Raw genomic sequence first — 57671 nt, 5'->3', positions numbered from 1 at the left:
TCGGCGGGCACGCCGGCGAGCAGCCGCTCCACGGCGGCCCGGTCGGCGAGGTCGCAGGCCGCGACCTCGACCCGGGCGCCGTGCCCGGTCAGTTCGCCGACGAGCTCCTCTACGCCCTCGGCGTCGGTGCCCCGGCGGCTGGCGAGCAGCAGGTGCCGTACGCCGCGCTCGGCGACGAGGTGGCGGGCCATGACGCGGCCCAGGCCGCCCATGGCGCCGGTGAGGAGGACGGTGCCCTCGGGGTTCCACCCGTCACCGGTCTCCGGCGCCTGGGCGCGGGCGAGCCGCGCGCCGAGCACCGTGTCGCCGCGGAGGGCGGTCTGCGGCTCGTCCGCGCCCAGGGCGCGGAGCAGGGCGGTCGGCGAGGGCGCGCCCTCGGTGCCGAGGTCCAGCAGGCCGAAGCGGCCGGGGTGTTCGGCCTGGGCGGCGCGCACCAGGCCCCGGACGGCGGCGGCCGCCGGGTCCGGTGTCCCGTGGCCGTCGGTCGCGACGGCGCCGCGGGTGACGAGGACCAGCCGGGAGGCGGTGTGGCGCTCGTCCGCGAGCCAGGTGCGCAGGAGCTCCAGGACGTGGGCGGTGCGGGCGTGCGCGGAGAGGACCGGGTCGTCGTCGGTGGTCCCGGCGACGGGGGCGAGCACGACGTCCGGGACGTCGGTGCCGTCGGTGCCGGGCAGGGTGGTGACCGCGAGGCCGGACGAGGTCAGGGCCTCGGTGAGGCCGAAGAGGTCCTGGCCGAGGACTGCGGCCGAGGCGGGTGCCGTCCCGGTGGTCTCCCGCAGGGGGGTCCAGCGCTGCTCGAACAGGGCGTCGCGCGTGAGGTGCGCGGCGGTGGCGAGCCCGTCCTCGGGCACCGCGCGCAGGACGAGCGAGCCGACGGAGGCCACGGGGGCGCCCGTGGTGTCGGTGACGGCGATCGCCACGGCGTCGTCGGCGACGCGGGTGAGCTTCACCCGGACCGTGGTCGCCCCGCTCGCGTGCAGGGTGACGTCCTGCCACGAGAAGGGCAGGCCGCCGCGGCCGTGCTCGCCGAGGCCGGCGAAGGCCGTGGCGTGCAGGGTGGCGTCCAGCAGGGCCGGGTGGATCCCGAACGCCCCCGCGTCGGCGCCGTCGGTGTCCGGGAGGGACACCTCGGCGTAGACGTCGTCGCCGTCGCTCCACGCGGCGCGCAGGCCCTGGAAGAGGGGGCCGTAGCCGAATCCGCTGTCGACGACGCGGTCGTAGAAGCCGTCGAGGTCCACCGGCCGGGCGGCGGCGGGGGGCCAGACGGGGGTGTCGAAGTCGGCGCGGTGCTCACCGGCGACGAGGGTGCCGGAGGCGTGCTGCGTCCAGGGGAGCTCCTCGGTCCCCTCGGGGCGGGAGTGGACGCTCAGGGGGCGGCGGCCGGTCTCGTCCGGGCTGCCGACCCACACCTGCACCTGGACGCCGCCCTCCGCGGGCAGGACCAGGGGCGCGGCCAGGGTGAGTTCCTCGACGCGGTCGCAGCCGACCTCGTCACCGGCGCGGACGGCGAGCTCCAGGAAGGCGGTGCCGGGGAGCAGTACCGTGCCGCGCACGGCGTGGTCGGCGAGCCAGGGGTGGGTCCGCAGCGAGAGCCGGCCGGTGAGCAGCAGGCCGTCGGAGTTGGCGACCGACACGGCAGCCGCGAGCAGCGGGTGGTGTGCGGCGCCCAGGCCGGCGGCGCGGACGTCACCGCCCTGCCCGGCGATGCCCTTGGGCCAGTAGTGGCGGCGCTGGAAGGCGTAGGTGGGGAGGTCCGTGCGGCGGGCGCCGGTGCCGGCGAAGTAGGGCTCCCACTGGACGGCGACGCCGCGGACGTGGAGGCCCGCGAGGGTGGTGGTGAGGGTCTCGGCCTCGGGGCGGCCCGGCCGCAGGACGGCGAGCGCGGCGGGGACCGCGTCGGCCGTGTCCTCGGTGGTGCCGGTGGCGCCGAGGTGTGCCTGTGCCATGGCGGACAGGACGCCGTCGGGGCCCAGTTCGAGGAAGGTGCCGGTGCCGTGGCCGGTCAGCCAGGTGAGCGCGTCGGAGAAGCGGACGGCGTGGCGTGCGTGGTCCACCCAGTAGGACGCGGAGGTCAGCTGCTCGACCGTGGCGAGGGTGCCGGTGAGCGCGGAGACGACGGGGAGGACGGGTGCCTGCGGGCTGAGGCCGGCGACGACGGCGCGGAACTCCTCGAGCATGGGCTCCATGAGCGGGGAGTGGAAGGCGTGCGAGACCTTGAGGCGCTTGGTCCTGCGGCCGAGCGCGGTGAAGTGGTCGGCGACGGCGGCGACCTCGTCCGCGTCACCGGCGACGACGACGGAGGCGGGCCCGTTGACCGCCGCGACGGAGACGCGGTCCGAACGGTTCTCCAGCAGGGGCAGGACCTCGTCCTCGGCCGCCTCGACGGAGACCATGGCGCCGCCGGCGGGCAGGGCCTGCATCAGCCGGCCGCGCGCGAGGACCAGGGCGGCCGCGTCGGCGGCCGTGAAGACGCCGGCGACGTGCACGGCGGCGATCTCGCCGATGGAGTGGCCGGCGAGGAAGTCGGGCTTGACGCCGAGGGACTCGGTCAGCCGGTGGAGGGCGACCTCGAGGGCGAACAAGGCGGGCTGCGCGTAGCCGGTGCCGTTCAGCAGCTCGGCCTCGGGGGTGCCCTCGGCGGCGAACAGCACCTCCTTCAGGGGCCGTTCGAGGCCCTGGTCGAGGTGGCCGCAGATCTCGTCGAGGGCGGTGGCGAAGGCGGGGAAGCGCGCGTACAGCTCGCGTCCCATGCCCGGCCGCTGGGAGCCCTGGCCCGCGAAGAGGAAGGCGAGCTTGGCGCGTCCCTGTGCGGTGCCGCGCACCAGGCCGGGGGCGGGCTCGCCGTCGGCGAGCGCGGTGAGGACGGCGAGGGCCCGGTCGCGGTCGGCGGCGGTGAAGGCCGCGCGGTGCTCGAAGGCGGAGCGCGCCGTGGCCAGGGAGTAGGACGCGTCGACGGGCACGAGGCCGGGGCGGGAGCCGAGGAACGCCAGGAGGCGGGAGGCCTGGGCGCGCAGGGCCTCGGGAGTGCGGCCGGAGACGAGCCACGGGACGGTGCCGGCCTCGAGGGGTTCGGCGACGGCGGCCGCGGTCTCCTGACCGGTCTCGCCGTCGGCGTCCTGGCCGGCCTCGGGGGCCTGGAGGGGCGGCGCCTCCTCCAGGATGGTGTGCGCGTTGGTGCCGCTGAGGCCGAAGGACGAGACGCCGGCCCGGCGGGGCGCGTCCCCCTGCGGCCACGGGTGCGGCTCGTTCAGCAGGCGTACGGACCCGGACGTCCAGTCGACATGCGTGGACGGGGTCTCCGCGTGGAGCGTGCGGGGCAGGGTGCCGTGCCGCATGGCCAGCACCATCTTGATGACGCCGGCCATGCCGGCGGCCGCCTGGGTGTGGCCGAGGTTCGACTTCACGGAGCCGAGCAGCAGCGGGCGGTCCTCGGCGCGGTTGCGACCGTAGGTGGCGAGCAGGGCCTGGGCCTCGACCGGGTCACCGAGGGAGGTTCCCGTGCCGTGCGCCTCGACGACGTCGATCTCGTCGGCCGAGAGCCGGGCGTTGACCAGCGCCTGCTCGATGACCCGCCGCTGGGACGGGCCGTTGGGGGCGGTCAGGCCGTTGGAGGCGCCGTCCTGGTTGACGGCGGAGCCCCGGACGACGGCCAGGACCTCGTGGCCGTTGCGGCGGGCGTCGGAGAGCCGCTCCAGGACGAGGACGCCGACGCCCTCGGCCCAGCCGGTGCCGTCGGCGCCGTCGGCGAAGGAGCGGCAGCGCCCGTCGGTGGCGAGTCCGCCCTGGCGGTCGAACTCGGTGAACGTGATGGGCGAGGACATCACCGTGACGCCCGCCGCCAGGGCCATGGAGCACTCGCCCTGGCGCAGGGAGTGGGCTGCGAGGTGCAGGGCGACCAGGGAGGACGAGCAGGCGGTGTCGACCGTCACCGCCGGCCCGACGGCCCCGAAGAAGTAGGAGAGCCGGCCCGACAGGACGCTGGTGGCGCTGCCCGTCAGGGTGAAGCCCTGGACGTCGTCGTCCGGGCCCACCCGGTACTCGTGGGGCATGGCCCCGACGAACATGCCGGTCCGGCTGCCCCGGACCGTCGCCGGGTCGATGCCGGCCCGCTCGAAGGCCTCCCACGAGGACTCCAGCAGCACCCGCTGCTGGGGGTCCATCGCGAGGGCCTCGCGCGGGGAGATCCCGAAGAATCCGGCGTCGAACTCGGCGGCCTCGTGCAGGAACCCGCCGGAGTACTTCCCCGCGTCCTCGGTCAGCAGCTCCCAGCCCCGGTCCTCGGGGAACCCTGTGATGCCCTCCTCGCCCGCGACGAGCATGGACCAGAGCTCCTCAGGGCTCTGCACGTCCCCGGGGAAGCGGCAGCTCATGCCCACGATCGCGATGGGCTCGCGAGCGGCCGCCTCCAGTTCGCCCACCCGCTGCCGGGAACGCCGCAGATCGGCGCTCGCCCGCTTCAGGTAGTCGCGGAGCTTCTGTTCCTTGTCCATCTTCGCCACGTTCAACTCAACCCATCTCAAGCTCAGGACCGGCGGACTGCAGAGGATTTCGATGTGGGCATCCGGTACTCGGGATGGCTGTTCCACAGCGACTGAGAGTCATCTGGGTGCCCCGCGCGGGGCACTGCTCGACTTCCCGCACGCCACGTGCCAAGTGTCGGCCGACGTGGTCGTGGAATTCCCTAGAGATCGGCCGATCCTGGGTTCACGACGGGTGTGAGCAGGTACTTCGCGGCGGCTACCAGCTCGCCGCGGCGAGCAGCTCGCCGTGGTCGCGCTCGCGGCCGGCCTGGCGGAGGTCGGACTCCACCATCATGCGCATCAGCTCCTCGAAGTCGACGGCGGGCTTCCAGCCCAGGCCCTGACGGGCGTTGCCGTAGTCGGCGCAGAGCGTCTCGACCTCGGCGGGCCGCACCAGCGCCGGGTCCACCACGACGTGCTCCTCCCAGTCCAGGCCGACGCTCTCGAAGGCGATGCGGGCGGCGTCCCGCACCGAGTGCATCTGGCCGGTGCCGACCACGTAGTCCCCGGGCCGGTCCTGCTGGAGCATCAGGTGCATCGCGCGGACGTAGTCCCCGGCGAAGCCCCAGTCGCGCACCGCGTCGAGGTTGCCGAGGAGCAGCTTGTCCTGGAGTCCCAGCTTGATCTGCGCGACCGCGAGGGAGATCTTCCGGGTCACGAACTCCGCGCCGCGGCGGGGCGACTCGTGGTTGAACAGGATCCCGGAGACGCCGTACACACCGTAGGACTCACGGTAGTTCTGGGTGATGTAGTGGCCGTACGCCTTGGCCACGCCGTAGGGGCTGCGCGGGTGGAAGGGGGTTCGCTCGCTCTGCGGCGACTCCACGACCTTCCCGAACATCTCCGAGGAGGAGGCCTGGTAGAAGCGGATCTGGCCGTGGCCGTCGCTCCCGCCGCTGGACTTGCCGAGTCCGCTGACGATGCGGATGGCCTCCAGCATGCGCAGCACGCCGGTGCCGTTGACATCGGTGACGAGCTCCGGCTGCTGCCAGGACATGGGGACGAAGGAGACGGCCCCGAGGTTGTAGACCTCGTCCGGCTGGACGAAGTCGACGGCGGAGACCAGGCTGCCCTGGTCCATGAGGTCACCGTCGACGAAGTTCAGGTCGGGTATCAGCTTGGCGACGCGATCCTTCCGCGGGTTGGCCTGTCCCCGGGTCAGGCCCCACACCTGATACCCCTGGGCGAGCAGGTGTTCGGCGAGGTACGAGCCGTCCTGCCCGGTGATTCCGGTGATCAGCGCACACTTGGACATTCGGTCCCCTTTCACGGCACACGGACATAGCCGGTCGAGGGGCCTCGAATCCGCACCCAGCGCTCGGCAAGCCTCACCGAATCACGGAGCGGGCTAAGGAATTTCCGAGTCTTCGGGTACCGGCGCGCTCCGTCGGGCGCCGATCCGGGGCACGCGCCACCCTGTATAACAGCGTGCATGACACACATATTGACCCGCCGTCGCCTGGTCCCGGCCGTCGCGCTCACCCTCGCGCTGACGGCGCTTACGGGCCCCGTCGCCACCGGCGCGGCCGCCGCCGGACCGCGCGCCGGAGCATCCCTGCCCGCGTCGGACCGGCCCGTGGTGGCGGCGCTGGAGCGGTACGCCCACCCGCTGCGCACCACCGACCCGGGCGCCCCCGGCGGCGACCTCGCCGCGTTCGCCACGATGACGCGCGGCGCGAAGATCGTCGGAGTCGGCGAGGTCTCGCACGGCTCCGGCGAGCTGTTCGCCATGAAGGACCGGCTGCTGCGGCAGCTGGTCGCGCGGGAGGGGTTCTCCGCCTTCGCCATGGAGATCAACTGGTCGGCGGCCGCCCGGCTGGACGCGTACGTCCGCACCGGCGAGGGCGACCTCCGGCAGATCATGGGCGAGGAGTTCCAGGACGCCTACGCCCTGCTGGACACGGAGGAGTTCTTCCGGCTGTTCTCCTGGGTGCGGGAGCACAACCGCACCGCCGCCCGCCCGGTCCGGATCGTGGGCATGGACTTCGCCGACGTGAACCCCGCCCAGTACGAGCGCGTCCTCACCTGGGCCGGGCGCCACGAACCCGCCCTCGTCCCCGAACTGCGCACCCGGTACGCCGCGTTGCGCGCCCTGCCCGGCGGGGTCGGCGAGCGGCTGGCCGCCTACGGCGCCCTCCCGCTCGCGGAGCGCGGGACGATGGCGCGGGACGCCGGGGCGGCGTACCGGCTGCTGGCGGAGGCCGGCGAGCGGGACCCGTGGGTGCTCCAGGAGGCCCGGGTCATCTCCCAGATGGCCACCTCGTACGCCTTCGACGGCGACGACCCCGCGCAGGCCCTCGCCGCGAACCGGCACCGCGACCGGACCATGGCCGAGAACGCCGTGTGGTGGCAGCGCCGGACCGGCGACAAGATCGTCGTCTCGGCGCACAACGGACACGTCACCTACGAGGCGGCGCTGCCCACGGTCTTCCCCGTCACGATGGGCCGGGACCTGCGCGAGCTGGTCGGCCGTGAGTACCTCGCCGTCGGCACCTCCTTGTACCGGGGCGAGTACCGGGCCCGGACCGCGACGGGCGAGGCGGGGGTGTTCGGCGCGGGCCCGGCGGCGCCGGGCAGCAACGAGCACACCCTCGACCAGGTGCGCCACCGCGACTTCTACGTGGACCTGCGCGCGGCCGGCCGTGATCCGGTCGCGGGCGGCTGGCTGGACACCGCGCGTCCGACCTTCCTGATCCCCGGTCGTCATCCCAACCGGCCGACGGCCCCGCTGGCCCTGGGCAAGGGCTTCGACATCGTCGTGCACCTGCACGAGGTGGGAGCGTCGGCGCCGCTCCCCCGGCGCCCGTAGCGGACGGTCCTCGCGCCCGGCACCCTCTCACCAGGTGCCGGGCCCGCCGCCCTGCCAGGCGATCTGTCCCGCGTCGTCGAGCCTGATGTCGTCCGGGTCCCAGCCGGCCCGGCGCAGGAACTCGTACAGATCGGCAACCCCGTACGCGGTCCCGAGGATCTCCCTGCCCACGGTCACCCTCCGGCCACCCGAGGGAGACGGCGGGTGGACCACGATCAGGGCGAGTCCTGTCATGCGTCCAGCGTCCGCCCGGCTCCGGCGGAACGCATCCGGAACGGGCCCGGGCACGGGGACCGCGGGCCCCCGCCCGCCGCCGCCGGAACCCGAGGAGGAGCCGGGGAAAGCAGATCCTTTCCCACCGGACCGGGATTACGGCATTCGTACGGAACCGCGCGATGACGGAAAAGCGGGGTGTGAAGTCATTGTCTCCGGGCACACGTCGTTTCGGAGGTTGATAACTATGGTTCCCCTGCTTCTCGTCCTGCTGCTCGCGCTGATCCTTTTCGGCGCCGGGTTCGCCGTCAAGATTCTGTGGTGGGTCGCCGTCGTCGTGCTGGTCCTCTGGCTCCTCGGGTTCGTCATGCGCTCCACGAGCCCGGGTGGTGGCCGCGGCCGCTGGTACCGATGGTGACCTGAGCCCGCGCCGCGGCCGTAGCGGTCCGGCCGAATTCCCGAATTCGGCCGGACCCGTCCGCGTATCGCAATCGGGAACACGGTCGACCACCACGAAATGAGGGGTGGGTCCCGGCCCTCGAAATGGCCGGGACCCACCTTTTCATGTGAACACACCGAACACGCCGCACACGCTCGACAGATCACGGAAGCGGCGGAATTACCTGACCTCCCGGCCCCCGCGGCGGCGGGCCGCCGACCACGCCGCCGCGTGCCGCACCCCTTACTGGATAGTGCTACTATCCGCCACCAGATAGTGACGCTATCCAGTAAGGGAGACACCCCGTGCCCCACAGCGAGTACCTCCGCTACGTCGCCCTCGGCGACAGCCAGACCGAGGGTCTCGGCGACGGGGACGACCTCACCGGCCTGCGCGGCTGGGCCGACCGGCTCGCCGAGCACCTCACGGCCGCCGACTCCTCGCTCCTGTACGCCAACCTGGCCGTGCGGGGGCTCACCGCGGGCGAGGTCCGCGCCGGGCAGCTGGCGCCCGCCCTCGCACTGCGCCCCGACCTGGTCACCGTCGTCGCCGGGGTCAACGACCTGCTGCGGCCCGGATTCGACGCGGCGTCGGTGGCCGGGCACCTGGAGGCGATGTTCGCCGAACTCACCGCCGCCGGGGCCCATGTGGCGACCCTCACCTTCCCCGACCCCGGGAAGATCATCCCGATCGCCCGGCCGCTCCGGTACCGCGCGCTCGAACTCAACGCCCGCATCCGCGCGGCCGCGGCCCGGCACGGCGTCACGGTCGCCGAGACCGCGGGCCACGCCGTCACCACCGACCCGCGGCTGTGGAGCGCGGACCGCCTGCACGCGAGCCCGCTCGGGCACGAGCGGATCGCCGCGGCGATGGCCGACGCCCTCCGCCTGCCCGGCAGCGACGGCACCTGGGCCCTCCCCCTGCCGCCACGGCGGGCCCTCACCGGAGGGCGGGCCGTGGCGGCCGAACTCCGCTGGGCGGGCACCTTCCTCGGCCCCTGGCTCGTACGCCGGCTGCGCGGCGTCTCCTCCGGCGACGGCCGCACCGCGAAGCGCCCGGAACTCCTGCCCCTGGACGGCACGCCCGGCACTCCGGGCGCCCGGCCGGCCCTCGGGCACCCGTAGCCGGGAAGCACCCGGCACCCCCACCCCACCGCCGCGCCGGTCCGTCAGCTGAAGGCGCGGCGGTAGGCGTGGGGGCTGACCCCCGTCGTCCGCTTGAACCGGTCACGGAAGGCGGTGGGCGAGCCGAAGCCGACCTGGGCGCCTATGCGTTCGACGGGGTGCCGCGTGGTCTCCAGGAGGTGCTGGGCCTGGCGGACGCGGGCCCGGTGAAGCCACTGGAGCGGGGTCGTGCCGGTCTGTTCGCGGAAGTGCCGGATCAGGGTCCTGGTGCTGGTGCCGGCCTGGGCGGCGATGTCGCCGAGGGTGAGGTCACGCGCGAGGTTCTCCCGCAGCCAGGTGAGCAGGGGTTCGAGAGCGGAGCCCCGCGGGGTGGGCGCGTGGTCGTGGACGATGAACTGCGCCTGCCCGCCCTCGCGTTCCAGGGGCGTGACGGACAGCCGGGCGGCGTCGGCGGCGACCGCCGAGCCGTAGTCGCGCCGGATCATGTGCAGGCACAGGTCCAGGCCCGCGGCGGCGCCGGCCGAGGTGAGGATCTGCCCGTTGTCGACGTACAGGACGTCCGGGTCGACGTCGACGGCCGGGTACGCGGCGGCGAGTTCGGCGGCGGCCATCCAGTGGGTGGTGGCGCGCAGACCGTCGAGCAGCCCGGTGGAGGCCAGGGGGAAGGCACCGACGCAGATCGACGCGATGCGCGTGCCGGCGGCGGCCGCCGCTCGCAGGGCGTCGCGGACGGCGGGGTCGAGGGGAGCGGTGTGACCGTCGGTGCCGGGCACGACGATCGTGTCCGCGTCCGTCAGTCCCTCCGGCCCCCACGGCGCGCGCAGGGTGAAGGCACCCGCGTCGATCTCCGGTCTCTCCCCGCACACCCGGACCCGGTAGCCGGGGCGCCCGTCCGGCAGTCGGGTGCGGGTGAAGGCGTCGATCGGGGTGGCCAGGTCGGACGGGACCACGCGGTCCAGCGCGAGTACGGCGACGGTGTGCATGGCGGGAAGATACCCGCCCGCCGGGCTGAAGTCCCTGCGGCACCCGAAGCCCGTGACCCTCCGTTTCCCCGGCTCGCGGCCACCACGAAGGCACTGGCGTTATCCCGTCGGAAGCTGTCACTAATGCCACTGGGGCACGGAAGGAGGCCCGAATAGCGTCGGGAGCGCCCCGGCACGGGACCGGGCCCGCCCCACCGGAAGGAACGCCCATGCACGCCCAGATCGTCCTCTTCGACGGCTTCGACCCGCTCGACGCCCTCGCCCCGTACGAGGTGCTGTACGCGGGCGGCATCGCCTCCGGTGGAGCGCTGAGCGTGGAGCTGGTCTCCGCCGAGGGGCCGCGCGAGGTGGTCAGCGGTACCGGCGGGGCGGCCCTGCGCGCCGCCGGAGCCCTCGACCCCGGCCGCCCGGGCCTGATCATCGTGCCCGGCGCCTCGGGACGCGTCGGGGAGCCGGAGGAGATCCCCGGCTACGACACGGAGGCCGGACCGGAGCGGCGGGACGAGTCCATCCCCGTCCTGATGCGGCGCGCCCTGAGCACCGAGCTGCCCACCCTGATGAAGGCGGCGCTGGGCAACCCCGAGGTGACGGTCGGCACCGTGTGCGGGGGCTCGCTGCTCCTGGCCATGGCCGGCCTGCTGGAGGGCCGTCGCGCCACCTCCCACCACCTGCTCCTGGACCTGCTCGGCACCACGGGCGCCCACGCGGTCCGCGCCCGCGTCGTCGACGACGGGAACCTCGTCAGCGGCGCCGGGGTCACCTCCGGTCTCGACCTGGGCCTGTACCTGCTGGAGCGCGAGGTGGGGCCGCGGGTCGCCCACGCCGTCGAGGAGCTGTTCGCGCACGAGCGCCGCGGCGTCGTCTGGCACGCCCGGGGCCCGGTGCCCGTGGGCTTCTGACCCCGCGCGCCGCGCTCCGGCCCGGCCCCCGGCGAGCGACGGGCTCCTCCCCCGCGCGACCCGCGCGGGGGAGGAGCCCCGATGACGGCCCGTCAGCCCGCGGACCGGGCGAACACCGCGTCCAGCTCGGCCAGCAGCGGCTTGGGATCATGGGCGAAGTACATGTGATCGCCGGGTATCTCGATCACTTCGGTGGACGACGAGCCGGCCTTTGACCACAGCGCCGCGTCCTCCTTCGACACCAACCGGTCCTCGGCCCCGCGCAGTACGGTCAGGGGGACCGGCAGCGGGTCGGTGGAGCCGGGCGTGTACCGGTCGCTGATGCCCAGATCGGCCCGGAGCGACGGCAGCAGCAGCCCGCGCAGCTCGGCCTCGTGGAGCGCGGGATGGTCGTAGCCCACGACCTCGCGGACCCGCTCCACGAACAGGTCGTCGGGGAGCGCGTCCCCGCCGACGACCGGCCTGGGCAGCCAGGGCGCGGCCACACCGCTCACGACCAGGCGCTCGGGCACCCGCGCTCCCCCGGCGACCAGCCGGTGCGCCGTCTCGTGGGCGACGAGCGCGCCGAAGCTGTGGCCGAACAGCGCGAGGGGGGTGTCCTCGGGGATCTCCAGCGCCCGGTCGAGGCACCGGTCCACGACCTCGGTCAGCGAGGTGAGGGCGTCCTCGGCGAACAGCTCCTCCCGGCCGGGAAGCTGAACGGGCACCACCTCGATCCGTTCGAGGGGATGGCGCCGCCATTTGCGGAACAGGCTCGCGCCGGCTCCGGCGTGCGGGACGCACAGAAGCGCGATTTTCATGAGGTCCTTCCTTTGATCAGCCCGGCCATGTCCGAGAGGGTGGAATGGAGGTAGAGGTCGCGCAGGGACACCTCCGCCAGGCCCGTCTCCCGCAGTTCCGTGGCGAGCCGGGCGAGCAGCAGGGAGTTCCCGGCCAGTTCGAAGAAGTTGTCCTGCGGACCGACGGGTTCCGCCAGCAGGCGTTCCCAGATCTCGATCAGCCGCGCGGTCACCGGGTCCTCCGGCCCGCCGGCCCGGTCCGTGTCCGGGCCGGCGGGGGTGGCGGGGGTGGCGGCCTCGCGGACGCGCGGGGCCGGCAGCCGGCCGGTGTCGACCTTGCCGTTGGGGGTGAGCGGGAACGCGTCGACGGCGGTGATCGTGGCGGGCACCAGATAGGCGGGGAGGCTGCGGGCCAGCGTGTCCCGGAGCCCCGTCACCGCGTCGGGCCGGGCGGTCACCACATAGGCGTCGACGCGGGCGTCCGCCGGGTCGGCGGTGGGCCGTACCACCGCCGCCGCGGCCCGTACGTGCGGGAGTTCGGCCAGCGCCGCGCGGATCTCCCCGAGCTCGATCCGGTGGCCACGGATCTTGACCTGGTCGTCGAGCCGGCCGAGGTGCTCCAGCTCGCCGTCGTCGCGCCACCGTCCGCGGTCCCCGCTGCGGTACAGCCGGCCGCCGCCACCGGTGAGGTGGTCGGGGACGAAGCGGCGTGAGGTCAGGTCGGGCCGGTTCAGGTAGCCGTCGGCCACCCCCGCCCCGCCGACGTGGATCTCACCCGGCACCCCGGGGGCGGTCTCGCGGCCGTCCTCGTCCAGGACGTAGAGCTCCCAGCCGGGCAGCGCGCGGCCGACCGAGCGGACGCCGTCGCGGGCGTCGCGTGGGGTGAGCGTGCGCCGGGTGCAGTGCACGGTCGTCTCGGTGATGCCGTACATGTTCTCCACCCGCGTGTGCGGATAGCGCTCGAACCAGGGGATCAGCGTGCGGGTGTCCAGCGGTTCGCCGCCGAAGACCAGCAGCCGCACGACAAGCCCTCCGGCGCCGAACCCGGCGGCGCGCGGCAGCGGGGTGAACGCCGAGGGCGTCTGGTTCAGCACCGTCACCCGCTCGGCCGCCAGCAGGGCGTGGAACGCCCGCGGATCGCGCGCGGTCCAGTGCGGCACCACCACCAGCCGGCCGCCCGTGAGCAGGCAGCCCCAGATCTCCCACACCGAGAAGTCGAAGGCGAAGGAGTGGAAGAACGTCCACACGTCCTCCTCGCCGAAGCCGAACTCCGCGGTCGTGGCCGCGAGCAGGGCGGCCACGTTGCGGTGCGGCACCAGCACGCCCTTGGGCCGCCCGGTCGACCCCGACGTGTGGATCACGTAGGCGATCGCGTCGGGCTCCGGCGCGGGCAGGGGGCCGGCCGGGGCGGCGGGTGCGGCGTCCACCGGCAGCGAGACGAGGCCGGGGACGGGCTTCTCGGAGACCGCCACGCCCAGCCCGGTGTCCTCGGCGACGAACGCCAGTCGCTCCGGCGGGTAGTCGGGGTCGAGCGGTACGTACGCGGCGCCCGCCCTCAGCACCGCCAGCAGCGCGACGATCAGGTCGACGCCGCGCTCCAGGCACACGCCGACCCGGTCCCCCGGGCGGACGCCGCGCTCGCGCAGCGCGCCGGCCAGACGGGCCGACGCGAGGTCCAGCCCGGCGTAGCTGACGGTCCGGTCGCCGCAGGTCACGGCGGGCCGGTCCGGGGTACGGCGGGCCTGCCGCGCGAAGAGGCCCGTGATGGTGGCGTCGGCGCCCGGGTCCGACGGCGCCGCCGTCCCCGCGGGCGCGTCCGGTCCTCGCCGGGAAGCGGTACTCATGGCGTGGCCGGGACGGGTGTGAAGGTGAGCATGGCGGTGTCGCGCGCCAGCAGCGACCGGCGCGGGGCACAGGCCAGCCGGAGGTCGCGGAGGGCGCGGCGCAGCGGGTTCTCCAGGTGCTGGGCGTCGCTCGCCGCGCGCGAGGCCGTCACCAGCTCCCGGGTCCGTTCCCGGCGCAGGTCCTCGTAGCGGCGCAGGCCCCGAGCGGGGTCGGAGGCCGCGGTGAGGCACCGGGCCAGGACGACCGCGTCCTCGATCGCCACCGCGGCACCCTGGCCGAGGCTGGTCAGCATGGGGTGCGCGGCGTCGCCCAGCAGGGTCACCGGTCCCCGGCCCCAGTCCTCCAGGAAGGGCCGGTCCTGGGCGGGCACCGCGATGATGTCCTCCTCAGGGGTGATCCGGATGACTTCCCGCACCTCGTCGGCCCAGCCGGCGTAGGCGCGCAGGATCTCTCCCTTGCCTCCGCGCCAGTGGTGCGAGGCCTCGGGGGGCATGTTCCGGGTGCCCCACCAGTAGGCCCGGCCGTGGCCGATGTCGATCAGTCCGAACCGCTGGCCGCTGCCCCAGTAGTGGCCCACGTAGCCGGTGGTGAAGCGCGGGTGCCGGAAGGGGACGATGCCCAGCCAGCACACGTAGCCGCCGTCGCGGGCGTCGTCCAGTCCGGCCAGCTGCCGCCGGACGGCGGAGTGGAAGCCGTCGGCGCCGATCAGCACGTCGCCGCGAGCCACGCGCCCGTCCTCGAAGGTGACCTCGGCCCCGTCGTCGGTGTGGGTGAAGCCGGTGGCCACGGCGCCGAGTTCGATCGGGCAGTCCCCCGCCTCGGCGAGCAGGGCCCGCTGGAGGTCGGGGCGGCTGACGCAGAAGCTGGGGGCGCCCGCGTCGCGGCAGGCCTCGGGGAACGGCAGGGTCCTGATCAGCCGGCCCCCGCCGGTCCTGATCTGGAACCGCTGGATCTGCCGGCCGTGCTTCTCCAGATGCAGGTCGATGCCCAGGTCGGCCAGCGCGGTGACGGCGTTGCTCATCATCGAGAGCGCCGAGCCGGTGGCCCGCAGCTCGCCGGCGCGCTCGTACACCTCCACCTGGACGCCGACCCGGCGCAGGGCGATGGCGGCGGCCAGGCCGCCTATGCCGGCGCCGACGACGATCGCCTTGAGCGGGCCCCGGGTCATCGGGCACCGCCGGACGCCTCGTCGACCATCCGCATGATCTTCGCGGCCATCACGGGCACATACGGCTCTTCCATGATCAGCAGATGGTCCCCGGGGACCTCGACCACGGTCAGTTCGCCCGTCGTACGGTCGCCCCAGCCGTTCCTGGGGTCGCGGTGCAGGGTGCCGGCGGTGGTGTGCATGTCCAGCAGGACCTGGGGCAGCGGCTGGGTGGCGCGCATCAGGGTGAAGTCCAGGTCGAACCTCTTGCCGCTGTAGTCGAGGGCGGACTGCCAGTTCGCCGCGTACACCTTGAACAGCCGGCGTACGATCGCCGCCGAGCTGCCGGGCGGCAGTACGCCCAGGTCCACGCCGCGTTGCGCGATGAACTCGAACTTCTCGGACAGGTCGTCCAAGTGGCGCGGGATGTGCGCCTCCGGCGACTCGCCGCCGAGCTCCAGGAACAGCAGCTCCCAGAAGAACCAGGTCAGCAAGGCGTCGTCACCGATGCTGGTGATCTTGCCGGGCTCCAGCGCGACCGTGTCCAGCAGAAACACGTTGGCCGTCCGCTCGCCGTCCAGATGGAGCTGACGGGCCATCTCCAGCGCGACGAACCCGCCGAAGGACCAGCCGCCGAGGGTGTACGGACCGTGCGGCTGCACGGCGCGGATCGCCTTGAGGTAGCTGGTCGCCAGTTCCTCCACCGAGCGGAGCGGCTCGCTGCCCAGTTCGGTGCCGGGCGCCTGGAGCCCGTAGAAGGGCTGGTCGGCGGGGAGGTGCTTGGCCAGCTGGGCGAAGCACAGCACGTTGCCGCCGGCCGGGTGGACGAAGAACATCGGCGGGCGGGTGCCCTCGCTGCGGAACGGCACCAGCGGGTCGAACGTGGAGCTCGCCGCGCCCGAGCGCAGCAGCTCGGCCAGGCCGCTGACCGTGGGCGTGGTGACGAACCGCGACATGGGGATGTCCACCCCGTACCGCTGCTTGATCAGGACGACCAGGCGCATCGCGGTCAGCGACGTGCCGCCCAGGTCGAAGAAGTCGCCGTGCACTCCCACGGCGGGCAGGTGGAGCAGCTCGGCGAGGATCTCGGCGAGCGTCCGCTCGTACTCGTCACGGGGCGCGGCCGACTCGTCCGGCGCGTCGGTGTACAGGGGGATGCGGCGCAGCGCCGCGTCGTCGCGCTTGCCGCTGGGGGTGAGCGGCAGGTCCGGCAGCCACTGGAGATGTGAGGGGACCATGTGTTCGGGCAGCGTGCGGCGCAGGCCGGCGCGTATCTTCTCCAGGTCGTCCGCCTCGGGGCCGGCGGTGTCGTCCGCCACGAGGAAGGCGGCGAGGAAGGAGTCCGTCCCCTCCCGGTGGCGCGCGACCACGGCGGCCTCGCGGATGCCGGGGAAGAGGTCCGGCCGGCCGGTGATCGCGAGTTCCACCTCGGCGGGTTCCACGCGGAAGCCGCGCACCTTCAGCTGGGTGTCCGCCCGGCCGAGGAAGAGGATGTCGCCACCGGGCAGTACGCGTCCGAGGTCACCGGTGCGGTACACGCGGCCCCGGCCGGTGAACGGGTGCGGTACGAACCGCTCGGCGGTCTGTTCCGGACCGCCGAGGTAGCCGTCGGCCAGGCACGCGCCGTCCAGGTAGATCTCGCCCCGGACGCCTACGGGCACCGGGCGCAGCCGCTCGTCCAGCACATGCGCGGCGCAGCCGGCGATCGGCGAGCCGATGGGCGGCAGCGCCGGGAAGGCGCTGGGCGGCCCGGTCATGGTGAAGCGGGTGACGACGTGGGACTCGGTGGGGCCGTACTGGTTCTCCAGGACCACGCCGGGCAGTGCCGCGCACAGGCGCCGGATCTCCTCGGTGACCCGCAGTTGCTCGCCTGAGGAGACCACCACCTTCAGGTGGCCCGGTGTCCGGCCGAGCGCGTTCGAGGTCTCGGCGAGCTGCTGGAGCGCGACGTAGGGCAGGAAGACCCGCTCCACGCGGGCGGTGTCCAGCAGTTCGAGCAGGGCGCGGGCGTCCCGCCGCTGTGCCTCGGAGACGAGCCGGAGCACGCCGCCGGAGGTCAGCGTGGAGAAGATCTCCTGGAAGGAGACGTCGAAGCTCAGCGGTGCGAACTGGAGGGTGGTGCCGCCGGGCGCGGCGCTGGGCGCGCCGTTCTGCCAGGCGATCAGGTTGGCCAGCGAGCGGTGGGGCATCCGTACGCCCTTCGGCACTCCGGTGGAGCCGGAGGTGAAGAGGATGTACGCGATGTCCCGCGGTGTGATCGCCACGGGGGCCGGGTCCTGGGCGTCCGGGTGGTCCTCGGCCGTGACCGTGGCGACCGGCAGCAGGAGGTCCGGGTCGTCCGCCAGGTGGGCGTGGGCGTGGTCGGTGACGATCCGGACGGGCCGGGCCTGTTCCAGCATCGTGCGCAGGCGCTCCGCCGGATAGGCGGTGTCCAGGGGGACGACGGCCGCGCCGGCCGCGGCGATGCCCAGGACCACCGCGATCAGCTCCGGCGACCGGTCCAGTGCGACGGCCACCCGGTCTCCGGTCGTGGTGCCGGCGGCGCGCAGGTGTCCGGCCACCCGGCCGGCGGCGCGTGCCAGCTCGCCGTACGTCCACCGGCCGCCGTCGAAGGCCACCGCGACCGCGTCGGGCGTGCGCGCGGCCTGCTCGGCGAAGAGGGTCACCACGTCCCGCGGTTCCCCGGCCGCCGGTGCCGGGGCGGCCGGTTCCGGTGCCAGGAAGCCGAAGTCGACCGTCTCTTCCGGGCGTTCGGTCATGCGGCGCAGGATCCGTGTGTAGGTGTCCGTGAACAGCTCCGCCTGCGCGGCGGTGAAGACGGTTCCGTCGAAGTCGGCGCGCAGCCGGATGCTCTCGTCGAGCGGGTCGACGTAGGCGTTGACGAGGATCTTGAAGTTGGTCTCCTCCCACGTCCGGAAGTCCAGCAGCCGGACCTCGGGCAGGCTGAGCACCGCGGCCAGCTGGTGGAAGTGGACGTAGTTGAAGGCGGACTCCAGGACGAAGTCGGTTCCTTCGTCGTTCTGGATGGCGCTCAGCGGGTAGCGCCGGTGGGGGTGGCTCTCCTGCTCCTGGGCGAAGAGGGCGCGGACCGTCTCCAGCCAGGTCAGGTCCGAGAGGTCCGCGCGGACCGGCATGGTGTTCAGGAACAGGCCGGCTATGCGCTCCGCTCCGGGCAGCTCGGGCCGTCCGTGCGTGACCAGGCCGGTGACGAAGTCCCGGGTGGAGAACCGCGAGCCCATCGTCAGGCAGTACGCGGCGAAGAGGACCGACTTCAGGGGGAGTTCGTGCGCGCGGGCGAAGCTTCGGGCCGACGCCTGTACGGCTTCGGGGAGCTCGCTCTCGTGCACCACGAGTTCCGTCCGGCCGGGGGCCTCGGCCAGACGGAAGCCGTCCAGCTGGGGCAGCGTCACACCGTGGAGGGCCTGCTGCCAGTACGCCCGGCTGTCCGCCGAGTCCAGGGCCAGCAGTTCCTCGCGGACGTGGCCGGCCGGTGAGGGGAGCTCGCCGTCCGGGACCGGCGGGATGCCGGCGCCGATGCCGTGCCCGTAGTCCTGGAGGAGCTCGGTGATCAGGTTGGCCACGCTGCCGCCGTCCAGGAGCGCGTGGTGGAAGCTGAACACCAGCTCCACGGAGTCGGCGAGGATGTGCGCCCGGAACAGGTAGAGGGGCGCCTGCGCGAACTCGTACCGGATGAAGCGCCGTTCCTCGATGTGCGCGCGGATCGCCGCGTCGGCCTCCTCGGCCGGCAGCGCGCGCAGGTCCACGACGTCGAGCGCCTCCGGCACCCGGTGGTGTACGAGCTGCAGCGGCTGGGAGTAGGAGGCCAGGTCGAGCGAGGAGCGCAGCACCGGATGGCGCTCGACGAGCCCGGCGAAGGCCGCGCGGAACTCCGTCTCGTGCCAGGCCACGCCGACGGAGTACTGGAAGACGTCGTTGTAGACGGCCGAGTTCTCGTGCCGCCGGCTGTGGTAAAGCAGCCCGAGCTGCACCCGGGTCAGCGGGAACGCGTCCTCGAGCGCGGTGAGCCGGCCCCGGTCCACCGCTGAGACCAGTTCGAAAGGAGTGACGGCGGTCGCCGTGGGCGTGCTTCCGGCGTCCAGGACGGCGCGGGTGGCCAGTTGGGCCACCGTGGGGCTCTTGATGATGTCGGTGAGGGAGAAGTGGATGCCGCGCCGCTCGCCGCCGGCGCGGATGCGCAGCATGGTGATCGAGTCCCCGCCGAGCACGAAGTAGTTGTCGTGGATGCCGACCGAGGGCACCTCCAGCACCTCCGCCCAGACCTCGGCCAGCGCGGCCTCCACATCGGTGCGGGGGCTGCCGCCGGCGGACTCCCGCGTACCGTCCGCCGGGGCCGGCCGGCCGTCGGCCGCGGCGCTCACCGCTCGCGCGCTCCGGGCGGCGGCGAGGACGGGCGGCGGTCCGGCCGGGCCGTCCGGCTGGTCGGCGGTCCGCCGGAGCAGTTCCCGCACCGCCTCGACGAGCGCGGAGACGGGAAGGTGCTCGTCGAAGACGTCCTCGGCGTACACGAGGTCGATCCGCAGCTCGCTGACGCCTTCGTAGGCGTGGAGGGTGATCGCCAGCGCGTTGGTCTCGAGCACTTCCAGAAGCATGTCGGCCTTGACCGACAGGCCCGGTACGCTCGGCGGCGCGGGGAAGCGCAGATTGCTGATCGTCACGTCGAACAGCTGCTCGGCGCCCGTCGTGGAACGCTCGCGCAGGACGTCCGCGAGCGGAATCCGCTGGTGCTCCTGGAGCCCCCGGGTCGCGTCCCGTACGCGCTTGGCCAGTTCGGACATCGAGGGGCCGTCGCCCGTCCTGACGCGCAGCGGCAGCACGTTGGTGAACAGGCCGTGCGCCTGGCGCTCCTCGGCCGAGTGGCGGTTCAGCAGCGGGATGCCGATCACGGCCTCGTCCGCCTGGTGCAGGCTCGCCAGGCAGACGCCGAAGGCCGCGACGACGGCGGAGAAGGGGGAGTTCCCGCCGGCCAGGATCCGCTCGACGGTCTCGCCCTCGACGGTGAAGGAGGTGCGCGAGCCGCGGCGCGGGGCGTCGGAGTCCTTCCTGGCGAAGAGCCGGGGTTCGGCACCGGACAGGGTGTCCAGCACGTACTTCCGGTCAAGCGCGTACTCCTCCGACGCGCGGTAGCGGCTGTCGCCGTCGATGAAGTCCGTGAACGAGGGCGCGGCAGGGCCGGACGGGAGCTCCTCGCCCCGGGTCAGCTCCGCGTAGCGCAGCAGGACCTGCTTCCTGAACTCGTTCAGCGTCCAGCCGTCCGAGATCAGGTGGTGCGTGACGAGCTGGAAGTGCACCACGGTGTCGCTCGCCCGCAGCAGCTCCGCCCGGTAGAGCCTGCCGCCCATGACCGGCAGGCGCCGCGACCTGCTGTCCTCGGCCCGGGCCAGGCAGGCCGCCTCCGGGTCGGCCTCGGCGCGGAGGTCCACCACCGACAGCTGCGGCTCCTCGGGCTCCACCCACTGGTGGGGCAGGCCGTCGGTGCTCCCGCAGCGGATCCTTAACGCGTCGTTGTGCGCCAGGACGTGCCGGACGGCGGCCGTCAGCAGGTCCGGGTCGACGTCTCCGGAGAAGCGCTCCCGCAGTGCGATCGAGTACTGCGCCGAGTCCGGCGAAAGAGTCTCGGAGAACCATATGTCCCGCTGGTAGGCGGTGAGCGGGAATCGTGCGGGATCAGGCATAAGAGCTCTTCCTCAGCTGTATCGGGTGTGGCGTGCGCCTCCTCGTGCGCACCGCCGGTGCCGGGAACGCGGCTCGGACCGCTGGGGTTTCCCGTCGATCTCGTGCATGTGCCGCTCTGCCGGGCAGCACTCCGCCCGCCGTCACACCCGGCAAACGGATCTTCACTCCCACACAGGAACACAAAAGGGCTCAGACGTTTCCCTAGTGATCGATCAAACACTCCTCCGGCCGGGTGCGCGGGCTCCGAAGGCGCCTGCGCACCGCCGCCGTCGTCCTGCTACGCCCCGTCGGCGGCCGCCCGCAGCGCGGCGAGGTCGATCTTCTTCTGGCCGAGCATGGCCCGCACGGCGCGGTCGGAGCGCTCCTTGTCGGGATCGCCGAGGATGTCGTCGGCCTGGGTGGGCCACACCTGCCAGCACAGGCCGAACCTGTCCTTGAGCCAGCCGCACTGGATCTCCTGGCCGCCGTCCGCGGTGAGCTTCTCCCAGTAGTAGTCCACTTCCTGCTGGCCGTCACAGTTGATCAGGAACGAGACCGCCTCGTTGAAGGTGAACTCGGGACCGCCGTCGATGGCGGTGTACTTCTGGCCGTCGAGCTCGAAGTCCACGGTCATCACCGTGCCGGGCTCCCGGGGACCGGCCTCCCCGTAGTACATGACTTTGTCGATCTTCGAGTTCGGGAACACCGAGCAGTAGAACTCGGCCGCTTCCTTGCTCCGGGTGTCGAACCAGAGGTTAGGGGTGATCCTGGGCATGACCGTCTCCTGACGTGGCCGGGGCGTCGTCTCCCCACCAGTACGGACCGCGAGACCCGGCGGGGCCTCACCGACACGCGCCGATCGAGCCCCGTCCACTCATAGGGCGGGCATATTTGCCGGGTTGGGATATGAAGAAGTGACATGCCGGATTCCGCTGCGCGACGCCGGATCCACACCCTATGATCATGATCAACTTCGGCGGTCGGCCGCGGTGACGCATGATGATCGAAGCGAGACGAAATGAAGATCACCTCGAAGGTCGCGGCCCTCGCCGCCGCGGGTGCCGCCCTGGTCCTGACGACGCCGGGTCCGAGCCTGGCCGCCTCCTCCAACTTCCTTGTGAACGAGGGCGGCAACCAGTGCCTGACCATCGAGAACGCCTCCCCGGACAACGGTGCCCGCGCCGTGCAGGGTCCCTGCGTGACCTCGAAGTCCGAGTGGAGGTTCGTCAAGGCCGACGAGTACAACTACCGGATCGTCAACGTCGACAACGGCAAGTGCCTGGAGATCGCCGACTCCCGTAAGGACAACGGCGCCCCCGCCCAGCAGTGGACCTGCGTCGACGGCGCCGACACCCAGCTGTGGGACCTCTGGTTCAGCGACGGCTCCGGCTTCGTCACCAACAAGAACAGCGACAAGAACCTGGAGATCGAGAACTCCAGCGCCAAGGTCGGCGCCAAGGCCCAGCAGTGGGCGTACGCGGGCGTGACCGGTCAGCGCTGGCGGCCCGTCATGGCCTCGGAGTGACCTCGGGGTGCTCTGGGGGTGAGTCACACCTTCTGACGACGCGGGCGCCCCGCCCCGGAGGGCCGGGGCGGGGCACCCGCGCGAGCGGGTGGCGTCAGCCCACCGGCGAAGCCGGAGCGGCCTCCTTCTCCCCCGGCGCGCTCCCCGTCTGCTGGGCCGGGATCCGGCGCACGCACTCGATGAGGTAGTCGCCGCTTTCCGGGTCGACCGTGACACCGTGCGTCTCGCTGCGGAAGCCCGGGAAGTGCCGGTCGAAGGTCTCCAAAGCGCTCAGATAGCGCAGCAGCGGGCCGTCCGGGGTGCCGGTGTTCTCGCCGGGCATCAGGACGGGGATGCCCGGCGGGGTGACGGTGACCATGGCGGCCGCCACCCTGTCGGACGCGTCGGCCAGCCGTACGCGCTCGGTACCGCCGCGGATGAGCCGCTGGTAGCAGTGCTGCGGCGGGGTGACGGGCTCGGGCAGGTCCTGGAAGGCGGTGTCGAGCAGCTCGACCAGTCGCGCCCGCCGCAGGTGGTCGTGCATCTCCTGGCACAGCTCGCGCAGGGTCCGGCCGGTGTAGCGCTGGGGGTGCGCCGCGATCAGGTCGGGCAGCAGGCCCTCCAGCGGCGCGTCCTGGTCGTAGAGCGCCTTGAAGTCCATCAGGGCGTCCATCAGGGTTCCCCACTTGCCCTTGGTGATGCCCATGGAGAACAGGATGAGCGTGGTGTAGCTGTCCGTCTTCTCCACCACGATGTTCCTGGTGGCCAGGTACGCGGTGAGCACGCGGGCGGGGATGCCCCAGTCCGCCATGTTCCCCGTGGCGTCGATGCCGGGGCACGTCAGAGTGACCTTGACCGGGTCCAGGAGGCAGTAGCCCTCGGCCAGACCGGGGAAGCCGTGCCAGTCGGCGCCGGGCTCCAGCTGCCAGCAGGAGGGCTCGGTGCGCAGCAGTTCGGCCGGGGCGTCGGCGAAGGGCAGCCGGACCCCGGTGGCCGGGTCGGTCACCGTCGCGGGCTGCCAGACGCCGAAGAACCAGCCGGGCCGGTCCCCCGCGGCCGCCATGCGCCGGCCGATGCGGACGACCGTCTGACGGAACCGGACGGCCTCGGCCACCGCCTCGTCGATCAGCCAGTGCCCCTGCGGGCCGTCCATCATCGCGGTGGCCACGTCCAAGGAGGCGATCATCGGATACAGCGGCGACGTGGTGCCGTGCATCATGAACGCCTCGTTGAACCGGTCGTGCTCCACCGGCGCCCGGGGCGCGGGCTTGACGTGCACCATGGCGCTCTGCGACAGCGCGGCCAGCAGCTTGTGGGTGGACTGGGTGGAGAAGACCGTCGGACGCTCCGGGCCCGGGAAGGTGTCCGGGCCCACCGCCATGCCGTAGCGCCCGGCGTAGAGGGGGTGGAACCGGGCGTACGCGAACCACGCCTCGTCGAAGTGGAGCCGTGGCGTGCTGGGCGCGAACGCCCGGGCGACCTGGAGGGCGTCGTAACACAGCCCGTCGTAGGTCGAGTTGGTGAGGACCGCGTACTGGGCGTCGGGGGAGACCGCGCCCTGGGTCAGGGGGTTGCCGGCGATCCGGGCGGCGACGGCGTCCGCCCCGATCTCGGCGGGCGGCAGGGGCCCCGCCAGTCCGTAGCCGTTGCGGGTGGGGACCAGGTAGACGGGACGGGCCCCGGAGAGGACGAGACCGTGCAGGACGGACTTGTGGCAGTTCCGGTCCACGAGCGCGATCTCGTCGCGGGTGACGCTGAAGTGGCCGACCATACGGTCGCAGGTCGAGTCGCCGTGCAGGACGAAGTAGGTGCGGTCGGCGCCGAAGACGCGGGCGGCGTTGCGCTCCGCCTCCCCGACGGGGCCGGTGTGCTCGAAGAGGGAACCGAGCTCCTCGACCGAGATCGAGAGGTCGCTGCGCAGCAGCCGCTCCCCGAAGTAGTCGTGGAAGGCGCGGCCGACCGGCGACTTGAGGAAGGCGACGCCACCGGAGTGGGCGGGGGTGTGCCAGGAGTACTCGTGCGCGTCGTCGAACCGGCGCAGCGCCTTGAAGAACGGCGGCAGCACGGCCTCCTGGTAGCCGTGGGCGGCGCTCGCGATCCGGCCGGCGATGAAGGACGCGGTGTCCTCCAGCGGCCAGACGTAGCCGACCACGGTCTCGGACACCCACAGCGGCAGGTGTTCGAAGTCCTCACCGGCCGTGATCAGGAAGACCGGGAGGTTCTGGAACCGCCGCCCGACCTGACGGAGCACGGCGGGACCGCCCGCCTCGCCACCGGTCTTGCCGTCCTCCGGCAGGTCCCAGTCCACCACGGCGGCGGCCAGCCCGGCCTCGGTGCGCAGCACCGCCCGGGCGTCCTCGCCCGTGGAGACCCGGCGCACCTCGAAGCCGTCGGCTTCCAGCTCCTTCTGGATCCTGCGCAGTTGATCGGCTCCGGCACCTCCGCTCCCCGGGAGGTCGCGTACCGCGAACAGGACGGTTCCGTCTGTCATCGTGCCCCTCTGCTCCACGCGTATCGGCGTACGGTCAGCTGGTCCGCACTTCGGGTGCGGCACCGGAGTGACAAACGGATGACCTTCGTGACTGATTTCGCGACCGTCCCGAAACCACCCTGACGGGGGAAATCGACGCGGCGCAGGTGCTGTTGCCGCCCGGGTACGCGTGGCGCGCCCGGTCCCGTCGGTGGCGCGCCCCGCCGGACCCCTTGGCCGCGCGCCGGGCGGGTTGTACGGTGCCTGGTGCCGCCACGGCGTTCCCCGGCACGGGGGCGCCGGGCGCTTAGGGAATTCTCTCCAGGCAGTTCGCACGGCCGGATCGCCCGACAGGGGTCGGGAACGCACGGCAATGCCACCAGCCTTACGGTTCACACGAGTCGAAGACCGACCGGAACCGTGTCCCCGGGTCGCCGGGGTCGTCCGGTCACGCCTGAGCCACCGGGATCCCACACACCCTGAAGCACACGCACACGCGCTCCGGAGGGAGAATCATGGCAAGATCGCTTCGCGCCACAGGCACCTTAAGACGTCTCGGTGTCGTGGCGGTGGCATTACTGGCTCTCGCGGGCGTGGCGGCCCCGACGGCGTGGTCCTCGGCCGCGTCCGCGAACGGGTCCGCGACGCGCACCTTGTCGGACGTGGTCACGGCCCGCGCGGAGAGCGGCGTGGCCGGCGCCTGCTACCACCACGTGGTCATCACCTCGCACACCAACGGCCGGCTGGTCTCCGCCGAGCTGGGCTACGGCGGCGACAGCTACGGCATGCTCCGGGCGCGGGCGACGGCCATCGGGCCCTGGGAGCGGTTCACCGTCTGCTTCAACGACTGGCACTGGACGATCCAGTCCCAGGCCAACGACCGGTATGTCTCGGCCGAGCTCGGCTACGGCGGAGACGGCTACGGAATGCTGAGGGCACGCGCCACGGCCATCGGGCCCTGGGAGCGGTTCTCGCTCAACTACTGCGGCCAGGGCTGTACGACCATCGTCTCGCAGGCCAACGACCAGCTCGTGTCGGCCGAGATGGGTTACGGCGGAGACAGCTACGGCATGCTGCGCGCGCGGGCGACCGCCCTGGGGCCGTGGGAACGGTACTCGGTCCCTCTCTAGACGGTCCCTCGCCGGACGGTCCGCCCGCGGCCGGCAGGAGCCGGTCCGTGCCCTGCTCCGCCGTCGGAACGGACCCGTGCCGGTCACCGCGCTCCGTGACCGGTCGCTGACACCCACGACCACACGACGCGGCCCGCCCGTCACACCACGTATCCGAAATGCGCCTTTCGCCGGTACACGCCAGTCTGGTGGTAGCCGATCCTCCGACATCCCCGTACAGGAGGCAGGACCGTGGGCAAGAAACAGACCCGGCAGAACCGCGGCGCGCGCACCGGCGGCCATGAACACCGCGCCACCGCGGAAACGAAGGAACAACCGAAGGCGCCGGTCACCCGGGAGGTGAAGCCTTCGACCCCGGAGGTCGCCCACAAGCAACCACGGAAGTTCGGCCACAACTGATCTCCGATGACCGGCGGCCGGCGACGGACGGGCAGGCGGGGACGGGGCGCGCGACGCCCCGCCCCCGTCGGCCGGTGTGCCCGCCCTACGACTCGCCGGGCCGTCCGGCACGTCGAAGGATGGACGAACGCGTCATCAGCGCCGGTGAGGAACCTGACGGAACCGGCGGCGACGGTCGAGGGGACATCCGCTCCCCCGCGTTGACGCCATGTCAGGAAACCACCGCATGCCCGATCTTGCCCACCTGGCCCCCTTCCTCTCATACGCCCCCGTGCCGCTCGTCCCCGCCGTCGCACGACGGGGCCGCCGTTCGCCGGCGTCCCCCGGCTCCCTGCCCCGCCCCCGGGTCACCGACCGGGGAGAATCCTGATCACGAGCCGCGGAGGAGCCGCCTGCGCGGCCTTCCCGGTGGGATTCCGCCGGATCGTGAACGAGGAGGGGTCCGGTGTCGGATCGTCAGCTGGCAGGGGGTGAGCCCGTCGCGCCGACGGTGCTCGAACAGGAAGGCCGCTTGCACCGGCATCTGGGGTTCTGGGGGCTGACCGCGATCGGCTTCTCGAACATCGTCGGTTCCGGATGGCTCTTCGCCGCCATGTACGCGGCGCAGACGGCCGGGCCCGCCGCCCTGCTGTCATGGGTCGGCGCGGGGCTGCTGTGCGGTCTCGTCGCGCTCGTGATGATCGAGCTGGGCGCGTCGCGGCCGGAGGGCGGCGGTACGGTGCGGTGGCCGCTGTACGCGAGCGGCCGGCTGGTCGGCACGCTCGTCGGATGGTCGGTGCTGCTGTCGGTGGGCGGCACCGCCGCCGAGATCAGCGCGATCATGCAGTACGCCGACCACTACCTCCCGGACATCTACTCCGGCCGCACGCTGAGCCCCTTCGGGCTGGGCGTCGCCGTGGCGCTGAGCGTCCTGCTGACCGCCCTGAACTGGTTCACCGTGCGGGCGTTCGCCCGGCTCAACAACCTCGTCTCGGTGTTCAAGGTCCTTGTTCCGGTGGTCACGGTGATCGCCCTGTTCGCCTCGGGCTGGCACTCGGGCCGGCTGACCGACCACGGCGGGTTCGCGCCCTACGGGTACGCCGCGTGCCTCTCCGCGCTCGCCGGCGGCGGCATCGTCTATTCGGTCAACGGCTTCCAGGCGCCACTGGACTTCTCCGGTGAGACGCGCAATCCCCGCCGGACCCTCCCGGCGTCCGTGCTGACCGCCATCGCGCTGGCCGTGCTGATGTACCTGGCCCTCCAGCTGGCCTTCCTCTTCACCGTTCCCGAGAACCTGCTCGGTCACGGCTGGAAGGGCGTCAGCTTCGAGTCGCCCTTCGGCCAGCTGGCGCTGATCCTCAATCTGCACTGGCTGTCCAGCCTGCTCTACGCGGACGCGGTGGCCTCCCCCGGCGGTTCGGCGTACGTGGGCGTGGCCCTCAACGCCCGGCACACCTACGCCCTGGCCAAGAACCGTACGATCCCCCGGGCCTTTATGCGGGTCAGCGAGCGCTACGGCATCCCGCACCGGGCGCTCCTGCTGAACCTCGTCGTGATCGTCCTCTTCCTCCTGCCGTTCGGCGGCTGGCAGAACATCGTGAGCGTCATGGGCGACATGTACCTCCTCATCTACGCCGCCTCCGCCGTGGCCGTCGCGGTCTTCCGGGCCGGTCCGGGCGGGGAGAGGATGGCCGGGTGGGTGCCGGGGCTGCGCTGGATCGCACCCCTGAGCTTCGTGGTGTCCAGCGAGTTCGTGTACTGGTCGGGCTGGCACGACCTGCGGCTGGCGCTGCCGCTCGTACTGGCCGGGCTGCTGCTGTTCCTGGCGATGTGGCGCACCGGGCACAACGAGCGGTCGCTCGCGGCGGAGCTGCTCACAGGCGCCTGGCTGGTCGTCTATCTGGGGGCGTTGACGGTCCTCTCGTGGCTCGGCACCTTCAAGGGATCGGGCCGGCTTCCGGCGCCGTACGACTCGCTCACCGTGGCCGTCGTCGCGCTGGGTGTCTTCTTCTGGGCGGTCCGGTCGGGCACCCGGCAGATGGCCGCGTCGCACGCGCGGTCCGGCGTTTCGCCGGCCTCGCCCTGACGCCTTGAGGTCCTGACGCCCTGAAGTCCTGACGCCCTGAAGTCCTGACGTCCTGAGGGGAGCGATCCCCCGCCGGACGGCTCGACCGGCCCGGGCCCGCCGAACCCCGTCCGCCTGTATACGGGCGAACCGCACCGCCGCCCGCCCTCGCGTCCCGTGGTGTCGCGGCGGTCCGCCGGTAGCGTCGTTTCCGCCCGGGTTCCGAGGGCAGGCGGGTTCGAGGACGGACGGTTCGTCCCGGCGGACGGGCGGCCCGACCCGGAGGGCGACATGACGAGACGGTGGCCGGACGGCGGTACGGCACGGGCGGCGCGCGGGACGGGAACGGCCGTCGCCGCCCGCACCGGGCTGGCGGCGCGCGGGGTGATCTACCTCCTCGTCGGGACGCTGGCGCTGCGCGTCGCCCACCTCGGCGCCGGGGAGCAGGCGGACCGCGGCGGTGCGGTCCAGGAGCTCGCGGAGAAGCCCTTCGGTCAGGTGCTGGTGTGGGCGGTGGGCATCGGCATGGCCTGCATGGCGCTGTGGCGCCTGTCGGAGGCGGTCTTCGGCTCGGCGGGCCCGGACGGCGGGAAGGCCCGCAAGCGGCTGCTGTCGGTGGCGCGCTTCGTGTTCTACGCCGCCGTGGCCGGCTCGGTGATCGCCTTCGCCTCGGGTGAGCGGGGCAGCGGCGCCGGTTCCACCGACGAGCAGTCGCGCGACGTCACCGCCCGGGCGCTGGACTGGCCGGCCGGTCAGTGGCTGGTGGCCGCGGCGGGGGCCGCCGTGGCGGCCGCGGGCGTCTGGATCACCGTGCGGGCGGTCACCCGCGCGTACCGCGACCACCTCGACCTCGCGCGGATGTCCCCGGCCGTCCGCACGGCCATGGACGTCCTCGGCGTCGGCGGCGGGGTGTGCCGGGGACTCGTGTTCACCGTCGCGGGCGCGTTCGCCGTCAGGGCGGCCGTCGTCTACGACCCGGAGCAGGCCAAGGGCCTGGACGACACGCTCCGCACCTTCGCCGGGACCCCGGCCGGTCCGTGGCTGCTCACGGTGGTCGCGGTGGGGCTGGCCCTGTTCGGTCTGTTCTCCCTGGCGATGGCCCGCTGGCGGAGGCTCTGAGCGGGAGCACGACGCGGGCGTCGCCCGGACCCCCGGCGGGTCGCCGGTCGTCATGGCCGTCCTCACGACGAAGCCCGGTCAGCCGGAGGCACCGGCCGACGACGCGCTCGTCTCCGGGACGGCACGGCTCCTGGCGGCGGCACTCGCCTGACCGGCCCGCCCCGGGCCCCGGCCAGGGGTTCGCCCAGGGCCCCGGCCAGGTGCTTCGGCCAGGGGTTCGTCCAGGTGCTTCGGCATCGCCCCCTCGGTGAAGACACGCCTCCGTCCTCCGGTGCGGGGTGGTGGGCCTGTCGCGTGCCTTTGCCGTCGCGGCGGGCGGACGGGCGCTAGCCTTGGGGAATTCTTCGACACGAGCCGGCGGACGGGGAGATGGCCGAGCTGATGCGCGCCACCCGCCGCGTCCTCACCGGGCGGCCCGACTCCGGCGCGGGGGCGGCCCGGTGAGGTGGCGCCGCACGCGACGGCCCGCGGCCGCGCGCGAGCACGGGTCCGCGCCGGTCTGGCGCCGTCTGCTGACGGTCCCGACGGCCCCGGAGGCCGTGCGGCAGGTGCGGCTCGACACAAGCGACGCGCTCACGGAGTACGGCATCGGGCGGGACACCGCCTTCGCCGGCGCCGTCCTGCTGGTGGTCAGCGAACTGGTCGCCAACGCGGTACGGCACGCGGGGGACCGCTCCCCCACCGTGGACGTGACCGTCGCGGTGGGGGCCGGACAGTTCGTCGTCGGTGTCGTCGACCAGGATCCCCGTCTCCCCGACCTGTCCCCCGAGGCATCGGGGGACGGTCTGCGGACCGTCACCGATCTGACGGCCGCCCACGGTGGCACGCTGCGCGTGGAGCCGGCCCCGCACGGCCGCGGCAAGGCGATGGTGGCCCGGTTCCGGATTCCCGGCGTGTCCCGTCCGGGGCCGTCCCCTGCCGGGACCTCGCCGGACGTCCTCGTCCGCCGGACGCGCTGAACTTCCGCCCCGGCGGTAACGCGGTGGAGAGCGTGGAGCCCCGGAGATCTCAGCCCGCGTCCAGGCCGTCGACCATGCGGTCCAGGAGCCGGGCGAACGTCTCGTCGGGTGTGGTCGGCCGCGCGGGCGCGGCGAGGACCTCGGCGAGTTCCGGATGGCCGCCGTCGGCGGCGACGGCCGCGAGGTAGCGCGCCTCGGCCGCCGCCCGGTCCGGTTCCCCCGCGGCCGCGGACCGCGCGACCTCGTGCGCGACATGTCCGGCGACGAAGCCGGTCAGCAGGCTGAAGACCTCCAGCCGCGCGCCGCCGTCCAGCCGGGTGGGCCGCAGGGCGGCCAGCACGACCTCGAGGAAGTCCAGGGTGCGGGGGCCGAGGGTCCGGCGGCCCGGCAGCGCCGCGGGCAGCCAGGGATGACGGAGCATGAGCGCGCGCTGGGCGTGGGCGACGGCCTTCAGGTCCGCCCGCCAGTCCCCGGTCGGGAGCCCCGGCACCACGTGCTCTCCGCTGACGTGATCGATCATCAGCTCCACCAGCGTCTCCTTGTCGGGGACGTAGCTGTAGAGCGACATGGCGCCCGCGCCGATCTCCGAGGCCACGCGCCGCATCGTGACGGCGCCGAGCCCTTCGGCGTCCGCGAGGGCGACGGCGGCGGCCGCGATCGCCTCACGGCTGAAGGCCGGCGGGCGCCCCCGGCGGGGCCGGGCGGGGCGCAGCCAGAGCTCTTCGGGGTCGACGCGCGGGGCGTCGGACGCGTCACCGCGGGCCACGGTGTTCTTCCTTCCGTTCACTGCCTGAGCAGAGGGTGCTTGTCGTGCCCATCCAAGCAGGCGCTATTCTCGTACACCGTACGGAATTACTTGCCGGCCGTGAACAGGGGAGAGAGCAATGGCGCCATCGCACACTCGGGACGTCGCACCGGGGACCGCCCGGACCGCGCCCTCACGCAAGCCGCCGCTGTCCTCGCGGCTGATGCGGGCGACCTGGCGCGGCCTCCCCGCCCGGCGGTACGACGTCGGCTGGGAGCCGGGGCTCGTCGTACCGGCCGCCGACGGCAGCCCGTTGCTGACGGACCACTACTTCCCGCGCGGGCGGGGTGACTTCCCGACCGTCCTGGTGCGTTCGCCCTACGGCCGGGGTCTGCCGTGGTCACCGATGTTCGGCGTCCTCCTCGCCGAGCAGGGGTTCCACGTGGTCCTCCAGAGCTGCCGCGGCACGGGCGGTTCGGGAGGCACGTTCGACCTGTGGCACAACGAGCCCGCGGACGGGCGGGCCACCGTGGCCTGGCTGCGCGATCAGCCGTGGTTCGACGGGCGGCTGGGCACGACCGGCCCCAGCTACCTGGGGTACACACAGTGGGCGCTCGCCCTCGACCCCCCGCCGGAACTGCGGGCTATGGCGGTCCAGGTAGGCCTGCACGACCCGCACGCCCTGTTCCACTCGCACGGCGCGCTCCGCCTGGAGACCGCCCTCGTCGTCGGCGTCGGCATGACCTATCAGCACCAGGGGATCGCCACGTTCCTGCGCGCGACGCTGCGCCTCCAGCGCCACCTGCGCGAGATCACCCGGAAGCTGCCGCTGCGGGAGTCGGTCCGGCCCGGTCTCGGGGGCGGAATACCCTGGCTCGACGAGGTGATGGCCCACCCGGACCCCGACGCCCCCTACTGGAAGGGCGCCTGCACGGCCGACGTGGCCGACCGGGCGACGGTGCCCACCGCCCTGATCTCCGGATGGCACGACGTCCTGCTCGACCAGACCGTCGAACAGTACGGCCGGCTGCGCCGGGCGGGCTGTGCCACCAGCCTCCTCATCGGCCCCTGGACACACACCTCCGCGCTCCAGCGGGGCTGGCCCGAGGTGTTCGCCGAAACCCTCGCCTGGCTGCGCGCGCACCTGTGCGACGATCCTTCCGGCCTGCGCCCCACCAGGGTCCGCGTGCACACCGGCGGCCGGGACGCCGCCTGGCGCGACCTCGACGACTGGCCCGCCTCCCCGGCCGGGGAGGACTGGTTCCCGGCGTCCGGCGGACGGCTCGCCACCGAGGAGCCCGAGGGCTCCGGGCCGCTCGCGTCGTTCGGCTACGATCCGGCCGACCCCACCCCCTCCGTCGGCGGCCAGCTCCTCTCCCCCGCCGCCGGGCCCCGCGACAACAAGGCCCTGGAAGCCCGCGAGGACGTCCTGGTCTTCACCGGCCCCGTGCTCACCGAGCCCCTGGAGATCCGCGGTCCGGTCTCGGCGCGGCTGCGGGTGTCCACCGACACCGGGCACGCCGATGTCTTCGCCCGGCTGTGCGACGTCGACGGCCACGGCCGCTCGACGAACGTCTGCGACGGGCTGGTCCGGCTCGTCCCGGGGCGGGAGGACCCGGCCTGGACGACGGTGCCGATGAGCTCGACCGCCCACCGCTTCGCCGCCGGGCACCGGGTCCGCCTCCAGATCGCCGGAGGTGCCCATCCGCGCTTCGCCCGCAACACCGGCACCGGCGAACCGGTGCTCGACGCGACGCGTCCGACGCCCGTGCGCATCACGCTGCACGCCTCCTCGGCACTGGTCCTGCCGAGGGCCGGGGCGACCGGGCCCGGCGGCTCGCCCGCCGACGGGTCCACCACGGCTCACGGGCCGGGCGACGCCCGGGAGTGAAGCGGCGCCTCCCGGAACGGCGCCGGGTCCGGGTCACCTCTCCCAGCGATCCCCGGTGACACCCGGCACCGACCTCCCGCCGGGGCGGCTCGTAAGGTGAGGGCATGAAGGCGACGGGGGCACTGATCGGGCTGGCCATCGGCGACGCGCTGGGCTTCCCCACCGAGTTCGACGACGTACCGTCGATCCTGGCCGCGTGCGGGCCGTGGCGGCGGATGGACCTGCCCCGGCCCGCGTTCGTCACCGACGACACCCAGATGACCCTGGCGCTCGGGCGCGCCCTGCGGACCGTCATGGAGGACGGCCCGCTCGGCCCGGAGCGGCTCGTCGGGCCGCTGCGCGAGGAGTACGTCGCCTGGTGGCGCTCCCCCGACAACAACCGTGCCCCCGGCAACACCTGCCTCACCGCCTGCGAACTGCTCAGCCGGGACGGACTCCCCTGGCAGCGGGCGAGCATCACCGGCTCCAAGGGCTGCGGCGCCAACATGCGCGTCGCACCCCTGGGTCTGGTCCCCGGGCTCACCGGCGAGCAGCGCGCCGGAGCCGCCCAGCTCCAGTCCGCGCTCACCCACGGGCACCCGACCGCGCTCGCCGCGAGCGACCTGACCGCCCACGCCGTGTACCTGCTGGCCGGGGGTGCCCGGCCGGCGGAGCTGACGGGGCTGCTGCGCGCGTACGCGACCGGGAACCGCACGCGCTACCACGCGCACTGGCTCGGCGACCTGTGGGAGCACGCGCAGGACGCCGGGCCGGAGAGCTTCATGGCCCGCGGCTGGGACGACTGCCTCGGCGCCCTGGACCGGCTGGACGCGGCGTTGCGCTCACCCGACCCGGAGCGCGACCCCTGCCTCACGACGGGCGCCGGCTGGATCGCCGAGGAGGCGCTGGCCACCGCGCTCCACTGCTTCCTGCTCTTCCCCGACGAGCCGGTCACCGCCCTCCGCCGGGCCGCCTGTTCCTCGGGGGACTCGGACTCCCTCGCCTGTCTGGCCGGCGCGTTCTCCGGCGCGTACCTCGGGGCGGGGGCGTGGCCCCGGGAGTGGGCGGAGCGGATCGAGTACCGGGACGAGCTCGTGGCGCTCGGCGCCCTCTGGGACGTCTGACGACGCTTCACCAGGTGGGCCTCGCCCGGGCGGTACGGCCGCCTTGACAGCGGACGTACGACCGCCGGCCGTGCCCGCCCGGATCCGTTGGACGCCGCGGCCTTCCCCCGTCGTCGCCGGCACGCGCCGGCACCTCGCAGAGCAGGAGATATCCGCCCATGCACCAACCGCACAGAGCCGTCGACCGCTCGGTCCGCCACCGGCGGGCAGTGGTCCTGGGCGCGGGACTGACCGGCATGCTGGCCGCCGCCGCTCTCGCCCCGCACGCCGACGAGGTCGTCGTCGTCGACCGGGACGATATGCCCGCGGGACCCGCGCCCCGCAAGGGTCTCCCGCAGGCGCGTCACGCCCATCTCCTGTGGTCGGGCGGCGCCCGTACCATCGAGAGCCTGCTGCCGGGTACCCACCGGCGCTGGCTGGAGGCCGGGGCGCGGCGCATCGCCCTGCCCACCGGTCTGGCGTCGCTGTCCCCCCAGGGCTGGTTACGCCGGTGGCCCGAGATGCAGTACCTCATCGCCTGCACCCGTGACCTGCTGGACCAGGTCGTCCGCGAGCGGGTCCTCGCGCTGCCCGGTGTCACCCTTCACCCGCGCACCGAGCCGGTGCGCCTCCTGGGGAGCGCGCGCGGGGTCACCGGTGTGCGCGTGCGCGACCTCGGTGACGGTACGGAGCGGGTGCTGGAGGCCGGTCTCGTCGTCGATGCCACCGGCCGCGGCTCGCGCGCGCCCCGGTGGCTGGCGGAGCTGGGCCTGCCGGAGGTCCGCGAGGAGGTGGTGGACTCCGGACTCGTCTACGCCACCCGGATCTTCCGCGCTCCCGAGGGCACGGAGGAGTTCCCCGTCGTCCACGTCCAGGCCGACTCCCGCCGGCCGGGCCCGGGCCGGACCGCCGTCCTGGTCCCCGTGGAGGACCGGCGGTGGCTGGTCACCGTCTCCGGCACCCGCGGCGGCGAACCGACGAAGGACCCCGCCCTCTTCGAACCCTTCGCACGGCAGGTCCGCCACCCCGTCATAGCCGATCTCGTCGCCGGTGCCGAGCCCCTGACCGGCGTCAGCGTCACCCGGGGCACCGTCAACCGGCGCCGCTTCTACGAGCGTCTGGCGGCCTGGCCCGCCGGCCTGACCGTCCTCGGCGACGCCGTCGCGACCTACAACCCCGTGTACGGACACGGCATGTCCGTCGCCGCGCACAGCGCCGCCGCCCTCCGCGCCGAACTGACCCGCCGCCCGCTGGACGACCCGCGGCTCGCCCGTCGCGTCCAGCGCGCCACCGGCAAGGCCGTCGACACCGCCTGGGCGCTGGCCACCGGTCAGGACATCCTCTTCCCCGGCGCCACCGGGGCCCGGCCACCGGCCGCGGCCGGTCTGCTGCGCGCCTACATGGACCGTGCCACGCTCACCGCCACCGGCCGCCCCTCCGTGGCGCGGGCCCTGATCTCCGTGATGACCCTCGCGACGCCCGCCACCGCGCTGGCGACGCCGGACATGGTCGTCGCGGTCCTGCGCGGCCCCGGCCGCCGTCCGCTGCCGGGCCCCCCGCTGACCGCCGCCGAACTCGCCTTCCGGCACGCCCGCACCCGCACACCGGCGATCCGGCCCTGACGCGACCGCGGACACCGACGCGGGCGGCCGGCCGTGCGTGGGGCGCGCCGCCCCACGCACGTCGGGCCCCCTCCGCAGGACAGCGAAGGGGACCCAACGACACGCGATTTGATGAAGCGTCAGTTTTTCGGGGCCTTGGCCTTCGGGTGCTTGAGCTTGTGGTCGGCCTTCGAGGTCTTGGACTGGACCGGCTTGGCCTGGGTCTGCTTGGACTGGGTCTGCTTGGACTGCGGCCGCTTCGTCTGCGGGGGCCTGACCCAGCCCTTCTTCACCAGTTCGTCGCAGTGCCACTTGGCGTGGGCCGGGGTCTCCCCGCGCTTCTTGGCGACGCGGAAGCAGTCCGCGTAGCGGAAGGGCGGCTGGTCGCCGCGCGCCTGGGGGCGGGACTCCGAGGCGGCCTCGGCCGCCGGGGCGACCGACGCGCCCACCCCGCCGGCCACGAGGGTCGCGGCGAGGACGATAGTCATCCGACGCACAGCACTTCTCCTTCTCCCACTCCGGAACACGATGCCCCGGACTCGTTCAGAGACGTCCCCCATGCTTCAACGGGGAGCGTCCGCCGAACAAGGCGACTCGCCACAACGAACCGGGGCACACGCGCACATAGCGGGAGGTCGCCCGGAACGGCCCGACGCGGGTCCGGCAGGGCGAATGCCCGGCGACAAGGTCCGCTCCGGCCGCCGCCACCTCACCCACCCCACCCGATACGACTGCTAATGTCCCAAAGGTGAGCGAAGGTGACAGATGCGTACCCCGTGTGCTGATCGTCGATGATCATCCGCTCTTCCGGGACGGCCTCAAGGCCGCGCTGGAGAGCTCGGGCGGTGCCGTCGTCGTCGCCCAGGCCGAGACCGGGGGCGAGGTCCCCGACGCCGTCGCCCAGCACGAGCCGGACATCGTCGTGATGGACCTCTCGCTGCCCGACATCTCCGGCATCGAGGCGACCCGGCGTCTGGCGCGGAGCCACCCGGATCTGCCCGTCCTGATGCTCACCATGTCCGACGACGACAGCAGCCTGCTGTCCGCGCTCCAGGCCGGCGCCCGGGGATACATCGTCAAGGGCGCGGGCTCGGAGGAGGTCCTGCACGCGGTGCGCACCGTCGCCGCCGGCGGCGCCGTCCTCGGTTCCGACATCGCCACCCGGCTGACCACGCTCCTCACCGCCAACCCGCACCACCACACCGAGCACCTCTTCCCCACCCTCACCACGCGCGAGATCGAGGTCCTCGAGCTCATCGCCCAGGGGCTCGACAACCGGCACATCGCCCGCCGGCTCGTCCTGTCCGAGAAGACGGTCCGGAACCACATCACCCATATCTTCGACAAGCTCCACATCAGCACCCGCGCCCAGGCCGTGGCCAAGGCCCGCGACGCCGGCCTCGGAAACCCGGAGCAGGCTTCCTGAAGCCGCGGGTCACCCCTGCCCGGAGCCCCCGGCGCGTACGTGGCGCACTTGCGCGCCCCCTATCGGCCGCTCGCGGCGAACCCCTCGTTTCCGGTCGGCATCTCGCACCCGAAGGAGGAGGTTTGACAGGGAAACGGTGATTTCCTCCACCCCTGGTGACGATCATTGACGAGGTGACCGCGCCGCGGCCCCGCGGCCGGCCCGAGCATGAGACACCTGGGGAGAGTGATGGGGTTGCGCACGGTACGAACCACCCTGGCCGCGCTCGCGGCGGCCGCGCTCGCGGGAGCGGCACTGTTGGCACCACCGTCGGCGAGCGCCGCGCCCCCGCGCCCCGCGGCCGCGGACGGCCACCACCGGACACAAGCGGCGATGGACGCGGCCGCCGGCGCGGGCGTCCCCGGAGTCCTCGTCCGCGCCCGTGACACGAGGGGCGCGTGGTGGAATTCGTCCGGTGTCGCCGACATCCGCACCGAGCGGGCGCCCACCGCGCCGGACCGGTTCCGGGCCGGCAGCATCAGCAAGACCTTCGTCGCGACCGTGGTCCTGCAGCTGGCGGCCGAGGGCCGGCTGAGCATCGACGACACGGTCGAGAAGTGGCTTCCCGGGGTCGTCCGGGGGAACGGCAACGACGGCCGTAAGGTCACCCTCCGTCAGCTCCTCAACCACACCAGCGGGATCTTCGAGTACACCGGCGACCCCGCGGCCCACGGCCGCGGCATGGAGTATCTGGAGCACCGCTACGACTCCTGGAAACCCCCGCAGCTCGTCGCCCTCGCCATGAAACACGAGCCCTACTTCGCCCCCGGCACCGACTGGGCATACGCGAACACCAACTACGTCCTGGCCGCGATGACCGTCGAGCGGGTGACGGGGAACCCGTACGAGACCGAGATGCGGCGGCGGATCCTCGAACCGCTCGGCCTGCGCGCGACCTTCCCGCCCGGGACGGACAGCGCGATGCCCGCACCCGCGGGGCGGGCCTACACCGCCTTCCCCGACGACCCCGACCGGAGGATCCACGACGTCACCGAGTTCGATCCCTCCCTCTTCTGGGCGGACGGAGACCTGGTCACCAGCGCCGGCGACCTCGACCGCTTCTACACCGCGCTGCTGCGGGGCGAGCTGCTGCCGCCCGCGCAGATGAAGGAGATGACCACGGCCCACCCGCTCCCGGGCGACGGCCCCTTCACCGGGTACGGCCTGGGGCTCGCCCGGTACCGGACGTCCTGCGGTACTGAGCTGTGGGGACACAACGGCAGCGTCCCCGGCACCCAGGCCACCGCCTTCGCCACCCGTGACGCGGAGCACCTCCTGGTCACCTACTTCAACACCAACGTGTTCATGCTGACGTCGCGGGCGGACGACATCCTCGACGCCGAGTTCTGCTGAGCTCTCCCGGCCCCGGCCACCGGCTCCCCGGCCGCTCCCACCCGGTGTGATCCGCGTCTCGTCGCGGTGCGCGTCGTTCGCGCCGGGCCAGGGCCCGGGGTAGACATGGGACATGGCCCGTTTCCGGGACCGCTCCCCGGGATCCTCGGGCCGCAGGTCCGCCGGTCGGCGCCCAGGCGGCCGGGGAGAGCGGCGGCAGGGGCGCCGGGGCCCGCGCGCGCTGTCGGCGGGGCGCCTCCGGTCCGCGGCCGGCAGCCGCAGCCTGGCCGGGCAGATGTTCCTGCTCCAGGTGCTGATCGTGCTGCTGATCGTCGTGGCGGCCGTGGTCACCCTGCTGCTCCAGGCCCGGAGCGACCGGTTCCAGGCGGCGCGCGACCGCTCGCTCGCCGCCGCCGAGGCCTTCGCCCACGCGCCCGGCCTGGTGCAGACGCTGCGGGGCCCCGACCCGAGCGCCGTGCTCCAGCCGCTGACCGAGGAGGCCCGTGCGCGGGGCGGGGTCGACTTCATCGTCGTGACCGACCGTGACGGAAAGCGCTATACGCACCCCAGGCCGGACCTGATCGGCCAGCGGTTCATCGGCACCATCGAGCCGTCGCAGCGGGGCCGGGTCACCGTCGAGAGCGTCGACGGCCCGCTGGGCGAGGAAGTGCAGGCCGTGGTGCCGGTGCAGGACGACCGCGGCACGGTCGTCGGTCTGGTGTCTTCCGGGATCAAGGTCAGCGCCGTGAGCAGCGCCTTCGACCGCCAGCTGCCGGTCGTCCTCGGCGCCGGGATCGTCGCGCTCGCGCTGGCGACGGCCGGCACGGCCCTGGTCAGCAGGCGGCTGCGGCGCCAGACCCACGGCCTCGGCCCGGCCGAGATGACCCGGATGTACGAGCACCACGACGCGGTCCTGCACGCGGTGCGCGAGGGCGTGGTCATCGTGGGCGGCGACGGCCGGGTCCTGCTCGCCAACGACGAGGCGCACCGCCTCCTGGACCTGCCCCCGGACGCGGAGGGGCGCCCCGTCACCGAGCTCGGCCTCGACCCCCGGATGGCCGAACTGCTGGCCTCCCGGCGTGTCGCCACCGACGAGGTCGTCCCGGTCGGGGACCGGCTGCTGGCGGTGAACAACCGCCCCACGGACCGCCAGGGCGGGCCGCCCGGCAGCGTGGCCACCCTGCGGGACTCCACCGAGCTGCGCGCCCTCGCCGGGAAGGCCGAGGCCGCGCGGGGGCGGCTGCGGCTGCTGTACGAGGCGAGCGTCGCCATCGGCACGACCCTCGACGTCGAACGCACCGCCGAAGAGCTCACCCGGGTGGCCGCACCCGGGTTCACCGACTACGCCACCGTCGACCTCTCCGAGCCGGTCCTGCGCGGCGAGGAGCCCAAGGCGGGCACGGGAGGCGAGGCGCCGGAGCTGCGCCGGGTGGCGCTCAACGGGGTGCGGGACGACCATCCCCTGTACCGGGCGGGCGAGCTCGTCACCTTCGCCGCTCCCACCCCGCAGGCCACGGGGTTCATCAGCGGGCAGCCCGTGCTCGTCCCCGACCTGGGGAACGCCGCGGGCTGGCGCACCCAGGACATCGAGCGGACCCAGGCGGTCCTGGACTACGGCTTCCACTCCCTCATCACCGTGCCGCTGCGGGCGAGGGGCGTCCTCATGGGGATCGCCAACTTCTGGCGCACGCGGGACAGCGAGCCCTTCGAGGAGGACGACCTGTCCCTGGCCGAGGAGCTGGCGGCGCGCGCCGCGGTGTGCATCGACAACGCGCGCCGCTACACCCGCGAGCACGCCATGGCGGTGACGCTCCAGCACAGCCTGCTGCCCCGGGGGCTGCCCGAGCAGAACGCGCTCGACATCGCCTACCGCTATCTGCCCGCGCAGGCCGGGGTCGGGGGCGACTGGTTCGACGTCATCCCGCTGCCGGGCGGCCGGGTCGCCCTGGTCGTCGGCGACGTGGTCGGCCACGGGCTGCACGCCGCCGCGACCATGGGCCGGCTGCGGACGGCGGTGCAGAACTTCTCCACCCTCGACCTGCCGCCCGACGAGCTCCTCGGGCACCTCGACGAACTCGTCGGCCGCATCGACCAGGAGTCGTCCGCGGGGGACGGGGAGGCCCCCGTCGCCGGCGCGACCTGTCTGTACGCGATCTACGACCCGGCGTCCGGCGGCTGCGCGCTGGCCCGCGCCGGGCACCCACTGCCCGCGCTGGTCCACCCTGACGGCAGGGTGGAGTTCCTGGAGATCCCCGGTGGTCCGCCGCTCGGCCTGGGCGGTCTGCCCTTCGAGGCCGCGGAGCTGCGGCTGCCCGAGGGCAGCAGCCTCGTCCTCTACACCGACGGCCTCGTCGAGGACCGCAAGCGGGACATCGACGTCGGCCTGGAGATCCTCGGCGAGGCCCTGGCGGCGCCCGGCCGGGCGCCCCAGGAGACCTGCGAGGCGGTGCTCGCCGCCCTGCTGCCCGTCCGGCAGAGCGACGACATCGCCCTGCTCGTGGCCCGCACCCGCCTTCTGGAGCCCGACCGCGTCGCGGAGTGGGAGGTGGCCTCCGACCCCGCGGCCGTGGCCGGGGCGCGCGCCGACGTCACCCGTCAGCTGAACCGGTGGGGCATGGACGAGGCCGTGTTCACCACCGAGCTGATCCTCAGCGAACTGATCACCAACGCCATCCGGCACGGCACCGGCCCGATCCGGGTGCGCCTGCTCCGTGACCGCAGCCTGATCTGCGAGGTCTCGGACACCAGCAGCACCTCACCCCACCTGCGCTACGCGGCGGCGGAGGACGAGGGCGGCCGCGGCCTGTTCCTCATCGCCCAGCTCGCGGAGCGCTGGGGCACCCGCTACACCCCGGAGGGCAAGGTCATCTGGGCGGAACAGCCGCTGCCGTGACCGGGGCTCAGCCCTTGCGCGTACTGTTCCCGGAGCCGTTGCCCGCGGCGAGCGCGATCTCTTCGAGGAGGTGCGCGAGCGGGTCGTCGCCGTCGCTGATCGTGGAGTTGTCGGTGCACTGCTGCTGTTGCTGCGACGTGAGGATCGGCACGTCCTGGACGCCGACGTTGATGAGCAGGGCGAGCGACTGGACGCCGAGCTTCCCGACGCCGATGCACAGCTTGTTCAGGCTGTCGGAGACCCCGCTCATCTGGGGGCTCGTCTTTCCGCCGGTCGCCGTGTTCCCGTAGCCGGTCAGCGCCCCGTTGCCGTTGGCGACGTCGTCCCTGTCCCCGACCGCCATGGCGGGGGCCGTGGCGACCGCGGCCGCCGTGGCCGTGAAGGCGACTGTCGCGAGGACCTTGTTGAGCACGTGCGTGCCTTTCGACCGAGGGGTTCCGCCGGAGCGGATGGCGACCTGAGTAACTCGGACGGGAGGGCGAGGTTCCGTCACCTCACCCGTTCGCCCCACCGGTCACTTCCGGAGGCCGTCTCCGTGTGATTTACCGGCCTCTGTGCGAGGCACCGGCGCCGCCCGCCGGCGCGTCACCCGCGGGTCATGACGAGGCTGTACACACAGAGGCCGACCAGGGCGGTCATACAGGCGATGACCAGCCAGGACCCGAATCCCGTGTGACGTTCCTCGCGCGCGCGGCGCGGCTTCGCCGAGGCGCGGGGACGCCCGGTCCTCGCCCGTCCCGGCGCTCCCGGCGCTCCCGGCACGGGGTCGGCCGCGGTCTCGGCGAGGAGGCGGCGGCAGGCCGCGGCGAGTTCGGCCGTGCCCGCCGAGAGGGGCACGACCGCCTCGGAGCGGGCCGGGGCCGTGGTGCCGCCGTCCAGGATGCGGCCCGCGCGGACGAGGATCTCGTCGTGCCCGCCGGTGGGGGCGAGGCTGATCCAGCGCCGTACGTGCTCACCCCGGATGACGACCTGCCCGGCCCGGTCCCGGTACACGATGTGCTCGCGCCACAGGACCTTGGCCAGCTCCCCCGCGGTCTCTCTCAGACTCGTCCGCACGCCTCTCCCCCTCCATTGCCAACAATTCGAACAAACGCTGCATTCTAGTGTGCGGGCCGCGTCTGTTCACAAGGCGTCAGGGGACGGGCACGGGGCGGCGGTCGCCGAGGACGGCGGCGCCCCTCCGGGTCAGCGCGCGCAGGTGATGTCGTAGAGCTTCATCGGCTTGCTCGCGTCCAGGCCGACGTACGCGGTGAAGTGGCCGTCGGGGCTTCCGTTCCACCGTGTGGTGACCGTGGACCATCCGACCCCCGCGGACTGGGCGGTGGTGACCTTGCCGACGGAGATGCCCCGCGGCTCGTTCTGCGCGCACAGCAGCAGGTCGTAGTCCTTGGTCTCCGCCGCCTTCTTCCGCAGCTCCGGAGTGACCTTGTGCTCGCGGTCGTACCGGCTCGGGCCGTGCTGTCCGTAGAAGCCCACCAGGAACGACCGGACCTGCTCGGCCGTGTACTGCTTCTTCGGGTCGGCGGCGGCCGGCGCCGCGTCGGCGAACCCGGCTCCCAGGACGAGCGTGAGCGCGCTTCCCGCGGCGACGGCCGCGGAACGCAGGCGAATGGACCGGGTCATGGGTGACCTCCTCTTTCCGCTTCGCCCATACAGACTCGGGAGCGTGGCGGATGGTTGCGGGGCGGGCGCCCCGGGGCCCGGCCGGTACCACCGGCGCGCGGCCGGGCGCCGCGCGGGCACCGGATAGGCTCGGTCCGCTCAGCACCACTCGCAGGAAGATCTCGCCCATGCGCACCTGGGACCGGACCCTCACCGCCGCGGGCGTCGACGACCCCGCGCTGCGCGACGCCTACACCCGGCAGCGCACCCTGGTCTCCGCCTACCGGCGCCACGCCTATGTCGCGGTGCGGCTGTTGCTGCCCCCGGTGCTCGTGCCGCACGTCATCGCCGCCACCGCGTTCATGCACCACACCGACTCGCTCCTCGACGCGAGCCCGGCGGGACCCGGGGGCGGCGACGATTACGCGGCATGGGAGAAGGAGGTCCACGACGGGCTGGCGACCGGGGAGAGCGCGCATCCGGTGCTCCGCGCGCTGCTGCACACCCTCTCCGCCCACCCCGGGCTGCGGCCCCACGTCGAGGAGTTCCTCACCGGCGCGCCCCTGGACCGGCACTTCACCGGCTTCGCCGACGAGGCGGGCTACCAGGCGTACGTCGACGCGTACTCACTGCCCGCGTTCATGCTCATCGCCTGTCTGCTGCTGGCGCCGGACGCCGACGCGGCCGACGCCCGGGCGCTCTGCCGCGCGTACATCGACGGCAGCCAGCGCCTCGACTTCGTCAACGATCTCGCCGACGACCTGCGGGACGGCCGGCTCGCGGTCCCGGCCCGGGACATGGAGCACCACGCCGTCTCCCGGGCCGACCTCGAACACGCCCGTGACACCCCGGGGACGCGCGCGCTACTCCACGACCACCTGGGCCGGGCACGCCGTGATCTGCTGACGAGCCGGCGCCTGCCCGACCTCGCCCCGCCGGCCTACCGCTCCTTCATCCGGGCGGCGATCGCGCTGGAGGTACGTACCGCCGACGCGGCCGCCGCCAAGGGCACCGGCCTGCTGCGGGGCTCGGCGCGGCCCTCCGTCCGGGCGGCGCTGCGGATCCTCGTCCGGGAGTACCGGCGGCGCGGCCGCTGACCGGACCCGGCCCGCACCGGCCGCCCTGCCGTGAGGGCCCGGTGCCCTCGACGAGTTCGCCTCGGCCCCCTCAGCCCCGCACGGCACCTCCGGGCGCGTCCGGCCCAGCCGTTCTGTCGAACTGCGACGGCCCCCGTCCCTCGTCCGGGTGATCTCCGACCGCGCCGGAAGGCGCGGGCACACGGCGGGGCATATCTCGCTGGCGGAGAAGGGGCGGAGGGACCCCGGGCGGGCCGCCTCACCGTGCCGACCGCGCCCTTCTTCCCTCTTCCGCCGCGTGGTTCCGCAGTCGGTCCGGTCGTACCGGTGCGCCGCCGCACCGGGGTGTGAAGGAGGCTCCGTGCAGGGCAAAGGTTCCGTCTCCGCTCCGTCCCGTACGGCCGCGAGAGCCGTCGTCGCCGGTCTCACGGTGTGCGCGCTGATGGCCGCTCCCGCGGTGGTGCGGGCCGGGGCCACCGGGAACACTCCGGCGAATGACCCGGCCGGGGAGGCCGTCGCGGAGTGGAGCGCCACCGCGGTCGCCACGGTGGAGACCGACGCCAAGCGGCCCGTGCCCGAGACGTTCCTCTGGCACGCCTTCGTCTCCACGACCGTGTACAACGCGGTCGTCGGCATCCGGGGCGGCTACGCCCCCTACCGGTGGAACGGGCACGCGCCGCGCTCCGCGTCGGTCCCGGCGGCCGTGGCCACGGCCGCCCACCACGTGCTGCTGGAGTACTTCCCCGCCTCGAAGTCCCGGCTCGACACCGCCTTGGCCGCCTCGCTCGCCAAGGTCCCCCAAGGGCGCGGAAAGGACGAGGGCGTCGCCTTCGGCGAGCGGGCCGCCGCGCACACCATCGCCTCGCGGAAGAACGACGGCCGTGGCGCCCAGGTGGGAGGGGCCTCTTCCACCGATCCCGGCCCCGGCGTCTGGCGGCCGACCCCGCCCGCCCACGAGGCGTTCGCCACCGCCTGGATGGGCAGGACGAAGCCACTGATGCTCAAGGAGCCCCGGCAGTTCCGGCCCGGCGCGCCGCCCTCGCTCACCTCCGCCCGCTACACCAAGGACTTCAACGAGCTCAAGTCGATCGGCCGGAAGACCGGCTCGACCAGGACGCCCGAGCAGACGGACACCGCGATGTTCTTCTCGGGCAACATGCACTTCCAGGAGGCGCTGCGCGACACCGCCGCCCGGCGCGGCTTCGGCGTCGCGGAACAGGCCCGGCTGCTGGCCGGTGTGAACTCCGCGATGGCCGACGCGATCGTCACCGCCTGGGACTCCAAGCTGCACTACCGGACGTGGCGGCCGATCACCGCCATCCACGAGGCGGCCACCGACGGCAACCCGGCGACCGCCCCGGAGCCGTCCTGGGAGCCGCTGATCGTCACGCCCCCGCACCCGGACTACCTCAGCGGGCACGCGACGGTGGGCGGGGCGCTGACCCGGTCGTTGACCATGCTCCTCGGCACCTCGCACATCGACTTCCGCGTCCGGTCGGTGGTCACCGGCACCACCCGCACCTTCGCCGAAGCCGACCAGTACAACCGTGACGTCGTCAACGCCCGCGTCTGGGAGGGCATCCACACCCGCACCGCCGACACCGTCGGCAACAGAACGGGGCAGCGGCTCGCGGCCTGGGCTCTCACCCGATACTTCCGGCCGGCGCGCTGAGGCCCGTGGTGCCGCCGGAGCGGTCGTCCGGCGGTCACCTCAGGGAGATCTCGGCGACCTTGGACCGGACGTAGGCGCGGGCCGTGACCGGAGGGTGGCGCACCCGGCCGACCGGGGCCGGGAGCGACTCGACGACGGTGTGCGGATCACAGTCGTAGAAGTAGACCAGGGACATCAGCTCCTCGGACGGGGCGTCGGCGGGCGGGGCCGGTACGCGGTGGCGGCCGGAGCGCCAGCGGTCGCCGGTCCAGCGGGCCATCAGGTCACCGATATTGACGGTGAGCGCCTCGGGGTCGTAAGGGGCGTCCTGCCAGCCGCCGTCCTCGGTGTGGACCTGGAGTCCGCCCTTGCCGGGTTGCCGGTCGAGGACGGTGACGGTGCCGAAGTCGGTGTGCGGGCCGACCCGGAACTGGCCCGGCCGCGGTGCTCCCGTGGTGGCGATGGCGGGATACCAGTTGAGGGTCAGGGTCCAGTCGGGGCGCGTGGTGTGGCGGGTGAAGAAATCGAGCGGCTGTCCCAGGGCCGCCGCCAGGAGTTCGAGCAGTTCGTCGGCGAGCGCGCGCATGGACCGTACGTACCGCGCGAGCAGCGGGCGCAGCGCCGGGGACCGGGGCGGCCAGACCTCCGGCAGCAGTCCGGGTTCGGGGCGCTCGGCGGCGTCGTCGTACGGGCCGGGGGCCACCGACCAGGTCTCCACCAGGTCGGGCGGTGTCGGCACGCCGTCCGCCCGGCCGGTGGCCACCGCTCCCGGACCGCTCCAGCCGTACTGACCGGCCTCCGCCAGGAACGGCCGCTTGTCGCCGGCCGGCCGGTGGAAGAAGGAGCGGGCCGCGGCGCGGATCCCGGCGGGCAGGTCCCGGGGGACGCCGTGGCCGGTGACGAGCAGGAAGCCCGCCCGTTCGAGTGCCTGGTCGACGGCCGTGGCGAGGCGCTCGCGGCTCCGGCGGTCACCGGACCGCCACTGCGAGAGGTCGATCGTGGGAATGGTGGGAGTGCTCATGCTGCCCTTCTCCTCCTGGTGCTTCCGCGTCCGGGGTGGTGGAGCGGTCGTCCGGCCATGGTCGTCCGGGAGGCGGGCGCCACCCAGCCGTCCGCCGGGAAACGGGCGGAACAGGCGTTTCCGGCCGGTGGGGCGGGAGAATGCGGCAGGCCGCGGGCGCGGCCGGGTACCGTCCGACTGTCGTCGGGTCCTGTCGTGGAGGGCGCGGGACGGCGTGAACCCACGGGAGGACACGGTGACGGGGTCGGGCACTCTCGACGCTCTGGAACTGGGGCTGTTACAGGCCCTCCAGCTCGACGGACGGGCGGCGCTGAGCCGCATCGCGCAGCGGCTGGGCGCCTCGGAACGCACGGTGGGCCGCCGCTACGGCCGGCTGCGCGCGATGGGCCTGCGCGTCGTCGGCCAGCCCGTCCCGGCCCGGCTGGGAATGACCCGTTGGCTGCTGCGCGTCCACTGCGCTCCCGACGCGGCGGGCGCGGTCGCCCGGGCCCTGGCCCGCCGGCCCGACACCAGCTGGATTTCCCTCGCCTCCGGGGGCACCGAGCTGTACTGCGCCCTCACCAGCGCCACGCCGGACGACCGGGACGCCCTGCTCCTGGAGAAGCTGCCCCGCACCCCGCACCTGACGGATGTCGGCGCGCACTGTCTGCTGCGCCTCTTCACCGACGTCACCAGCACGTGGTACGCCGACGGCGTCCCGTTCGGCCGGCCGCCCGGGGGCGAGCACGGTGTCCCCGCGACGGCCCCGGAGCACCCCGGGCATTCCGAGCCCTTGGCCCTGGACGCCACCGACCGTGTCCTCCTGGCCGAGCTGGCCAAGGACGGCCGGGCGGGGCTGCCCGAGCTCGCGGCGGCCACCGGCAGGTCGTCCTCCAGCGTCCAACGCCACCTCGAACGCCTCAGGGCCCAGGGCGCGCTGGGCTTCTCCGTGGACTTCGCGCCCCGGCACTTGGGCTACGACCTGATGACCCACCTCTGGCTGCGGGTGGCCCCCGGCGAGGTCTCGGCCGTCGGGCGCGCCCTGGCCGCCCACCCCGAGATAGCCTTCGCGGCCGCCACCACCGGTCCGCACAACCTGGTGGCCACCGGTGTCTTCCGGGGCGCCCACGACCTCCACCACTACCTCGACGACCGGGTCGGCTCCCTCCCCGGCGTCCGGTCCGTCGAGACGGCCCCCATCCTCCGCGAGGTCAAACGGCTCGTCGCCGGGGGCTGACGGGGACCGGCGGGGTCCGCCCGCGGGACCCGCCGGCGGTCCGCACCGGGGTCAGTGCAGTTTGGAGCGGCTTCCTTCGGGGCGGGTGGACCCCCGGCTGCGGCGCCGGGCGCCGACGACGGCGTCGGCGGGTTCCTTGTCCATCCACTTCCTGGCCCGGGTCCAGGCGCCCTCTGCGTACAGGCGTCGCAGGGCCCGGGGGATGCGCGCGGCGGCGCGGCGGCAGGCCGTCTCACCGCAGTGCAGCGGGGAGGCGGTCGTGCCCAGGGGGTAGGTCATGGTCCGGGGGGGCATGTAGACGCATCCGCAGATCACACAGGTGAAGACGGGGCGCATGGGTTCGGACGCCTGGTCCGGGGCCGCTCCGGGCCGCCGCCCGGAGTCGGTGGCGGGCTCGGGGGCGAGCTCCGGCGCGGGCTCCGGGCCGGGCTCGGGGTCGAATTCGGGATCGGGATCGGGTCGCACGGGAACCTCTTTCCCTCCGGCTAGCCGGACGTGCTGCCTGTGCCGCCGCAGAGAGTGCAGACGAATAGCTGGTGTGGGTGACCGGCTTCTGATGGCCGTTCTCATCGGTCTCGACGCTGTATTCGATCTTCGTGGTGATGCCTTCGCCCTCGCAGGCCGCGCATATCTGCTCCTGCTGTCGCGGCATCAGCACTCCCAATCACCAGTCCGAGGGGCCCGAGGCACCCGAGGATAGCGAGGAGTGCGCCGCCGTCACACCCCGCGACCGGATCCCCGGTGGGCTCGTCACCGGCGGGCGACGGTCCGGGCGGCACGGGGCACGCCCGGTCGGCGACCACGCGGGTGGCACGGCTCCCCGTACGTATCCGTGGCGCCGTGGACCGGGAAGGGGCTGGAGGTGCAGAAGGCGCTGAAGAGACGAGGGCTCCCCGACCCGCTGACGACGCTGGTGCGCCGGGGCCGGGAGCCCACGGTGGTCCAGACCGTACGCTCGACCCTGGCCGCGGTGATCGCGTACGTGGTGGCCCTGTGGCTGAGCGAGGAGCCTGCCCCGCTTACGGCGCCGCTCACCGCGCTCCTCGTCGTCCAGGTCACGCTCTACTCCACGCTGACCACGGGGATCCGCCGGGTGAACTCCGTGGTCGCGGGGGTGCTGATCGCCATCGGCTTCAGCGTGCTCGTGGGGCTGACCTGGTGGAGCCTGGGCCTGATCATCCTGGCCTCGCTCGTCATCGGACGCTTCGTCAGGGTGGGCGAGTTCGTCCCCGAGGTCGCCATCAGCGCCATGCTCGTCCTCGGCGTCACCCGGGTGGCCGAGACCTCCTGGGACCGCGTCCTGGAGACGCTGATCGGTGCGGTCGTCGGGCTGCTCTTCAACGTGCTGCTGGTCCCGCCCGTATGGGTACAGCCCGCCGGCGAGGCCATCGAGGACCTCGCGCGGCGCATGCGCGGGCTCCTGGAGGACATCGCCGAACAGATCAGCGGGCACACGCCCGTCGCGGAGGCGGCCGCCCGGCTGCACCGGGCGCGCCGGCTGGACCACGACATCGTCGAGGTCGACGCCGCCCTGCGTCAGGCGGAGGACAGCCTCCGCCTCAACCCCCGGGTCAAGGAGGGGGTGCTCCACCGCGTCGTGCTCCGTACGGGCCTCGACACGCTGGAGATCTCGGCGGTCGTCCTGCGCGTGGCCACACGCACCCTGACCGACCTCGCCAAGCAGCGGACCCGCGAGACGCTGTTCCCCGCCGATGTCGCCGCGAGCCTCCAGGAGGTCTTCGGCCATCTCGCGCGGGCGGTGGAGAGTTTCGCCGTCGTCATCACCAGCCAGGTCACCGCCAACGCCGAGCAGGCCGAGACCCGTCTCGCGGAGGAGCTCGCCACCGCTCGTACCACCCGCGACCACGCGGCCGACCTCCTCCTCCACCAGGTGCTCGAACACCCCCGTCAGTGGCAGCTGCACGGCGCGCTGCTCGCCGAGATCGACCGCATCCTCGACGAGCTCGACATCCAGAAGCGCACCCAGCGGCTGGTGGAGGAGCTCGACCGGCACACCCGCCGGCATCACGACCGGCACCGCACGCTCGCCACGCTCAGGAGGCACCTCCGTCGTCAGGACCGGAGGGGCGGGACCGGGGAGTCGGACGGAGGCGGCCCCGCGGAGGGATCCGGCCGGACTCCTTCATGACGGTCCGTCATTTTTAACTGGCGGTACGTCAAAACTACGTGGACGTACCCCGGATGGACCTTCTCGGATTGCGGGGTACCGAAGGTGCCCGCACGGTGATCAGACGATCCCGCGGCCCAAGAGGACCCCGGCCCGAAGGAGTGACCCCCATGCACCTCCCCCGCCGAACCACGCTTCTCGTCTGCGGGACGCTGTGCGGCGCGCTCGCCGTGACCACCGCCGCCACCGCCCGGCCTCCGGCCGGGGCGCCCGCCACCGCCGGGGCGTCGGCGGCGCCGCCGGCCGAGGCGCGGGTGCCGACGCCGGAGGCCCTGCGCAAGGCCGCCACCGAGGGGGCCAAGGCCATCGACTCCAACGTCTACACCCGGTCGGCCCGCCGGATCACGGACGAGTGCGAGCAACCGCAGGCCGGTGCCGCGAAGCCCGGTCCGTCGTGCGCGAACGTGAAGAAGCACCTCGGCGCCCTCGCCACCGCCCGCGCCTCGCTCGAACAGCAGTCCCGGGCCGCCGCCCCGGACCTCACCGCCGTCACCACGGCGACCACGGACGCCGTCGCCGCCACCGCGCACCTCGCCAAGGACGGCGTGACCCCGGGCGCCCGGGCCGGTGCCCGGGCCACTACCCGCTCCGGCGCCCGGGCCGCCGGCGGACCCGTCGCGCGCTCCGCGGGAGGCTCCGTCGACGGCGCCAACGGGTCGGACGGCCTGCTGTCCGTCGTCACCAGGCTCGTCAGCGGCCTGGTGAACACCCTCGGCGGGCTCGTGAGCGGGCTCGACGGGCTCGTCGGCGGGCTGCTCCGGGGCCTTCTCGGCGGCTGATCGCGTTCCCCGGCGCCTCCGGCGGCCCGGGAGGCCCGGGGTGACTCGGGATGCCTCACCCGTCCGGCCGTGGCTCAATGGACGTACCAGGTCGGCGGGGGCTAGGAGGCTCGGCCATGTCCAATGCCACGAAGTTGCTCCGGACCCTTCCGACGGAGTACCGGGACCGCTTGATGACCCTCGCCCGGGAGGTCTCGTTCCCCGAGGACACCCGGATCTTCGAGGAGCAGGGCAGGGCCGACCGTTTCTGGATCATCAGGTCCGGGGCCGTCACGCTCGACCTCAGGGTCCCGGGCCGGCGGGTCGCGGCGGTGGAGACCCTGGGCACGGGGGACCTGCTGGGCTGGTCGTGGATGTTCCCGCCGTACGAGTGGGGGTTCGGGGCGGAGGCGCTCAGCCCCGTACGGGCCTACGAATTCGACGGTGCGGAGGCGCGGGCGCTGTGCGAGGAGGATCCGGCGCTCGGGTTCGCCGTCGTACGCGCCGTCGCCGAGATCCTCGGGCACCGCCTCAGAGCGGCCCGCACCCGGCTGCTGGACCTCTACGTACCGCACAGTTCCGGCCCGTCGTGACCAGGTGCGACCGGTCATGACCGTGCGTAGCAGCCCCTCGGCGCCGCGCGGGGGAACCGGCACCGCCCGTAAGAACCGGACGTAAGACTTTCGTCATCTGTTTCCCGGAGTACCCACCGCGTCCCCGCCCGTTGGCATGGCTGAAAGGCACATGGCTTCGGGAGGCTGGAATGGGACGCGTACGGCGAATGCTGAACAGGCGGGTCGTGATCGGGGTACTGCTGGCCGGGGTGCTGGCGGTCGGCGCGGGCGTGGTGTGGTTCCAGCCGTGGAAGCTGTGGGTGGACACCACGGTGCGCGAGGCCGCCCCCGTGGCGGCGGAGGCCGGGTCCCGCGCGCCCCGGACGCTGGCCGTCGGGGAGCTGATCAGCCACGAGCACACGACCACCGGGAAGGTGCGGGTGCTGGAGCTGCCGGACGGGACCCGCACGCTGCGGGTCGAGAATCTGGACACCAGCAACGGACCGGACGTGAAGGTGCTGCTCAGCGACGCCCCGGTGAAGGAGGGGCGGGCCGGCTGGCACGTCTTCGACGACGGGGCGCACCGGAGCCTGGGATCGCTCAAGGGGAACAAGGGCGATCAGAACTACGCGCTGCCGGCGGGGCTGGACCTGGAGCGGTACGGGAGCGTGAGCATCTGGTGCGACCGGTTCGACGTGTCGTTCGGGGCGGCGAAGCTCACGCGCGTCTGACGCGTCCGGGCGGATCCGGTCGCCGGGGCGACGGACAGGGGCCGCCGCGCGGCAGGAAGGGGCGGCCGATGAGGCCGCCCCTTCCACGGCCTAGCCCGTCGTCACCTCCGTCGTCGCCGCCACCGGTGCCGTCCCCGACACCACGCACTCGACCGTCACCCCGAACACGTGCACCGACGCCTTCCCCGGCGCGAAGGTCGCCGTGCCCGCCGCGTCGAGCTTGACGGCGGCCTTGCCCCCGGTGACCTTCACCGCGGTGCCGCTCGGGACGACGGCCGCGTTGGTGAAGCCGGTGGCGGTCACGCTGCCGGAGGCCGCGCCGCCGAGGGTGATGCCCAGCTCTCCCGTCACGCTCCTGGCCGGGAGGGTGAGGGGTGCCTTGATGCTGGTGGTGACGTCCACCGAGAGTTCGGCGGTGCCGCCCACCGGTACGCTCGCCGGGGCGGTCATGGAGATCTGTACGGGCTGGACGCCGCTCGGGGCGCCCGGGCCGGCGCAGGTGTAGCCGACGGACACGGTGGCGGCTCCGGCCGCCGGTGCGGCCAGGACGGCCAGTCCGGCCGTCACAGCGGCGACGACGGCCGCTGCCGTCGTCGTCCGCCCTCGGCGCGGGCTCGTGGACGTACTCATCGCGTGCTCCCTTCCGGTTCCGGGGCCGTGGGGTGCCGGGCGGAACCGAGAACAGGAAGAATGACGTGGACACGTCATCAATGGCACGTGGTGGTGCGGAAGTCAACAGACGGGGAGGCGGTTCCGGTCGGCGTCCGGAGGGCCGCGCGCGGCAAGACGGGCGGGCCGGGGCTGATGCGCCCGGCCCGCCCGTCGGTCACCGCCGAGGAGGGTCACCCCATGGCGGCCCGCGTCTTGGGCGCGTTCTCCGGCACGCCGCGGTTGACGTCCTTGCACAAGGGAACGGCGCCGGCGGGGGTGATGTACGTCGAGTTCACCCAGGTGGCACGGTCCCGCAGCAGGTACCAGACGTTGTTCCCGCCGATGTTCTGGGCCCGGACCTTGCACCGCAGCCCGACCTTGACCCCGCGGAGGAGCGTGCTCCGCACCGAGGAGTCCGTGCTCGGGAAGTGACGTTCGTTCACACCCGACACGCTGACGACCGTGCCGCTCGGCCGGGCCGGCACCGGAGCCGACTGGGCCGGTCCGGCGGCGAGCACCGCCCCGGTCAGCGCGGCGACCGTTACGGCCATGCCACGGGCCACCAGTGTCTGGGTCATTGCAGCTCCCTCGTCCTACGGAGTGGTCAACGCACAGCCCACGTTTCCACGGGACGAATGCATATAAACCTCCCGCGAACCCGTACGGCTCCCCGGACGCGGCCCTCCGCGGCGCTCAGCCGGCGGTCGCTTCCGGCCCCTCCCCGGGCCCGTCGCTCCCCGCGGACTTCTTACGGGCTCCCCCTCCGCCGGCGCCCTCCTTGCGGGCCCGGCTGGGCTGGACACGCTTCGGCTCGCCCTTCATCTTCGGGTGCTCCGGCGGGTAGGGAAGGTCACCCAGACCGTGCTCGCGCTCGTCCCGGTCGGCCAGCTCCAGGGCCGCTTCCAGGCCGCAGGGCTCGTCACCCATTCCCGCGTGCACATCACCCACCTCGGCGTACCGCGCCGGCATGCTGCCCAGGTCGAAGTCCCGGGGCACGGCGCCGGGCACCTCCTCCCACGTCAGCGGGGCGGAGACCGGGGCGTGCGCCCGCGGGCGCACGGAATAGGCGCTGGCGATGGTGCGGTCGCGGGCGGTCTGGTTGTAGTCCACGAACACCTTCTCGCCGCGCTCCTCCTTCCACCACGCCGTGGTGATCGTCCGGGGCGACCGCCGTTCCAGCTCCCGCGCCACGGCGATCGCCGCGCGCCGCACCTGCGTGAACGTCCACCGGGGCGCGATCGGCACGAAGACGTGCAGGCCGCGCCCGCCGGACGTCTTGGGCCAGCCCGTCAGCCCCAGCCCCGCCAGCACCTCGCGCAGATCGAGGGCGGCGCGCACCGCGTCCGCGTAGTCGGTGCCCGGCTGCGGGTCGAGGTCGATGCGCAGTTCGTCGGGGTGGTCGGTGTCGGCGCGCCGCACCGGCCAGGGGTGGAAGGTCAGACAGCCCAGGTTCGCCGCCCAGAGCACGGCCGCGATCTCCCCGGGGCAGATCTCGTCCGCGTACCGGCCGCTGGGGAAGGAGATGCGCCCGGTCGGGATCCAGTCGGGGAGGTTCTTCGGTGCCCGCTTCTGGAAGAACGACTCGCCGCCGACGCCGTCGGGGTAGCGCTCCAGGGTGGTCGGCCGGTCCCGCAGCGCTCGGACGACACCGTCGGCGACGCTCAGGTAGTAGGACGCCACGTCATATTTGGTGAAGCCGCGTTCCGGGAAATAGACCTTGTCGGGGTGGGAGATCCGCACCGTCCGCCCGCCCGCAGAGAGCTCCACCGCGTCACCGCCCATGTCCCCACGCTAAGCGCGCCTCCCGTGCCCCACCACTCGCGACCGGCGGCGGGAAGGCGCGGGCCCACGGGCGGCTCCCGGCGGGCGAGGGCGCCGGGGAGCCCGCACAATCGCGGTCATGGAACTCCCGGTGATGCCCCCGGTGCGGCCGATGCTGGCCAAAACGGCTTCCGCGATTCCGCCCGGTATGCAGTACGAGGCGAAGTGGGACGGCTTCCGGGCCGTCGTCTTCCGCGACGGCGACGCCGTCGAGATCGCCAGCCGCACCACGAAACCGCTGACCCGCTATTTCCCCGAGGTCGTCCGGGCCCTGCGGGCACAGCTCCCCGGCCGCTGCGTCGTGGACGGCGAGATCGTCGTCGTCCGCGGGGGACGGCTGGACTTCGACGCCCTGCTCGAACGCATCCACCCGGCGGCCTCCCGCGTCGCCCGTCTGGCCGAGGAGACGCCGGCCTCCTTCATCGCCTTCGACCTGCTGGCGCTCGGCGACGATTCGCTGATGGACCTGCCCCAGAGCGCCCGCCGTAAGGCCCTGGCCGCCGCGCTGCGGGACGTGTCGGCCCCGGTGCACGTCACCCCCGTCACCGACGACCTGGACGTCGCCCGGGCCTGGTTCGAGGAATACGAGGGCGCCGGCCTGGACGGCGTCGTCGCCAAGCCGCCCGGCCTCCCCTACCGGCCGGGCGAACGCGTCATGACCAAGGTCAAGCACGAGAGGACCGCCGACTGCGTCCTCGCGGGGCTGCGCCTCCACAAGAGCGGGCCCGTCGTGGGCTCACTGCTGCTCGGACTCCACGACTCCGCCGGGCGGTTGCAGCACGTCGGCGTCTGCGCCTCCTTTCCGATGCGCCGCCGCCGGGAGCTGATGGAGGAGCTGGAGCCGCTGCGGATGACCGACGTCCACGGTCACCCGTGGGAGCGGTGGACGGACCCGGACGCCCAGGCCGGCGGCCGGCTGCCGGGCGGGCCCAGCCGCTGGACCGGCACCAAGGACCTCTCCTGGATCCCGTTGCGCCCCGAAAGGGTCTGCGAGGTGGCCTACGACCACCTCCAGGGCGACCGCTTCCGCCACACCACGCGGTTCCGCCGCTGGCGCCCGGACCGGGACCCCGCCGACTGCACGTACGCGCAGCTGGAGGAGACGGCGCGCTACGACCTGGCGGACGTCCTCGGCCTCTGAGGAACGGGCCTGCGGCGAAGGCCGCCCGGCACGCTCCGGCGCCGTCAGTCCTGGGCCCGCTGGGTGACGGGCGCGTCCGTACAGTCGCCGAGGAACTCGTACCACCGCCGCTGGAGGCATACGTACCGGGTGTCGGCCTCCACCAGTTGGAGGAACGCGGCCACGGACTCCGTCAGCCGCTGCTGGAGCGCGGGGTCGGTCAGGTCGCCCGCCTCGGTGAAGCCCTCGTGCGCCTTCGCCAGGCTGAACATGTCGGGGTAGACGCGGGCGCCGAGGTGTTCGAGCGGGATGCGCAGCGCCCACAGGCCGCGGTTGCCGCCGACCATGGACGGGGAGGCGGAGACCAGCAGCGCCTGCTTGTCCTTGAAGGGCTGCGGCCGGACGCGCGAGACCCAGTCGACGGCGTTCTTCAGCCCGCCGGGCAGCGAGGCGTTGTACTCGGGCGAGGCGATCACCAGTGCGTCCGCCCCGGCCAGCCGGTCGCGCAGGGCGAGCGCGCCCGCCGGGATGCCCTCGGCCGTCTCGGCGTCACCGTCGTAGACGGGCATGGCGAATTCGTCCATCCGGGCGAGGTCCGCCTCCGCACCGGTGCCCCGGATCAGCCGGGCGACGAGCGCCGCCAGCCGGGCGTTGAGCGAGTCGCCGCGCAGCGACGCGCCGAAGACCAGTACGCGGGTGGGGCCGGGCGTGGTGTCGTCGGCCATGGTCGGAGCCCTCCTCGGTGACCGTGCTGGCGGGGACGTCCGTACGTCCCCTCACAGCGTCCGGCCTGTGATCCGGCCGCGCACGCGGGAGGCCCCGGGGGCGGCGCGGATCAAAGCCGCGCGTCCGGCGAGCCGTGCCCGGTGGGCGGGTAGGGGGCTGTGGACGGCGTACGACGGGCGGGTGCGCCGGGACCCGCCGACGGAAAGGGGATCCACCGTGGAGATCGAGGGCTCGGTCGTGCTCGTGACGGGCGCCAACCGTGGGATCGGGCGGGCGCTCGTCGGCGAGTTCCTCGCCCGCGGGGCCGCGCGGGTGCACGCGGCGGCGCGGAACCCCGCGGCGCTGGGACCGGTCGTCGCCGAGGACCCGTCGCGTGTGGTCCCGGTGGAGGTGGACCTCACGGCTCCGGACACGATCGCCGCCGCGGCGGAGGCCGCGTCCGACGTGACGCTGCTCGTCAACAACGCGGCCACGCACGCGGTGGGGCATCTGCTCGAGATGGACCTCGCGCTCGTCGAGGACGTGATGCGCACCAACTACCTGGGGACGCTCCGCGTCCTGCGGGCGTTCGCTCCGGTGATCGAGCGCAACGGCGGCGGCGCCGTCGTCAATGTCATCAGCGTCGGCGCCTTCGGCGGCACGCCCGCGCTGGGCGGCTATCCCGCGTCGAAGGCGGCACTGCACTCGATGACGCAGGCCGTCCGGCAGGATCTCGCGCCGCGGGGCATCAGCGTCCACGGTGTCTTCCCGGGCCCGGTGGACACGGACATGCTGGCCTACGTCCTCGAACACGAGCCGCAGTTCGGCGAGGTGCCGCTGGCGACGACCGCGGAGGTGGCGCGTGCCACGGTCGACGGTCTCGCGGCGGATGCGGAGGATATCTTTCCGGACAGCTTCGCGGTGGGGGTGGGGGAGTTGTGGTCGAGGGATCCCAAGGCGGTGGAGCGGTGGCTGACGGAGTTCGGCTGAGCGCTGCCCTGCGGGCGGCTTTGTCCCCTACCCGCCCCTTCCCGAAACCGGGGGCAAGCCCCCGAGCCCCCTTCCGCGCTGACGCGCGGTGTCCTCAAGCGCCGGACGGGCTGATTTCGCCCGGTTCCGGGCAACGAATCAGCCCGTCCGGCGCTTGAGGACCGGGGTCCGGGGCGGAGCCCCGGTTCGGGAAGGGGCGGGTAGGGGAAAGGCCCCGCGCAGCGGCACCCCCACACACCACCCGCACCCCACCCCCACCCCTCAAGCCGGCTTCCGCTGCCCGAAAGACGGCGCCCCCTCCCCCTCACCCACCCCCACCGGCGCCAACTCCGCGTCCAAACCCCCACCACCGGCCCCACCCCCCGCACCCCACCGCCGCCTCATCAGCCCGGCCGCCCACACCCCCATCGGTCCCAGCGCCGTCACCAACGCCAGCACCGCCCACACCCGCATCGCCGGATACGCATGCCCCCACACCACCGACGCCACCAAACACAACCCGAACACACCCGCCCACCCCAA

The 57671-nt window shown here is 73.5% G+C and carries 46 protein-coding genes (1 of these 46 running past the window's edge); 25 read left to right on the top strand and 21 right to left on the bottom strand.

From position 1 onward, the window contains the following. Positions 1-4490, bottom strand: partial view of a type I polyketide synthase gene (locus LUZ64_RS26180; RefSeq protein WP_095584536.1) — the start only. 24061 nt of this gene lie to the left of the window's left edge; only the first 4490 of its 28551 coding nucleotides appear in the window; it begins with the start codon at positions 4488-4490; the stop codon falls past the left edge of the window. Between the two features lie 247 nt (positions 4491-4737). After that, positions 4738-5775 carry a GDP-mannose 4,6-dehydratase gene (locus LUZ64_RS26175; RefSeq protein ID WP_095584495.1) on the bottom strand — a complete coding sequence of 346 codons (1038 nt, stop codon included), beginning with the start codon at positions 5773-5775 and terminating at the stop codon, positions 4738-4740. A 177-nt stretch (positions 5776-5952) separates the two neighbouring features. Here LUZ64_RS26175 and LUZ64_RS26170 point away from each other — a divergent pair, with 177 nt between their 5' ends. Continuing rightward, a complete protein-coding gene (locus tag LUZ64_RS26170; RefSeq protein ID WP_095584496.1) occupies positions 5953-7329 on the top strand; it encodes an erythromycin esterase family protein in 1377 nt (458 codons plus the stop codon). 27 nt (positions 7330-7356) lie between these two features. Here the strand turns inward: LUZ64_RS26170 and LUZ64_RS26165 are convergent, their stop codons facing one another. Continuing rightward, positions 7357-7563 (bottom strand): hypothetical protein, encoded by a 207-nt coding sequence (locus tag LUZ64_RS26165; protein ID WP_095584497.1) that lies wholly within the window; start codon positions 7561-7563, stop codon positions 7357-7359. A 226-nt stretch (positions 7564-7789) separates the two neighbouring features. Between LUZ64_RS26165 and LUZ64_RS26160 the strand changes: the two genes are divergently transcribed. Beyond that, positions 7790-7960 carry a DUF5670 family protein gene (locus tag LUZ64_RS26160; RefSeq protein WP_095584498.1) on the top strand — a complete coding sequence of 57 codons (171 nt, stop codon included), beginning with the start codon at positions 7790-7792 and terminating at the stop codon, positions 7958-7960. 326 nt (positions 7961-8286) lie between these two features. Then, a complete protein-coding gene (locus tag LUZ64_RS26155; protein ID WP_095584499.1) occupies positions 8287-9105 on the top strand; it encodes an SGNH/GDSL hydrolase family protein in 819 nt (272 codons plus the stop codon). 44 nt (positions 9106-9149) lie between these two features. Here the strand turns inward: LUZ64_RS26155 and LUZ64_RS26150 are convergent, their stop codons facing one another. Beyond that, on the bottom strand, positions 9150-10088 hold the full coding sequence (locus LUZ64_RS26150; RefSeq protein WP_095584500.1) for a GlxA family transcriptional regulator: 939 nt from the start codon (positions 10086-10088) through the stop codon (positions 9150-9152). 209 nt (positions 10089-10297) lie between these two features. Here LUZ64_RS26150 and LUZ64_RS26145 point away from each other — a divergent pair, with 209 nt between their 5' ends. Then, positions 10298-10987 (top strand): DJ-1/PfpI family protein, encoded by a 690-nt coding sequence (locus tag LUZ64_RS26145; RefSeq protein ID WP_095584501.1) that lies wholly within the window; start codon positions 10298-10300, stop codon positions 10985-10987. Between the two features lie 92 nt (positions 10988-11079). Here LUZ64_RS26145 and LUZ64_RS26140 read toward each other — a convergent pair whose 3' ends face one another. From LUZ64_RS26140 to LUZ64_RS26120, 5 genes are all read right to left on the bottom strand, one after another. Beyond that, positions 11080-11787: a thioesterase II family protein gene (locus tag LUZ64_RS26140; protein ID WP_095584502.1), complete on the bottom strand. Its 708-nt coding sequence runs from the start codon at positions 11785-11787 to the stop codon at positions 11080-11082. Continuing rightward, the gene (locus LUZ64_RS26135; protein WP_095584503.1) at positions 11784-13610 is read right to left on the bottom strand and encodes an amino acid adenylation domain-containing protein; all 1827 of its coding nucleotides are present in this window, start codon (positions 13608-13610) and stop codon (positions 11784-11786) included. Before LUZ64_RS26135 ends, LUZ64_RS26140 begins: the two co-directional genes overlap by 4 nt. After that, the gene (locus LUZ64_RS26130; protein ID WP_095584504.1) at positions 13607-14779 is read right to left on the bottom strand and encodes an FAD-dependent oxidoreductase; all 1173 of its coding nucleotides are present in this window, start codon (positions 14777-14779) and stop codon (positions 13607-13609) included. Before LUZ64_RS26130 ends, LUZ64_RS26135 begins: the two co-directional genes overlap by 4 nt. Beyond that, positions 14776-20451: a non-ribosomal peptide synthetase gene (locus LUZ64_RS26125; RefSeq protein ID WP_095584505.1), complete on the bottom strand. Its 5676-nt coding sequence runs from the start codon at positions 20449-20451 to the stop codon at positions 14776-14778. Before LUZ64_RS26125 ends, LUZ64_RS26130 begins: the two co-directional genes overlap by 4 nt. A 278-nt stretch (positions 20452-20729) precedes the next feature. Next, entirely contained in the window at positions 20730-21206 is a 477-nt protein-coding gene (locus LUZ64_RS26120; protein WP_095584506.1) for a VOC family protein, read from the bottom strand. 243 nt (positions 21207-21449) lie between these two features. Here LUZ64_RS26120 and LUZ64_RS26115 point away from each other — a divergent pair, with 243 nt between their 5' ends. Then, positions 21450-21956: an RICIN domain-containing protein gene (locus LUZ64_RS26115; protein WP_095584507.1), complete on the top strand. Its 507-nt coding sequence runs from the start codon at positions 21450-21452 to the stop codon at positions 21954-21956. A 94-nt stretch (positions 21957-22050) separates the two neighbouring features. Here the strand turns inward: LUZ64_RS26115 and LUZ64_RS26110 are convergent, their stop codons facing one another. After that, positions 22051-24426, bottom strand: coding sequence for an Orn/Lys/Arg family decarboxylase (locus tag LUZ64_RS26110; RefSeq protein ID WP_095584508.1), 2376 nt, complete (start codon positions 24424-24426; stop codon positions 22051-22053). 494 nt (positions 24427-24920) lie between these two features. Here LUZ64_RS26110 and LUZ64_RS26105 point away from each other — a divergent pair, with 494 nt between their 5' ends. From LUZ64_RS26105 to LUZ64_RS26085, 5 genes are all read left to right on the top strand, one after another. Beyond that, positions 24921-25535, top strand: coding sequence for a fascin domain-containing protein (locus LUZ64_RS26105; RefSeq protein WP_170116938.1), 615 nt, complete (start codon positions 24921-24923; stop codon positions 25533-25535). Positions 25536-25766: 231 nt separating this feature from the next. After that, positions 25767-25934, top strand: a complete 168-nt coding sequence (locus tag LUZ64_RS26100) for a hypothetical protein (RefSeq protein ID WP_170116939.1) — start codon at positions 25767-25769, stop codon at positions 25932-25934. 511 nt (positions 25935-26445) lie between these two features. Next, positions 26446-27999, top strand: a complete 1554-nt coding sequence (locus LUZ64_RS26095) for an APC family permease (protein ID WP_248288863.1) — start codon at positions 26446-26448, stop codon at positions 27997-27999. 270 nt (positions 28000-28269) lie between these two features. After that, positions 28270-29097, top strand: a complete 828-nt coding sequence (locus tag LUZ64_RS26090; protein WP_095584511.1) for a DUF1206 domain-containing protein — start codon at positions 28270-28272, stop codon at positions 29095-29097. A gap of 440 nt (positions 29098-29537) precedes the next feature. After that, positions 29538-30056, top strand: coding sequence for an ATP-binding protein (locus LUZ64_RS26085; RefSeq protein WP_095584512.1), 519 nt, complete (start codon positions 29538-29540; stop codon positions 30054-30056). A gap of 49 nt (positions 30057-30105) precedes the next feature. Here the strand turns inward: LUZ64_RS26085 and LUZ64_RS26080 are convergent, their stop codons facing one another. Then, positions 30106-30822, bottom strand: a complete 717-nt coding sequence (locus LUZ64_RS26080) for a TetR/AcrR family transcriptional regulator (RefSeq protein WP_095584513.1) — start codon at positions 30820-30822, stop codon at positions 30106-30108. 118 nt (positions 30823-30940) lie between these two features. Between LUZ64_RS26080 and LUZ64_RS26075 the strand changes: the two genes are divergently transcribed. The 3 genes from LUZ64_RS26075 (at position 30941) to LUZ64_RS26065 (ending at position 35396) form a co-directional block, all read left to right on the top strand. Continuing rightward, entirely contained in the window at positions 30941-32692 is a 1752-nt protein-coding gene (locus LUZ64_RS26075; protein WP_372478745.1) for a CocE/NonD family hydrolase, read from the top strand. A 104-nt stretch (positions 32693-32796) separates the two neighbouring features. Next, positions 32797-33795, top strand: a complete 999-nt coding sequence (locus LUZ64_RS26070; protein WP_095584514.1) for an ADP-ribosylglycohydrolase family protein — start codon at positions 32797-32799, stop codon at positions 33793-33795. Between the two features lie 158 nt (positions 33796-33953). Next, the gene (locus LUZ64_RS26065) at positions 33954-35396 is read left to right on the top strand and encodes an FAD-dependent oxidoreductase (protein ID WP_095584515.1); all 1443 of its coding nucleotides are present in this window, start codon (positions 33954-33956) and stop codon (positions 35394-35396) included. A gap of 119 nt (positions 35397-35515) precedes the next feature. Here LUZ64_RS26065 and LUZ64_RS26060 read toward each other — a convergent pair whose 3' ends face one another. Continuing rightward, positions 35516-35872, bottom strand: coding sequence for a hypothetical protein (locus LUZ64_RS26060; protein ID WP_143593439.1), 357 nt, complete (start codon positions 35870-35872; stop codon positions 35516-35518). Between the two features lie 251 nt (positions 35873-36123). Between LUZ64_RS26060 and LUZ64_RS26055 the strand changes: the two genes are divergently transcribed. The 3 genes from LUZ64_RS26055 to LUZ64_RS26045 all read left to right on the top strand — a co-directional run bounded on the left by LUZ64_RS26055 (position 36124) and on the right by LUZ64_RS26045 (position 41065). After that, positions 36124-36801: a response regulator transcription factor gene (locus tag LUZ64_RS26055; RefSeq protein ID WP_095584517.1), complete on the top strand. Its 678-nt coding sequence runs from the start codon at positions 36124-36126 to the stop codon at positions 36799-36801. A 228-nt stretch (positions 36802-37029) separates the two neighbouring features. Next, a complete protein-coding gene (locus LUZ64_RS26050; protein WP_095584518.1) occupies positions 37030-38193 on the top strand; it encodes a serine hydrolase domain-containing protein in 1164 nt (387 codons plus the stop codon). A 274-nt stretch (positions 38194-38467) separates the two neighbouring features. Continuing rightward, positions 38468-41065, top strand: coding sequence for a SpoIIE family protein phosphatase (locus LUZ64_RS26045; protein WP_232398850.1), 2598 nt, complete (start codon positions 38468-38470; stop codon positions 41063-41065). A 7-nt stretch (positions 41066-41072) separates the two neighbouring features. Here the strand turns inward: LUZ64_RS26045 and LUZ64_RS26040 are convergent, their stop codons facing one another. The 3 genes from LUZ64_RS26040 to LUZ64_RS26030 form a co-directional block, all read right to left on the bottom strand. Next, complete coding sequence (locus LUZ64_RS26040) at positions 41073-41477, bottom strand: rodlin (RefSeq protein WP_095584520.1); 405 nt, start codon at positions 41475-41477, stop codon at positions 41073-41075. A 173-nt stretch (positions 41478-41650) separates the two neighbouring features. Continuing rightward, positions 41651-42121, bottom strand: a complete 471-nt coding sequence (locus tag LUZ64_RS26035; RefSeq protein WP_095584521.1) for a hypothetical protein — start codon at positions 42119-42121, stop codon at positions 41651-41653. Between the two features lie 129 nt (positions 42122-42250). Beyond that, positions 42251-42688 (bottom strand): hypothetical protein, encoded by a 438-nt coding sequence (locus LUZ64_RS26030; protein WP_095584522.1) that lies wholly within the window; start codon positions 42686-42688, stop codon positions 42251-42253. Positions 42689-42855: 167 nt separating this feature from the next. Here LUZ64_RS26030 and LUZ64_RS26025 point away from each other — a divergent pair, with 167 nt between their 5' ends. Continuing rightward, positions 42856-43764: a phytoene/squalene synthase family protein gene (locus LUZ64_RS26025; RefSeq protein ID WP_095584523.1), complete on the top strand. Its 909-nt coding sequence runs from the start codon at positions 42856-42858 to the stop codon at positions 43762-43764. A 340-nt stretch (positions 43765-44104) separates the two neighbouring features. After that, on the top strand, positions 44105-45415 hold the full coding sequence (locus tag LUZ64_RS26020) for a vanadium-dependent haloperoxidase (RefSeq protein WP_232398848.1): 1311 nt from the start codon (positions 44105-44107) through the stop codon (positions 45413-45415). A gap of 34 nt (positions 45416-45449) precedes the next feature. On the opposite strand, the gene LUZ64_RS26015 is transcribed toward LUZ64_RS26020, so the two are convergent. Beyond that, positions 45450-46415, bottom strand: a complete 966-nt coding sequence (locus LUZ64_RS26015) for an isopenicillin N synthase family dioxygenase (protein ID WP_095584524.1) — start codon at positions 46413-46415, stop codon at positions 45450-45452. A 214-nt stretch (positions 46416-46629) separates the two neighbouring features. Here LUZ64_RS26015 and LUZ64_RS26010 point away from each other — a divergent pair, with 214 nt between their 5' ends. After that, positions 46630-47631, top strand: a complete 1002-nt coding sequence (locus tag LUZ64_RS26010) for an Lrp/AsnC family transcriptional regulator (protein WP_232398846.1) — start codon at positions 46630-46632, stop codon at positions 47629-47631. Between the two features lie 51 nt (positions 47632-47682). Here LUZ64_RS26010 and LUZ64_RS26005 read toward each other — a convergent pair whose 3' ends face one another. Next, positions 47683-48096 carry a hypothetical protein gene (locus LUZ64_RS26005; protein WP_095584525.1) on the bottom strand — a complete coding sequence of 138 codons (414 nt, stop codon included), beginning with the start codon at positions 48094-48096 and terminating at the stop codon, positions 47683-47685. Between the two features lie 391 nt (positions 48097-48487). On the opposite strand from LUZ64_RS26005, the gene LUZ64_RS26000 reads away from it, so the two are divergent. The 4 genes from LUZ64_RS26000 (at position 48488) to LUZ64_RS25985 (ending at position 51862) form a co-directional block, all read left to right on the top strand. Then, on the top strand, positions 48488-49780 hold the full coding sequence (locus LUZ64_RS26000) for an aromatic acid exporter family protein (RefSeq protein WP_095584540.1): 1293 nt from the start codon (positions 48488-48490) through the stop codon (positions 49778-49780). Between the two features lie 149 nt (positions 49781-49929). Then, positions 49930-50598: a hypothetical protein gene (locus tag LUZ64_RS25995; protein WP_095584526.1), complete on the top strand. Its 669-nt coding sequence runs from the start codon at positions 49930-49932 to the stop codon at positions 50596-50598. Positions 50599-50714: 116 nt separating this feature from the next. Further along, positions 50715-51170, top strand: coding sequence for a Crp/Fnr family transcriptional regulator (locus tag LUZ64_RS25990; protein ID WP_095584527.1), 456 nt, complete (start codon positions 50715-50717; stop codon positions 51168-51170). A gap of 170 nt (positions 51171-51340) precedes the next feature. Beyond that, a complete protein-coding gene (locus tag LUZ64_RS25985) occupies positions 51341-51862 on the top strand; it encodes a DM13 domain-containing protein (protein WP_095584528.1) in 522 nt (173 codons plus the stop codon). Positions 51863-51952: 90 nt separating this feature from the next. On the opposite strand, the gene LUZ64_RS25980 is transcribed toward LUZ64_RS25985, so the two are convergent. The 3 genes from LUZ64_RS25980 to ligD all read right to left on the bottom strand — a co-directional run bounded on the left by LUZ64_RS25980 (position 51953) and on the right by ligD (position 54295). After that, a complete protein-coding gene (locus tag LUZ64_RS25980) occupies positions 51953-52492 on the bottom strand; it encodes a hypothetical protein (RefSeq protein ID WP_143593440.1) in 540 nt (179 codons plus the stop codon). A gap of 212 nt (positions 52493-52704) precedes the next feature. Further along, the gene (locus LUZ64_RS25975) at positions 52705-53091 is read right to left on the bottom strand and encodes an SH3 domain-containing protein (protein ID WP_232398844.1); all 387 of its coding nucleotides are present in this window, start codon (positions 53089-53091) and stop codon (positions 52705-52707) included. A gap of 115 nt (positions 53092-53206) precedes the next feature. Next, entirely contained in the window at positions 53207-54295 is a 1089-nt protein-coding gene (gene ligD / locus LUZ64_RS25970; RefSeq protein ID WP_095584530.1) for a non-homologous end-joining DNA ligase, read from the bottom strand. A 118-nt stretch (positions 54296-54413) separates the two neighbouring features. Between ligD and LUZ64_RS25965 the strand changes: the two genes are divergently transcribed. Continuing rightward, a complete protein-coding gene (locus tag LUZ64_RS25965) occupies positions 54414-55475 on the top strand; it encodes an ATP-dependent DNA ligase (protein WP_095584531.1) in 1062 nt (353 codons plus the stop codon). 44 nt (positions 55476-55519) lie between these two features. On the opposite strand, the gene LUZ64_RS25960 is transcribed toward LUZ64_RS25965, so the two are convergent. After that, entirely contained in the window at positions 55520-56179 is a 660-nt protein-coding gene (locus LUZ64_RS25960) for an NADPH-dependent FMN reductase (RefSeq protein ID WP_095584532.1), read from the bottom strand. A gap of 217 nt (positions 56180-56396) precedes the next feature. On the opposite strand from LUZ64_RS25960, the gene LUZ64_RS25955 reads away from it, so the two are divergent. Continuing rightward, positions 56397-57149, top strand: coding sequence for an SDR family oxidoreductase (locus LUZ64_RS25955; RefSeq protein ID WP_211305162.1), 753 nt, complete (start codon positions 56397-56399; stop codon positions 57147-57149). Positions 57150-57671: the final 522 nt, after the last annotated feature.

This window comes from Streptomyces albireticuli (assembly GCF_021228125.1).
Taxonomy (GTDB): Bacteria; Actinomycetota; Actinomycetes; order Streptomycetales; family Streptomycetaceae; genus Streptomyces; species Streptomyces albireticuli.
This window is presented reverse-complemented; position numbering and strand designations above follow the sequence as displayed.

Excerpts from the sequence above, each read along its gene's own strand:
- LUZ64_RS26175 (WP_095584495.1), bottom strand. The coding sequence starts at position 5,775 with ATGTCCAAGTGTGCGCTGATCACCGGAATCACCGGGCAGGACGGCTCG.
- LUZ64_RS26170 (WP_095584496.1), top strand. The coding sequence starts at position 5,953 with ATGACACACATATTGACCCGCCGTCGCCTGGTCCCGGCCGTCGCGCTC.
- LUZ64_RS26165 (WP_095584497.1), bottom strand. The coding sequence starts at position 7,563 with ATGACAGGACTCGCCCTGATCGTGGTCCACCCGCCGTCTCCCTCGGGT.
- LUZ64_RS26160 (WP_095584498.1), top strand. The coding sequence starts at position 7,790 with ATGGTTCCCCTGCTTCTCGTCCTGCTGCTCGCGCTGATCCTTTTCGGC.
- LUZ64_RS26150 (WP_095584500.1), bottom strand. The coding sequence starts at position 10,088 with ATGCACACCGTCGCCGTACTCGCGCTGGACCGCGTGGTCCCGTCCGAC.
- LUZ64_RS26145 (WP_095584501.1), top strand. The coding sequence starts at position 10,298 with ATGCACGCCCAGATCGTCCTCTTCGACGGCTTCGACCCGCTCGACGCC.
- LUZ64_RS26140 (WP_095584502.1), bottom strand. The coding sequence starts at position 11,787 with ATGAAAATCGCGCTTCTGTGCGTCCCGCACGCCGGAGCCGGCGCGAGC.
- LUZ64_RS26135 (WP_095584503.1), bottom strand. The coding sequence starts at position 13,610 with ATGAGTACCGCTTCCCGGCGAGGACCGGACGCGCCCGCGGGGACGGCG.
- LUZ64_RS26130 (WP_095584504.1), bottom strand. The coding sequence starts at position 14,779 with ATGACCCGGGGCCCGCTCAAGGCGATCGTCGTCGGCGCCGGCATAGGC.
- LUZ64_RS26125 (WP_095584505.1), bottom strand. The coding sequence starts at position 20,451 with ATGCCTGATCCCGCACGATTCCCGCTCACCGCCTACCAGCGGGACATA.
- LUZ64_RS26120 (WP_095584506.1), bottom strand. The coding sequence starts at position 21,206 with ATGCCCAGGATCACCCCTAACCTCTGGTTCGACACCCGGAGCAAGGAA.
- LUZ64_RS26115 (WP_095584507.1), top strand. The coding sequence starts at position 21,450 with ATGAAGATCACCTCGAAGGTCGCGGCCCTCGCCGCCGCGGGTGCCGCC.
- LUZ64_RS26110 (WP_095584508.1), bottom strand. The coding sequence starts at position 24,426 with ATGACAGACGGAACCGTCCTGTTCGCGGTACGCGACCTCCCGGGGAGC.
- LUZ64_RS26105 (WP_170116938.1), top strand. The coding sequence starts at position 24,921 with ATGGCAAGATCGCTTCGCGCCACAGGCACCTTAAGACGTCTCGGTGTC.
- LUZ64_RS26090 (WP_095584511.1), top strand. The coding sequence starts at position 28,270 with ATGACGAGACGGTGGCCGGACGGCGGTACGGCACGGGCGGCGCGCGGG.
- LUZ64_RS26075 (WP_372478745.1), top strand. The coding sequence starts at position 30,941 with ATGGCGCCATCGCACACTCGGGACGTCGCACCGGGGACCGCCCGGACC.
- LUZ64_RS26070 (WP_095584514.1), top strand. The coding sequence starts at position 32,797 with ATGAAGGCGACGGGGGCACTGATCGGGCTGGCCATCGGCGACGCGCTG.
- LUZ64_RS26065 (WP_095584515.1), top strand. The coding sequence starts at position 33,954 with ATGCACCAACCGCACAGAGCCGTCGACCGCTCGGTCCGCCACCGGCGG.
- LUZ64_RS26050 (WP_095584518.1), top strand. The coding sequence starts at position 37,030 with ATGGGGTTGCGCACGGTACGAACCACCCTGGCCGCGCTCGCGGCGGCC.
- LUZ64_RS26045 (WP_232398850.1), top strand. The coding sequence starts at position 38,468 with ATGTTCCTGCTCCAGGTGCTGATCGTGCTGCTGATCGTCGTGGCGGCC.
- LUZ64_RS26030 (WP_095584522.1), bottom strand. The coding sequence starts at position 42,688 with ATGACCCGGTCCATTCGCCTGCGTTCCGCGGCCGTCGCCGCGGGAAGC.
- LUZ64_RS26025 (WP_095584523.1), top strand. The coding sequence starts at position 42,856 with ATGCGCACCTGGGACCGGACCCTCACCGCCGCGGGCGTCGACGACCCC.
- LUZ64_RS26015 (WP_095584524.1), bottom strand. The coding sequence starts at position 46,415 with ATGAGCACTCCCACCATTCCCACGATCGACCTCTCGCAGTGGCGGTCC.
- LUZ64_RS25995 (WP_095584526.1), top strand. The coding sequence starts at position 49,930 with ATGCACCTCCCCCGCCGAACCACGCTTCTCGTCTGCGGGACGCTGTGC.
- LUZ64_RS25990 (WP_095584527.1), top strand. The coding sequence starts at position 50,715 with ATGTCCAATGCCACGAAGTTGCTCCGGACCCTTCCGACGGAGTACCGG.
- LUZ64_RS25985 (WP_095584528.1), top strand. The coding sequence starts at position 51,341 with ATGGGACGCGTACGGCGAATGCTGAACAGGCGGGTCGTGATCGGGGTA.
- LUZ64_RS25980 (WP_143593440.1), bottom strand. The coding sequence starts at position 52,492 with ATGAGTACGTCCACGAGCCCGCGCCGAGGGCGGACGACGACGGCAGCG.
- LUZ64_RS25975 (WP_232398844.1), bottom strand. The coding sequence starts at position 53,091 with ATGACCCAGACACTGGTGGCCCGTGGCATGGCCGTAACGGTCGCCGCG.
- ligD (WP_095584530.1), bottom strand. The coding sequence starts at position 54,295 with ATGGGCGGTGACGCGGTGGAGCTCTCTGCGGGCGGGCGGACGGTGCGG.
- LUZ64_RS25965 (WP_095584531.1), top strand. The coding sequence starts at position 54,414 with ATGGAACTCCCGGTGATGCCCCCGGTGCGGCCGATGCTGGCCAAAACG.
- LUZ64_RS25960 (WP_095584532.1), bottom strand. The coding sequence starts at position 56,179 with ATGGCCGACGACACCACGCCCGGCCCCACCCGCGTACTGGTCTTCGGC.